General features: G+C 59.1%; 47 protein-coding genes and 2 pseudogenes (2 of these 49 running past the window's edge). 32 read left to right on the top strand and 17 right to left on the bottom strand.

Annotated features, from left to right (window positions below; all coding sequences use genetic code 11):
* On the top strand, positions 1 to 872 hold the 3' portion of the coding sequence (gene fapF / locus ACA069_RS14225) for a fibril amyloid transporter FapF (RefSeq protein ID WP_489879861.1). The gene continues 436 nt to the left of window position 1, outside the view; only the last 872 of its 1,308 coding nucleotides appear in the window; its start codon lies off the left edge, out of view; the stop codon is at positions 870 to 872.
* 64 nt (positions 873 to 936) lie between these two features.
* Here the strand turns inward: fapF and ACA069_RS14220 are convergent, their stop codons facing one another.
* The gene (locus ACA069_RS14220; RefSeq protein WP_187678367.1) at positions 937 to 2,262 is read right to left on the bottom strand and encodes a sigma-54 dependent transcriptional regulator; all 1,326 of its coding nucleotides are present in this window, start codon (positions 2,260 to 2,262) and stop codon (positions 937 to 939) included.
* A 356-nt stretch (positions 2,263 to 2,618) separates the two neighbouring features.
* Here ACA069_RS14220 and ACA069_RS14215 point away from each other — a divergent pair, with 356 nt between their 5' ends.
* From ACA069_RS14215 to nhaB, 3 genes are all read left to right on the top strand, one after another.
* Complete coding sequence (locus ACA069_RS14215) at positions 2,619 to 2,885, top strand: hypothetical protein (protein ID WP_095188991.1); 267 nt, start codon at positions 2,619 to 2,621, stop codon at positions 2,883 to 2,885.
* Positions 2,886 to 3,166: 281 nt separating this feature from the next.
* A complete protein-coding gene (locus ACA069_RS14210; RefSeq protein ID WP_497618139.1) occupies positions 3,167 to 4,456 on the top strand; it encodes a delta-60 repeat domain-containing protein in 1,290 nt (429 codons plus the stop codon).
* A 61-nt stretch (positions 4,457 to 4,517) separates the two neighbouring features.
* Entirely contained in the window at positions 4,518 to 6,020 is a 1,503-nt protein-coding gene (gene nhaB / locus ACA069_RS14205) for a sodium/proton antiporter NhaB (RefSeq protein ID WP_497618138.1), read from the top strand.
* A 125-nt stretch (positions 6,021 to 6,145) separates the two neighbouring features.
* On the opposite strand, the gene ACA069_RS14200 is transcribed toward nhaB, so the two are convergent.
* The 3 genes from ACA069_RS14200 to gnd are packed head-to-tail and all read right to left on the bottom strand — an operon-like array spanning position 6,146 to position 9,452.
* Positions 6,146 to 6,955 (bottom strand): HAD family hydrolase, encoded by an 810-nt coding sequence (locus tag ACA069_RS14200; RefSeq protein ID WP_497618136.1) that lies wholly within the window; start codon positions 6,953 to 6,955, stop codon positions 6,146 to 6,148.
* Positions 6,952 to 8,475, bottom strand: coding sequence for a glucose-6-phosphate dehydrogenase (gene zwf, locus ACA069_RS14195; protein ID WP_489879857.1), 1,524 nt, complete (start codon positions 8,473 to 8,475; stop codon positions 6,952 to 6,954). Before zwf ends, ACA069_RS14200 begins: the two co-directional genes overlap by 4 nt.
* The gene (gene gnd, locus ACA069_RS14190) at positions 8,472 to 9,452 is read right to left on the bottom strand and encodes a phosphogluconate dehydrogenase (NAD(+)-dependent, decarboxylating) (RefSeq protein ID WP_187678362.1); all 981 of its coding nucleotides are present in this window, start codon (positions 9,450 to 9,452) and stop codon (positions 8,472 to 8,474) included. The genes zwf and gnd overlap by 4 nt, the downstream gene beginning before the upstream one ends.
* 273 nt (positions 9,453 to 9,725) lie before the next feature.
* Between gnd and ACA069_RS14185 the strand changes: the two genes are divergently transcribed.
* The 4 genes from ACA069_RS14185 (at position 9,726) to ACA069_RS14170 (ending at position 14,599) form a co-directional block, all read left to right on the top strand.
* Complete coding sequence (locus tag ACA069_RS14185; RefSeq protein WP_283436578.1) at positions 9,726 to 9,908, top strand: DUF6026 family protein; 183 nt, start codon at positions 9,726 to 9,728, stop codon at positions 9,906 to 9,908.
* Between the two features lie 200 nt (positions 9,909 to 10,108).
* Positions 10,109 to 11,857, top strand: coding sequence for a phosphoethanolamine transferase CptA (locus tag ACA069_RS14180; RefSeq protein WP_497618134.1), 1,749 nt, complete (start codon positions 10,109 to 10,111; stop codon positions 11,855 to 11,857).
* Between the two features lie 146 nt (positions 11,858 to 12,003).
* Positions 12,004 to 14,250, top strand: a complete 2,247-nt coding sequence (locus ACA069_RS14175) for a TonB-dependent siderophore receptor (RefSeq protein WP_497618132.1) — start codon at positions 12,004 to 12,006, stop codon at positions 14,248 to 14,250.
* Between the two features lie 139 nt (positions 14,251 to 14,389).
* Positions 14,390 to 14,599 (top strand): hypothetical protein, encoded by a 210-nt coding sequence (locus ACA069_RS14170; protein ID WP_497618130.1) that lies wholly within the window; start codon positions 14,390 to 14,392, stop codon positions 14,597 to 14,599.
* An 85-nt stretch (positions 14,600 to 14,684) separates the two neighbouring features.
* On the opposite strand, the gene ACA069_RS14165 is transcribed toward ACA069_RS14170, so the two are convergent.
* The 5 genes from ACA069_RS14165 to ACA069_RS14145 form a co-directional block, all read right to left on the bottom strand.
* A complete protein-coding gene (locus tag ACA069_RS14165) occupies positions 14,685 to 15,182 on the bottom strand; it encodes a GNAT family N-acetyltransferase (protein ID WP_187678356.1) in 498 nt (165 codons plus the stop codon).
* Positions 15,183 to 15,281: 99 nt separating this feature from the next.
* On the bottom strand, positions 15,282 to 15,863 hold the full coding sequence (locus tag ACA069_RS14160; RefSeq protein ID WP_489879853.1) for a DinB family protein: 582 nt from the start codon (positions 15,861 to 15,863) through the stop codon (positions 15,282 to 15,284).
* Between the two features lie 17 nt (positions 15,864 to 15,880).
* Complete coding sequence (gene zapE, locus ACA069_RS14155; protein ID WP_497618127.1) at positions 15,881 to 16,999, bottom strand: cell division protein ZapE; 1,119 nt, start codon at positions 16,997 to 16,999, stop codon at positions 15,881 to 15,883.
* 93 nt (positions 17,000 to 17,092) lie between these two features.
* Entirely contained in the window at positions 17,093 to 18,052 is a 960-nt protein-coding gene (speB, locus tag ACA069_RS14150; protein WP_497618125.1) for an agmatinase, read from the bottom strand.
* A gap of 27 nt (positions 18,053 to 18,079) precedes the next feature.
* Positions 18,080 to 19,171 carry a polyamine ABC transporter substrate-binding protein gene (locus ACA069_RS14145; protein WP_497618123.1) on the bottom strand — a complete coding sequence of 364 codons (1,092 nt, stop codon included), beginning with the start codon at positions 19,169 to 19,171 and terminating at the stop codon, positions 18,080 to 18,082.
* Between the two features lie 99 nt (positions 19,172 to 19,270).
* Between ACA069_RS14145 and ACA069_RS14140 the strand changes: the two genes are divergently transcribed.
* From ACA069_RS14140 to ACA069_RS14125, 4 genes are all read left to right on the top strand, one after another.
* Positions 19,271 to 20,164, top strand: a complete 894-nt coding sequence (locus ACA069_RS14140; RefSeq protein WP_497618121.1) for a LysR family transcriptional regulator — start codon at positions 19,271 to 19,273, stop codon at positions 20,162 to 20,164.
* Between the two features lie 182 nt (positions 20,165 to 20,346).
* Entirely contained in the window at positions 20,347 to 21,813 is a 1,467-nt protein-coding gene (locus ACA069_RS14135; protein WP_305443510.1) for a nucleobase:cation symporter-2 family protein, read from the top strand.
* 66 nt (positions 21,814 to 21,879) lie between these two features.
* Positions 21,880 to 22,353 (top strand): LEA/WHy family protein, encoded by a 474-nt coding sequence (locus tag ACA069_RS14130; RefSeq protein ID WP_497618119.1) that lies wholly within the window; start codon positions 21,880 to 21,882, stop codon positions 22,351 to 22,353.
* 53 nt (positions 22,354 to 22,406) lie between these two features.
* Complete coding sequence (locus ACA069_RS14125) at positions 22,407 to 22,955, top strand: GNAT family N-acetyltransferase (protein ID WP_497618117.1); 549 nt, start codon at positions 22,407 to 22,409, stop codon at positions 22,953 to 22,955.
* A 114-nt stretch (positions 22,956 to 23,069) separates the two neighbouring features.
* Here the strand turns inward: ACA069_RS14125 and ACA069_RS14120 are convergent, their stop codons facing one another.
* Positions 23,070 to 23,993, bottom strand: coding sequence for a carbon-nitrogen hydrolase family protein (locus ACA069_RS14120; protein WP_497618115.1), 924 nt, complete (start codon positions 23,991 to 23,993; stop codon positions 23,070 to 23,072).
* 84 nt (positions 23,994 to 24,077) lie between these two features.
* On the opposite strand from ACA069_RS14120, the gene ACA069_RS14115 reads away from it, so the two are divergent.
* Positions 24,078 to 24,992: a LysR family transcriptional regulator gene (locus tag ACA069_RS14115; protein ID WP_497618113.1), complete on the top strand. Its 915-nt coding sequence runs from the start codon at positions 24,078 to 24,080 to the stop codon at positions 24,990 to 24,992.
* Positions 24,993 to 24,999: 7 nt separating this feature from the next.
* Here the strand turns inward: ACA069_RS14115 and ACA069_RS14110 are convergent, their stop codons facing one another.
* Positions 25,000 to 25,254, bottom strand: a complete 255-nt coding sequence (locus ACA069_RS14110; RefSeq protein WP_187678345.1) for a hypothetical protein — start codon at positions 25,252 to 25,254, stop codon at positions 25,000 to 25,002.
* 154 nt (positions 25,255 to 25,408) lie between these two features.
* Here ACA069_RS14110 and ACA069_RS14105 point away from each other — a divergent pair, with 154 nt between their 5' ends.
* Positions 25,409 to 25,726: an ElaB/YgaM/YqjD family protein gene (locus tag ACA069_RS14105; protein WP_187678344.1), complete on the top strand. Its 318-nt coding sequence runs from the start codon at positions 25,409 to 25,411 to the stop codon at positions 25,724 to 25,726.
* Positions 25,727 to 25,786: 60 nt separating this feature from the next.
* Here the strand turns inward: ACA069_RS14105 and ACA069_RS14100 are convergent, their stop codons facing one another.
* Entirely contained in the window at positions 25,787 to 26,827 is a 1,041-nt protein-coding gene (locus ACA069_RS14100) for an Ldh family oxidoreductase (RefSeq protein WP_401267405.1), read from the bottom strand.
* A 215-nt stretch (positions 26,828 to 27,042) separates the two neighbouring features.
* On the opposite strand from ACA069_RS14100, the gene ACA069_RS14095 reads away from it, so the two are divergent.
* Positions 27,043 to 31,914: a dermonecrotic toxin domain-containing protein gene (locus ACA069_RS14095; RefSeq protein ID WP_497618110.1), complete on the top strand. Its 4,872-nt coding sequence runs from the start codon at positions 27,043 to 27,045 to the stop codon at positions 31,912 to 31,914.
* A 56-nt stretch (positions 31,915 to 31,970) separates the two neighbouring features.
* On the opposite strand, the gene ACA069_RS14090 is transcribed toward ACA069_RS14095, so the two are convergent.
* The gene (locus ACA069_RS14090) at positions 31,971 to 32,240 is read right to left on the bottom strand and encodes a PepSY domain-containing protein (protein ID WP_305443496.1); all 270 of its coding nucleotides are present in this window, start codon (positions 32,238 to 32,240) and stop codon (positions 31,971 to 31,973) included.
* A 152-nt stretch (positions 32,241 to 32,392) separates the two neighbouring features.
* Here ACA069_RS14090 and ACA069_RS14085 point away from each other — a divergent pair, with 152 nt between their 5' ends.
* Positions 32,393 to 33,394, top strand: a complete 1,002-nt coding sequence (locus ACA069_RS14085) for a FecR family protein (protein WP_489879841.1) — start codon at positions 32,393 to 32,395, stop codon at positions 33,392 to 33,394.
* A 55-nt stretch (positions 33,395 to 33,449) separates the two neighbouring features.
* Here ACA069_RS14085 and pvdQ read toward each other — a convergent pair whose 3' ends face one another.
* Positions 33,450 to 35,795, bottom strand: coding sequence for a bifunctional acylase PvdQ (gene pvdQ / locus ACA069_RS14080; protein WP_497618108.1), 2,346 nt, complete (start codon positions 35,793 to 35,795; stop codon positions 33,450 to 33,452).
* A 300-nt stretch (positions 35,796 to 36,095) separates the two neighbouring features.
* Between pvdQ and ACA069_RS14075 the strand changes: the two genes are divergently transcribed.
* Positions 36,096 to 36,473, top strand: a complete 378-nt coding sequence (locus ACA069_RS14075) for a fe2+ zn2+ uptake regulation protein (RefSeq protein ID WP_305443491.1) — start codon at positions 36,096 to 36,098, stop codon at positions 36,471 to 36,473.
* 18 nt (positions 36,474 to 36,491) lie between these two features.
* Here ACA069_RS14075 and ACA069_RS14070 read toward each other — a convergent pair whose 3' ends face one another.
* A complete protein-coding gene (locus ACA069_RS14070; protein WP_187678337.1) occupies positions 36,492 to 36,680 on the bottom strand; it encodes a hypothetical protein in 189 nt (62 codons plus the stop codon).
* Positions 36,681 to 36,738: 58 nt separating this feature from the next.
* Complete coding sequence (locus ACA069_RS14065) at positions 36,739 to 37,176, bottom strand: hypothetical protein (RefSeq protein WP_497618328.1); 438 nt, start codon at positions 37,174 to 37,176, stop codon at positions 36,739 to 36,741.
* An 85-nt stretch (positions 37,177 to 37,261) separates the two neighbouring features.
* Here ACA069_RS14065 and ACA069_RS14060 point away from each other — a divergent pair, with 85 nt between their 5' ends.
* From ACA069_RS14060 to ACA069_RS14040, 5 genes are all read left to right on the top strand, one after another.
* A complete protein-coding gene (locus tag ACA069_RS14060; protein ID WP_497618105.1) occupies positions 37,262 to 38,509 on the top strand; it encodes an MFS transporter in 1,248 nt (415 codons plus the stop codon).
* A gap of 10 nt (positions 38,510 to 38,519) precedes the next feature.
* Complete coding sequence (locus ACA069_RS14055) at positions 38,520 to 39,650, top strand: LuxE/PaaK family acyltransferase (RefSeq protein ID WP_497618103.1); 1,131 nt, start codon at positions 38,520 to 38,522, stop codon at positions 39,648 to 39,650.
* 1 nt (position 39,651) lies between these two features.
* The gene (locus ACA069_RS14050; protein WP_497618101.1) at positions 39,652 to 42,057 is read left to right on the top strand and encodes an aldehyde dehydrogenase family protein; all 2,406 of its coding nucleotides are present in this window, start codon (positions 39,652 to 39,654) and stop codon (positions 42,055 to 42,057) included.
* 316 nt (positions 42,058 to 42,373) lie between these two features.
* Positions 42,374 to 43,411, top strand: a complete 1,038-nt coding sequence (locus ACA069_RS14045) for a phenylacetate--CoA ligase family protein (protein WP_497618099.1) — start codon at positions 42,374 to 42,376, stop codon at positions 43,409 to 43,411.
* Positions 43,389 to 44,312, top strand: coding sequence for a GNAT family N-acetyltransferase (locus tag ACA069_RS14040; RefSeq protein WP_489879834.1), 924 nt, complete (start codon positions 43,389 to 43,391; stop codon positions 44,310 to 44,312). The genes ACA069_RS14045 and ACA069_RS14040 overlap by 23 nt, the downstream gene beginning before the upstream one ends.
* A 40-nt stretch (positions 44,313 to 44,352) precedes the next feature.
* Here ACA069_RS14040 and ACA069_RS14035 read toward each other — a convergent pair whose 3' ends face one another.
* The gene (locus tag ACA069_RS14035) at positions 44,353 to 44,892 is read right to left on the bottom strand and encodes a hypothetical protein (protein ID WP_497618097.1); all 540 of its coding nucleotides are present in this window, start codon (positions 44,890 to 44,892) and stop codon (positions 44,353 to 44,355) included.
* A gap of 228 nt (positions 44,893 to 45,120) precedes the next feature.
* Here ACA069_RS14035 and ACA069_RS14030 point away from each other — a divergent pair.
* From ACA069_RS14030 to ACA069_RS13985, 10 genes and pseudogenes are all read left to right on the top strand, one after another.
* Positions 45,121 to 46,404, top strand: a pseudogene (locus ACA069_RS14030) (HAMP domain-containing protein); the annotation flags it as partial.
* Positions 46,405 to 46,743: 339 nt separating this feature from the next.
* Positions 46,744 to 47,265: pseudogene (locus ACA069_RS14025) on the top strand (methyl-accepting chemotaxis protein); the annotation flags it as partial.
* A gap of 165 nt (positions 47,266 to 47,430) precedes the next feature.
* Positions 47,431 to 47,877 carry a DUF411 domain-containing protein gene (locus ACA069_RS14020; protein WP_497618095.1) on the top strand — a complete coding sequence of 149 codons (447 nt, stop codon included), beginning with the start codon at positions 47,431 to 47,433 and terminating at the stop codon, positions 47,875 to 47,877.
* Entirely contained in the window at positions 47,877 to 48,311 is a 435-nt protein-coding gene (locus ACA069_RS14015) for a YqaA family protein (RefSeq protein WP_497618094.1), read from the top strand. The genes ACA069_RS14020 and ACA069_RS14015 overlap by 1 nt, the downstream gene beginning before the upstream one ends.
* 87 nt (positions 48,312 to 48,398) lie before the next feature.
* On the top strand, positions 48,399 to 49,439 hold the full coding sequence (locus ACA069_RS14010) for an alpha/beta fold hydrolase (protein ID WP_497618092.1): 1,041 nt from the start codon (positions 48,399 to 48,401) through the stop codon (positions 49,437 to 49,439).
* A gap of 13 nt (positions 49,440 to 49,452) precedes the next feature.
* Complete coding sequence (locus tag ACA069_RS14005) at positions 49,453 to 50,406, top strand: D-2-hydroxyacid dehydrogenase family protein (RefSeq protein WP_489879831.1); 954 nt, start codon at positions 49,453 to 49,455, stop codon at positions 50,404 to 50,406.
* A 588-nt stretch (positions 50,407 to 50,994) separates the two neighbouring features.
* On the top strand, positions 50,995 to 52,581 hold the full coding sequence (gene glgA / locus ACA069_RS14000; RefSeq protein ID WP_187678323.1) for a glycogen synthase GlgA: 1,587 nt from the start codon (positions 50,995 to 50,997) through the stop codon (positions 52,579 to 52,581).
* A 17-nt stretch (positions 52,582 to 52,598) separates the two neighbouring features.
* Positions 52,599 to 54,401 (top strand): malto-oligosyltrehalose trehalohydrolase, encoded by a 1,803-nt coding sequence (treZ, locus tag ACA069_RS13995; protein WP_497618089.1) that lies wholly within the window; start codon positions 52,599 to 52,601, stop codon positions 54,399 to 54,401.
* Complete coding sequence (malQ, locus tag ACA069_RS13990) at positions 54,398 to 56,476, top strand: 4-alpha-glucanotransferase (RefSeq protein ID WP_497618087.1); 2,079 nt, start codon at positions 54,398 to 54,400, stop codon at positions 56,474 to 56,476. Before treZ ends, malQ begins: the two co-directional genes overlap by 4 nt.
* Positions 56,473 to 57,671: the beginning of a malto-oligosyltrehalose synthase gene (locus tag ACA069_RS13985; RefSeq protein ID WP_497618085.1), read on the top strand. Its footprint extends 1,570 nt past the window's final position; 1,199 of the gene's 2,769 nt are visible here — the first part of the coding sequence; the start codon lies at positions 56,473 to 56,475; its stop codon lies off the right edge, out of view. Before malQ ends, ACA069_RS13985 begins: the two co-directional genes overlap by 4 nt.

Here is a 57,671-nt window from a genome sequence, read left to right as displayed (position 1 = left end):
CGCGCTACGACACCCGCCAGTTGATCCTCAACGGGTTCCTGGCGCTGGATTCGATCTTCCTCGGCAATATCAACCTGGACCGGATCAAGGCGGACACCTGGACGCTCGATCTCACCGGCCGCTACAACTTCGATAACCGCTGGCAATTCGACTTGAACGTGCCGGTGGTCTACCGCAGTTCGACTTATCAATCCGGCGGCGGCAATGGCGGCGCTTCCAACGTCACCACCGAACAGGACGTCGACCGCGATCCAACCATCGGTGACGTGAACTTCGGCATCGCCTACAAGTTCCTCGACGAGTCGGTCAATACCCCGGACGCCGTGGTGACCTTGCGCGTCAAGGCCCCCACCGGCAAGGACCCGTTCGGCATCAAGCTGCGCCAGACCGACGCCAACTCGAACCTGTTCGTGCCTGACACCCTGCCCACCGGCAATGGTGTCTGGTCGGTCACCCCCGGCATCTCGCTGGTCAAGACGTTCGACCCGGCCGTGCTGTTCGGCAGCCTGTCCTACACCCATAATCTGGAGGAGTCGTTCGACGACATCAGCTCCACCGTCAACCAGAAAAACCCGGGCAAGGTGAAGATCGGCGACAGCTTCCAGATCGGTGCAGGTATTGCTTTTGCGCTGAATGAGAAGATGAGTATGTCGTTCTCGATGTCTGACCTGATACAGCGCAAGAGCAAGCTGAAACAGGATGGCGGCGATTGGCAATCGGTGGTGTCCAGTGACGCCAACGCCGGTTACTTCAACGTCGGCATGACCATTGCGGCCACCGACAACCTGACCATCGTGCCCAACCTGTCCATCGGCTTGACGGACGATGCCCCGGACTTTTCCTTCAGCCTGAAATTCCCGTACTACTTCTAAGCGTCAGGACATGAAAAAGGCCCGCTGCGAGATGATCGCAGCGGGCCTTTTCCATGCTCCCGCCCTAGCGGATCTGGTGCTTGTGCAGCAAACGGTAAAACGTCGGCCGGGAAACGCCGAGCACTTTTGCCGCAACGCTGAGGTTGTCACTGTGCCGGTTCAACACATCGCAAAGCGCCTGGCGTTCGGCGCGGGTCTTGTAGTCCTCAAGCGTGCCCATAGGCGTGGCGATCGAGTGCTGGCTGATCAGCCCCAGATCACGTGCTTCGATCTGCCGCCCTTCAGCCAGAACCAAGCCGCGACGAACGCGGTTGGCCAGTTCACGCACATTGCCCGGCCAGTCATGTTTGCCCATCGCAATCAGCGCATCTTCACTGAAACTGCGCGGCCGACGCCCGGTTTCGTGGCTATAAAAGTGGGAAAAGTGGTTGGCCAGCATCGACAGATCACCATGGCGCTCTCGCAACGGCGCCGTGACCACTTGCAGAACGTTGAGCCGGTAATACAGGTCTTCGCGAAAACGCTTCTTCTCGATCGCCGCTTCGAGGTCGACGTGGGTCGCCGCCAGAACGCGGACATCGACAGGGATCGGTTGACTGCCACCGACCCGCTCGATGTGTTTTTCCTGAAGAAAACGCAGCAGATTGGCTTGCAGCTCCAGCGGCAGATCACCGATTTCATCGAGAAAGAGTGTGCCTCCGTTGGCCGCTTCTATGCGCCCGACCTTGCGCTGATGAGCGCCGGTAAATGCACCTTTTTCGTGGCCGAACAACTCGGACTGAATCAGATGCTCGGGAATAGCGCCGCAGTTGATCGCCACAAACGGCTTGCTGTGGCGCTGAGACTGCCGATGCAGCGTGCGCGCGACCAGTTCTTTACCGGTCCCGCTTTCGCCGCGGATCAATACCGGCGATTCGGTGGGCGCCAGTTTGCTCAGCAATTTACGCAGCTCGCGGATCGGTTTGCTGTCGCCCAACAGTTCGTGCTCGGGCTGATCCACATGGATCGTGCCCTGGCCACGCAGGCGCGCCATGCCGAAGGCGCGGCCGAGGGTGACTTGCACCCGCGAGACGTCGAACGGCAAGGTGTGAAAATCGAAAAACCATTCGCAAACGAAGTCACCAACATTCTGCAAACGCAGGACTTCCTGATTGAGCACAGCGATCCATTCAGTGCCGCTGCGGCTGATCAGTTCCTTGACGGCTTCGGGACGTTCCAGGTGAAACGGCTGCAAACGCAGAAGGCCGACGTCACAGGTGCGGTCGGCAGCGTTTTCCAGCGTACAACTGTCGACATCCCATCCCACCGCACGCAAACCGGGCAATAGTCGATGACAGTCGTCACACGGATCGACTACCAATAAACGTCGTAACGCAGGCGCTTCGCTCATGACTGTTCCTTGGCGTCAAATTATAGGAAATGATTGTAAAAACAGTCATTTGGCAGACCTGGCTGTAACATTAGCAAGATTTTGACAGCGCCTTGTATCAATTGCTTATAGGTGTGCAGGCAAACTCGTTATAAGTGGCTCGGTTGTTAGTTAGCTATCGACTTACTTCCTCTTACAGAGCTTTCACCAAGCTTTCAAAAACTCCCGGACAAGCCGGTAAACGAAAGAAAGTTGAAATTTCTTTGTTTCAGGTGTGACCTGCTCCCCGGTTGCGTGCATCAGTACAAGTAACCAGCCGCACGGTAAGCCCAACCGACGGCACATCATTTGATTGGGCACGACAGAGAGAAGACCCCATGACCGCCCCGCTCCGTATCAACGAAGCTCTTTTGATTGCCAACCACGCGTTCAAACCTTTCCAGTGCGTGGCCTGGGCGCCTCAAGACGGCAATGGCGAACTGAGCCTGACCGTGATTGATCGCACCAATTCCCATATAGGTCGTAAACAGATTCCAAGCAGCGCCTACTCTGATCCGGCACAGCTTGAGCAACTTCTGCAGCAAGCCCGCGCCGAACTGAGCGATGAAGGTTACACGCTGCAATCCTGGTCGATGCCACACTAATAGCCGGGTGATGCGGATGATGTTCAAGTCATCCGCCCTCCTCTTGTTAGTTGCTCTTTCTATTTTTTCATCCGCACTTCTGTACAACTTTCCGTAACGGGTCCCAGCATAATTGCTTGGCAGGCTCGCTATTGGTTCAAAAAGACACTGTTCTGGCACAGTGTGACCCTCCACCTGTTAGTTCTAACAGTTGTACTTCCTCTTGTTCAGGGGTTGAATGTTCCGCTCATGCAGTACCCGCCCGGTTCCCGGTATAGGTCTACTCGCAAGGAGATGCGTGCATGTCCACTCTGAACGCTTTTGCGCTGCCATCGTTATCGAACGATGCCGGTCAACTCGACAAAACGTTTGCCGTCAACGGCGTCGCTCAAGTGTATTTCGCGGGTAGTTTGTCCAGCCTGACTCAGGATGTTGCGCTCGATGCGCAGGGCCGGATTCTGGTGGCGGCCAAAGTCGGGGTGGCCGCAGGCAGCCGATTCGGCCTTGCGCGGCTGCTCGCGGATGGCTCCGCCGATTTGTCCTTCGGCCAACAGGGCAGCGTTATCGACACCTTTGCGCATGGGTTCGAAGCCATGGCCAGTAAAGTGCAGGTACTGCCCGACGGGCGAATCCTGCTGGCTGGCCTGCATTATGAAAACAGCCATCGCACCCTGCCCGCCCTCGCCCTGTTCGATGCGCAAGGCAATCCGGAGCAAATCTTTGGTGACAATGGTCGTCAGGTGGTGCGCCTGCCGGGCGATTTGTCGATGGGCACCCGCGACACCTGGCTCCCGCCCGGCGTGCCCGGTGCCGAAGCCTGCGACTTTGCGGTACAGGACGATGGCCACATTCTGTTGATTGCCAACCATCACTTCGAACTGGCCGACCATGCCGGGATGTTGATTCGCCTCAAACCCGACGGCAGCCTGGATGAAACCTTCAACGGCCGTGGCTTCGTGATGATCCGTCACTTGCTGCTCAATACCTGGCTCAATAGCCTGCTGCTTCAGGAAGATGGGCGAATCGTGGTAGCAGGATCAATCGATTTTCCTCAGCAAGGCCTGTTGGCCCGTTACCTGCCCGATGGGCGTCTTGACGAACGTTTTGCGGTGGACGGCTTCATGGCGTTCACTGCCAACGGTCAAAGTGCCCAGGTCAGTCAGGTTCTTGAGTCCACGAACACGCTGCACTGCTTTGGCAGCAGCCGCGATCCGATCCGCTGCCTGGCGTTCAGTCTGCATCCCAATGGCCGCCCGGACTTGCATCGCAACAACGGCCAGCCGCAACTCCTGGAAATCGGTCCCAGCGGCTGCCAGTGGAGCGCCGCCCAACGCATGGCCGACGGTCGCATGATCGCCGTAGGTGCAACGATTGGTGGGATGGAAGCTGATTTCGTCGTCGCCCGCTACTGCGCAAATGGCAGTCTGGACCCGAACTTCGGCCAAGGCTGCGGATGGCTGCGCACACGGCTGGGACGCAGTCTCGACACGGCCAACTCACTGGCGGTGCAAACGGACGGCGCAATTGTGGTTGGCGGCTATTCGCTGGATGGCAACTACCGGGCAATGGTTGTGCGGTATCTGAATCCCTGAGAGCTTGATCTTCCTCGACACATCCGGCAACTTGCGCGCTTCTTAAAACAAGGAGCAACCGATGTCCGGTTCAATGGCCCAGGCGTTCGCGCAAAATTTTCTCGGGCATTCGCCACGCTGGTACAAGGCGACCATCGTTGGCTTCCTGATCCTCAACGCGCTCGTGCTGTTCACCGCAGGTCCGGTCGCGGCGGGTTGGCTGTTGGTGATCGAGTTCATCTTCACTCTGGCCATGGCCCTCAAGTGCTATCCGCTGATGCCCGGCGGACTGTTGCTGATCGAAGCCCTGCTGTTGAAGATGACCACGCCGCAGGCGCTTTACGATGAGCTGGTACACAACTTCCCCGTGATCCTGCTGCTGATGTTCATGGTCGCCGGCATCTATTTCATGAAGGATCTGCTGCTGTTTTTGTTCTCGCGGCTGTTGTTGGGCGTGCGTTCGAAAGCGGCGCTGGCGCTGATGTTCTGCTTTCTCTCGGCATTTCTGTCGGCATTTCTCGATGCATTGACGGTCACCGCCGTGATCATCAGCGCCTCCGTGGGTTTTTATTCGGTCTACCACCGGGTGGCGTCTGGCAACGATCCGCGCCAGGACGCCGGGTTCAGCGATGACCAACATCTGCCGACCTTGCACCACGAGGATCTGGAACAGTTTCGCGCGTTCCTGCGGAGCCTGCTGATGCATGGCGCGGTCGGTACCGCGCTCGGTGGTGTATGCACCTTGGTTGGTGAGCCGCAGAACCTGCTGATCGGCCATGAAATGGGTTGGCACTTCGCAGAGTTTTTCCTGAAAGTCGCGCCGGTATCCTTGCCGGTATTGGCAGCCGGCCTGGTGACTTGCGTATTGCTGGAGAAACTGCGCTGGTTCGGTTACGGCACGCTGCTGCCGGACAACGTTCGCGCCGTGTTGGCCAATTACGCGGCCGAAGATAATGCCGAGCGCACCTCGCGTCAGCGCGCGGCGCTGCTGGTGCAAGGCGCCGCGGCGTTGATTCTGATCGGTTGTCTGGCCTTTCACGTTGCTGAGGTTGGCTTGATCGGTTTGATGGTAATCGTGTTGATCACCGCGTTTACCGGTATCACTGACGAGCACCGTCTCGGTAGCGCATTCAAGGACGCCATGCCGTTTACCGCGTTGCTGGTAGTGTTCTTTGCCGTGGTGGCGGTGATTCATGATCAACAGCTGTTTGCACCGCTGATCGAGTGGGTGCTGGCACTGCCGGTCGATCAACAACCGGGCATGCTGTTTATCGCCAATGGTCTGCTGTCGGCGATCAGCGACAACGTGTTTGTCGCGACCATCTACATCACCGAAGTGAAACAGGCGTTCCTGGCCGGGCACATGAGCCGCGAGCACTTCGAGACGCTGGCAATTGCGATCAACACCGGTACCAACCTGCCGAGCGTGGCCACACCGAATGGTCAGGCGGCGTTCCTGTTCCTGTTAACCTCGGCCATTGCGCCGTTGGTGCGGTTGTCTTATGGGCGGATGGTTTGGATGGCGTTGCCGTACACGATCGTGATGGGCCTGCTCGGCTGGTACGCCGTTAGCTTCTGGCTCTGATCAACACCAAATAAACCAGTGGGAGCGAGCCTGCTCGCGAAGAGGGAGTGACAGACAACGGATTCGTTGAATGACACACCGCTTTCGCGAGCAGGCTCGCTCCCACATTGGGTTTTCCGGTTAGGTCAGCGCGGCAGGATGTATTTCTCGATGGCCTGAGCCACGCCGTCTTCGGTGTTTGAACCGGTGACAACATCCGCCTGACGCCGCACCGCCTCTTCCGCCTGCCCCATGGCAATCGACAGTCCCGCGCAATGGAACATCGCCGGGTCGTTGCCACCATCGCCAATCGCCGCCGTCTGTTCCAACGGGATGCCGAGATGCGCGGCAATGGTTGCCAGCGCCGTGCCCTTGTTGGCCTCCAGCGCCGTGACGTCGAGATACACCGGCTGTGAACGCGAGACCTGCGCCATGCCGTTGACCTTCGGTAACAGGCGCGCTTCCAGTTCGATCAGAAACTCAGTGTTGTTGCTGGTCGCGACAATCTTGTCGATGCGCTCCAGGTACGGTTCAAAGCTCTCAACCACGACTGGCGGATAGCCGAGACCGTGCTGCTCACGCAACACCATCGGCCCATGCGGGTCTTTGACCAACCAGTCGCCGCCACTGAACACCCACACTTCGACGTCTGGCTGGTCAGCGAACGTCGCCAGAGCAATCAGTGCGGTCGTCGCGGGCAGGTAATGCGCAACCAGCAAACTGCCGTCCGGATTGACGATTGTGCCGCCATTGAATGCCGCAGTTGGCAGGTCGACGCCCAAGGCTTCAATCTGCTGCAACATCGCTTTCGGCGGGCGCCCGGTGGCGAGGCTGAACAGCACGCCGGCCTCGCGTAACGAACGAACCGCGTCGATGGTGCGCTGGCTCAGTGTGTGATCGGGCAGCAACAACGTGCCGTCCATGTCGCTCAGGAGAAAACGGATCGGTTTACTCATCCGAGGCCGTGCCAGACGCGACCATCGCGAGTCAGTAGATCTTCGGCAGCCTGCGGGCCGTCTTCACCGGCAGCATACGTTTGCATGCTCGCATCCTGCTGCCACGCATCGAGGAACGGCTGCACCGCACGCCAGCCGTTCTCGATGTTGTCGGCGCGCTGAAACAGCGTCTGATCGCCGGTCAGGCAGTCGTAGATCAGCGTTTCATAGCCGGTCGACGGTTGCATCTCGAAAAAATCCTTGTAGGCAAATCCCAGCTCGATGTTGGCCATGTTCAGCGCCGGCCCTGGCCGCTTCGCCAGCAGGTCGAACCACATGCCTTCGTTGGGCTGAATCTGGATGCGCAGGTAGGTGGGCTGCAACTCGTCGACTTCGGTATCGCGGAACTGCGCATAGGGCGCTGGTTTGAAGCAGATGACAATCTCGGTATCACGCACGCTCATGCGTTTGCCGGTACGCAGGTAGAACGGCACGCCGACCCAACGCCAGTTATCGATCATCACTTTTAATGCGACGTAGGTTTCAGTGCTGCTGTCGGGCGAGACGTTGGCCTCTTCGCGGTAACCGGGCAGCGCTTTACCGCCGACTTCACCAGCGCTGTACTGGCCGCGTACTGAGTTGGCGCGCGCCTCTTCAACAGTCCATGGGCGAATCGCGCCGACTACTTTGGCCTTCTCGCCACGCACGGCATCGGCGCCGAACGCCGCCGGCGGTTCCATGGCGACCATGGCCAGCAACTGGAACAGGTGATTAGGCACCATGTCACGCAGTGCGCCCGTGTGCTCGTAAAAACTGCCACGGGTTTCTACGCCGACGGTTTCGGCGGCGGTGATTTGTACATGGTCGATGTAATGGTTGTTCCAGAAGGCTTCGAACAGGCTGTTGGAGAACCGGCTGACCAGAATGTTCTGCACGGTTTCCTTGCCCAGGTAATGGTCGATCCGATAGATCTGCTTCTCGGACATCACCTTGAGCAGGCAGGCGTTCAGCGCTTCGGCGGTTTGCAGATCGGAGCCGAACGGCTTCTCGATCACCACCCTTCTGAACGCATCAGGGGTCTCTTCCAGCAGTTTGGCGGCGCCGAGACGACGCACCACTTCGCTGAAGAAACGCGGAGCAGTAGCCAGGTAAAAGACCGCATTGCCGGTGCCGCTGTCGGCGATTTTCGCCGCCAGGGCTGAATAAGTGCTGTCGTCGAGGAAGTCGCCCTGGACGTAGCTGATACCTTTGGCGAGCTTGGCCCACAAGGCCGGATCAAGCATCTGATCGCCCTTGCCGACCTTCGCCGCCACTTCGGTACGGATGAAGTCTTCAAGCTTTTGCGCGAAGGCTTCATCGGTAATGGCGTTGTGGTCAACGCCGACGATCCGCAGACCATCGTCAAGCAAGCCGTCGCGACTGAGGTTGTACAGCGCCGGCATCAGCAAGCGCTTGACCAGGTCGCCGTGGGCACCGAACAGAAATAGCGTGGTCGGTGGTGCGGGTTCTGCCTTGGATTTTCTGCGGATCGTATGGGTCATTTCTTCGGTGTCTCCACATGGCCGCCGAAGCCGAAGCGCTGGGCCGAAAGAATCTTGTCGCCAAAGGTGCCCTGGCCACGTGAGCGATAACGCGAGAACAGCGAGTTCGACAACACCGGCACCGGCACCGCTTGCTCCATGGCCGCTTCGATGGTCCATTGACCTTCGCCGCTGTCAGCCACCGAACCCGAGAAACCGTCGAGTTTCGGGTCGCTGGCCAGCGCGTCTGCAGTCAGGTCGAGCAACCACGAGGAAACTACGCTGCCACGACGCCAGACTTCGGCAATGTCCGCCACGTTGAGGTCAAAACGCTGATCTTCCGGCAGGCGCTCGCTCGATTTGGTCTTGAGAATATCGAAGCCCTCGGCGAAGGCCGCCATCATGCCGTACTCAATGCCGTTGTGGATCATCTTGACGAAGTGCCCGGCACCGGCGGGACCGGCGTGGATGTAGCCGTGCTCGGCACGGTGGTCATCGGACTTGCGATCCTTGGTGCGCGGAATGTCGCCCATACCCGGGGCCAGAGCGGCGAACAGCGGGTCGAGACGCTGCACGGTTTCGGCGTCACCACCGATCATCATGCAGTAGCCGCGTTCCAGGCCCCAGACGCCACCGGAGGTGCCGACGTCGATGTAGTGCAAGCCCTTCTCGGCCAGGGTCTTGGCTCGGCGAATGTCATCCTTATAGTTGGTGTTGCCGCCGTCGATGATGGTGTCGCCGGCTTCAAGCAGGTTGCTCAGGGTTTCGATGGTGTCTTCGGTCGGTGCGCCGGCCGGCAGCATGACCCAAACCGCGCGCGGCTTGTCCAGGCCGGCAACCAGTGCTGGCAAATCGGCAACGCCAGTAGAGCCCTCGGCGACCAGGTTATCGATGAAAGCGGTATTGCGGTCGTAAACAACGGTGGTGTGACCGTTGAGCATCAGGCGCCGCGCAATGTTACCGCCCATGCGGCCCAGTCCAATAATCCCGAGTTGCATGTGCTGATGCTCCTTACTACAAATAAATGTGTGTCAAAGGTTATAGCCCAACGCGACTAATGGAGGTTAGTCCAGAGCGTCGGGATGAAGTTTCCGGGCATTGTGCCCGATTCAGACTGATAACGCGCTGAATCGTGCCGAAGACACACCGACCATGAAAAATAAAAAAGTTCCCTTGAGAGGCAAAAGAAACCAAAATTGGTGCCGATAGTAAGTCAGCACCCCAGAACGGGGGCTATTTACAGTTGAGACACGCCATTTGCGAGGTGAGCAATGGGCACAGTACACACAGCAATGCCGCCACAAACCCTGTACGTCACGATTCGTCGTGATGAATTGCGCCAGTTGAAGGACGAACGCGACCAATTGAAGCAGGAACTGGCGCAGTTGCGCGCGTTGACCCAGGGCGTTCAGCCCAAACCGCTTCCGGTTGTTCAGCGCCACCCGCACGCCTGATCTCCCCGCCTGATCCGGGAATGGCAAACGCTGTTCCCGTCATGTTGCACCTCTGGCCGCTTCGGCAGTAATTAACAAAACTTTCACATTCCCTTCGTGATACTCCGCCCCTATTCTGGCCGTACCCTCGCGTACGGCCTCCGTTCGTCGGCTTCACGGATGTCCCGGCGGTGGTAGTAACGATTGAGCTGGAGCGCCGAATGGCATTGTTCAAACGCAGCAAAACGACTGCGACAGGTTTCGACTGGGCCGGTTTTATCTGGCTGTTTGTGTTCTTCTGGTACTTCTCGGGTATTACCCAACTGCTGATTCAGATCACCGGCACCTCCGGTTTCACCGGGTTCCGTCAGGCGTTCGTGATGAGCGCGATCTGGCTGGCTCCGATGCTGCTCTTCCCCAAGCGCACAAAACTGCTTGCCGGCATAATCGGTTTGGTGCTGTGGGCCTGTTCGATGGCCAGCCTGGGCTACTTCTTTATCTATCAGCAGGAGTTTTCCCAGAGCGTCATCTTCATCATGTTCGAATCGAACGTGTCCGAAGCCGGCGAGTACATGACCCAGTACTTCGCCTGGTGGATGGTTCCGGCGTTCCTCGCTCATACCGCGTTTGCCTATTTCCTGTGGACTCGCCTGCGCCCGGTGTACATGCCCCGTGGCCGCGCCATGGTCGCTGCCGCCGCCATCGTGATCGCGGTGGTCGGCTATCCGCTGGTCAAGCAAACCCTGCGCATGGGCAACTTCGCTCAGGGTTTCGAGAAGTTCGAAACCCGCATCGAGCCCGCCGTGCCATGGCAAATGGCCGTGGCGTATCACCGTTATCTCGACACACTGGCTGACATGCAGGGCATGCTGCACAGTGCGAGCAAGATCCCGCCGCTGAAAAACCTCAAGACTGCCTCGGCCGATCAGCCATCGACCCTGGTGCTGGTGATTGGTGAGTCGACCAATCGCCAGCGCATGAGCCTGTACGGCTACCAGCGCGACACCACACCGGAACTGGACAAACTCAAGGATCAACTGGCGGTATTCGACAACGTCGTCACCCCGCGTCCTTACACCATCGAGGCGTTGCAGCAAGTACTGACGTTCGCCGACGAAGAAAATCCGGATCTGTACCTGTCCACGCCTTCGCTGGTCAGCATGATGAAACAGGCGGGGTACAAGACCTTCTGGATCACCAACCAGCAGACCATGACCAAGCGCAACACCATGCTCACGACCTTCTCCGAGCAGGCTGACGAGCAGGTATACCTGAACAACAACCGTAATCAGAACGCCGCCCAGTACGATGGCGACGTGATCGAGCCGTTCAACAAGGCCCTGACGGATGCGGCGCCGCGCAAGCTGATCGTCGTGCATCTGCTCGGCACCCACATGAGCTATCAGTACCGTTATCCGCCGACCTTCGACAAGTTCAAGGACCGCAACGGGGTACCGGCCGGCGTGCGTGACGACCAGGTGCCGACCTACAACAGCTACGACAACGCCGTGCTGTACAACGACTTTGTCGTGTCGAGCCTGATCAAGGATTACGCCAAATCCGATCCGAACGGTTTCCTGCTGTATCTTTCTGACCACGGTGAAGACGTGTTCGACTCGGTCGGCCACAAAACCCTTGGGCGTAACGAAAACAAACCGACGGCGCCGATGTATACCATTCCGTTCATGGCCTGGGCCTCGCCGAAATGGAAGGAAAACCATGACTGGAACTTCGCTGCCGACCTGCAGCGACCGTACAGCAGCTCGCACCTGATCCACACCTGGGCCGACATGGCCGGTTTGAGTTTCGATGAACTGGACCGCAGCAAGAGCCTGGTGAGCGACAGCTTCAAGGTTCGTCCACTGCTGATCGGCGACCCGTATCAAGCTGACCAGCGAGCGCTGATTGATTTCAGCCTGATGAAGCCGAAACCCGCCTCACCCGCACCCGCGGATGTCGCGCAAAAGTAATACCGCGAAGGGGCCGAAACCGGCCCCTTTTTCATGCCTGCAACATTTTCAAATAACAATATTTCTCGTTTGATACTAAATCGCAGAACTGTGCTTCGTCTTTGAACAAACGGAATTTTTCCCTCGAAGACAAGGAGTCGGCTGCGATGTTCGCGCCCATTACCCGTTCCATGACCCTCACGCTCGGCCTCTGCGGCGCCGCACTGAGCCCCGATCTGCTGGCGGAATCCGAAGCGGAAAAACCGTCGGAGCCTGCTGCCACGGCGTTGGAACTGGCATCGACCAGCGTCACCGCCCAAGGCCTTGGCAGCAACACCGAAAACACCGACGCCTACACCACCGGTGCCATGAGCACCGCGACGCGGATGAACCTGTCGATCAAGGAAACCCCGCAATCGGTGTCCGTGGTCACCCGCCAGCAAATGGATGATTTCAAGCTCGGTACATTGTCCGAGGCCATGGGTCAGACCACTGGCGTGGTGGTGCAGCACCTTGACTCGGATCGGGTCAACTATTCGTCGCGCGGCTATTCGATCACCAACTTCCAGATCGACGGAATGCTCAACACCTTCGATCGCATGAAGACCGATGCCGACACCATCATTTACGACCGCATCGAAGTGGTTCGCGGTGCAACCGGCCTGACCACCGGCGCGGGCGATCCTTCGGCGACCATCAACATGGTGCGCAAGCGTCCGACGGCGCAATGGCAGGCGCTGGCCGGGGTCAGCGGCGGCAGTTACGACAATTACTACAGCTACGTGGATGTTGGCGGCCCGCTGGCCTTCGATGGCCGCCTGCGTGGGCGCACGGTAATGGCCTATCGCGACAGCCAGTCGATCCGCGACAAGTACGCGCTGCAACGCGAGGTCGGCTACGGGATTCTTGAAGCAGACTTGACTGATTCCACCGTGCTGGCGGTGGGTTATGACTATCAGGATAAACAGGTGCAAGGGTCGTCATGGGGTACCGTGCCCTATTGGAATGCCGACGGCAGCAAGGCAAAACTGGGCCGTTCGACCAACATGGCGACGTCCTGGAGCTCTTGGCCACTCAAGGACAAAACCGCGTTCGCCACACTGGATCAGGAACTGGCGGGAGGCTGGCGTGTGAAAGCGGCCTACACCCACCGCACCAGCGATGTCGACGGCAAGATCTACTACGGCGGCGCCGGCTATCCCGAGGCTGACCGCAGCGGCATGGTCGCCTACACCTCGCACATGATCGGCACGCAGAAAATGAGCGTCTATGACTTCAACGTCTCTGGTCCTTATTCGCTGCTCGGCCGCGAGCACGAATTGATGCTCGGTTATGGCGAAGCCGAACACCGCTCATATGCCCCGAAAACCTTCACCGGCAGTCTTCCCGCCGATTACGGCAAGATCCGCGACTGGAAGTACATGGGCAACATCGGCAAATTTCCCGACACCGTCAGCGATTTGACCGGTTCAAGAGGCAGCACCCGGCAAAAGGCCGGCTATATCGCCACGCGCTTGAGCCTGACTGACGATTTGCATGCCGTGATCGGCAGTCGTTACGGCAGTTGGGAAGGCAAAAATGCCGATTACTACTATGACGATAACCGGCAACTGACCCGCGTTGACACGACTCATCAGCAGCAGAACGACATCTGGACCCCCTATGCCGGCCTGCTCTACGACTTGACCCCGCAATACACCGCTTACGTCAGCTACACCGATATTTTCAAACCGCAGAACAACCGCGACAGCAGCCGCAAATACCTGGAACCGGTGGTTGGCAGCAACTACGAAGTGGGGCTCAAGGGCAGCTTGCTGCAAGAGCGGCTGAACGTTGCAACGGCGCTGTTCTGGAGCAAGCAGGAGAACGTTGCCGAGCGTGACAATTCCGTCCCGCCGGATCCGGCCACTGGCGAAGAGTTCTACAAATCCGGCGGCAAGGGCAACAAGGTCAACGGCTTCGAAGCCGAGGTCTCCGGCGAAATCCTCGACGGCTGGAACATGACTGCCGGTTACACCTACACCCATTCGGTAAACGGCGATAAACAGCGCACCAATGAAAAAGCGCCGCTGAACCTGTTGCGCATTTCCACGGCGTATCGTTTGCCGGGCAACTGGCAGGCATTGACCGTGGGCGGTGCGGTGAACTGGCAAAGCAGCATCTATGGCGATGCGAAACGCCCCGTCGGTCGCGATGCAGCCGGTAAGTTCATCACTGAAAGCACCCGGATCAACCAGGGCGCGTACACCGTGGTCAAGTTGATGTCGCGCTATGCCATCGACAAAAACCTCTCGGCCTCGCTGAACGTCGACAACCTGTTCGACAAGAAGTATTACGAGAACGTCGGTTTCTACAACGGCGTGTACTGGGGCGATCCGCGAACCGTGACGTTGAGTCTGGACTGGAAGCTCTGACAGCGCTGCAAGACCGAACCTGTTGGGGGATAACCCTCCTCCAGCAGGTGTTAACCCCGAGTTAATTCCCGCCGCACAAACTTCCTCCCGAAGTCTGCTTCATGGACGAACGGCTCCCACTTGTTAAGTAGGAGGCACCATGAAAATCACCACTGCAATCCTTGCCGGGCTACTCGCCCTTGGTTCCACCAGCGCCTTCGCCGAAGGTGGCGCAGAACGCATGCGCTATTACTACGACAACTTCCCGGTACACCACGCGCAAAGCGAGCAATCGAGCGACGCCAAAGCGAAAGAAATCCGGGTTCCAGCCGATCAGACGGCGCAAGTGACCGAGTCCTATCGCGACTGAGTTTTTATCGAGCAACCGATGGACCTCCCACGACTGTGCGCAGGATGGGGAGATGACAGTTGGGCGCCCTTTTCGGGCGCCTTTTTTATGCCTGCAGATCCTTGATCCAGAACAGCATGCGCCCGTGATTCGGGTCGAACATGCCAGGCGCAAAGCCGAACTTGCTGTAGGCGTTTTGCGCAATTGCATTGCCTTCCAAGACTTCAAGAGTGATCTTGCAGCAGCCGCGCTGCCGGGCGATTTCCTCGACCTTGCGCAGCATTTTCTGACTCAGCCCCAAACCGCGAAACTTGCTCATCACCGCCACATCGTGGACGTTGACCAACGGCTTGCAGGCGAAGGTGGAAAAGCCCTCGAAGCAGTTCACCAGCCCGGCCGGCTCGCCGCCGACAAACGCCAGCACGCTGAATGCATGTGCTCGCCGCGCCAGTTCTTCAGGCAACCGGCGCAGCAATTCAGGGTCGATCGGGTGACCGCCGCCCATGGGGTCTTCTGCATAGTGATTGAGCACCACGCCGATGGCCTCGGCGTGCAGTGGATTGGTGTAACTGGCTTGAAGCACAAGAATTTCTGCGGAATCCATTTCCATCCCCAAACACACAAAGGCCCCAACGCGCAAAGTGCTTGCTGAAAGGCTCTCCGACCTTAGCGCGAGCGTGATGCGAAAAGCAAAATCAAAAGATCAATGCCCCCAGACCAGCTCCTCGGTCCAGCCCAGTTCAGCGAAATCCACGGCTCGTAATCCGGCCTCGCCTACGCAGAAAAACTCGTCCAGTTGCGGAGGCTCCACCGATGTATCACTGAGCATCGCGTGGACCTGGCCACGGTGATGAATCTGGTGCTCGAACAGATGCGAAAGCATGCGCAGACGACTGTCGTGCTGTGGGGTATCGCGGGCGATGGTCACGATACGTCCAAGATCGGCATCGCGCAGTTGCTCGCAATAAGCGATCAGCCTCCGGTCTACATGGGCCTGTTCTTCGCGCAATCGAGCAGCGTCGGTAAACGGTTCGTCAGCGTTGAAAAACACATAACAGTCCGGGTGTGGCTCATCACCGCGCAACTCGCGCTCCAGCGCATCCACGTAGAACCAGTCGCACGTCAGGATGTGATTGAGGGTCAGGCGGATGCCGGGAAAGAAACTCACCCGTGGCGCTGTCAGTGCTGCGTCGTCGAGTTGCGTCCATGCCTTGGCCAAGCGGTGATTGGCCCAGGCATTCTGGTAAGCCATGGTCAGCAGATGATGGGATAGCGGCTGAGTCATGTATGCACCCTCTTCACTCAAGCTTCGGCAAAGCGCTGCAACTGCATCTCTTGCAAACGGCTGAGGGTCCGCCGGAACGGGAATTCCAGATAGCCCTCGGTGTACAGCGCGTCCATGAGCACGTGTGCCTCGATGTACAGCGGTACCTTGCGGTCGTAGCACTCGTCGACCAGCGCGATGAACCGCCGGACGCCATCGTCGTGAACCGACAACTGCGGCAATTCACGATCACCCGCCATCACCCGCTGGGCGCCGTCTTCGGTGCCGCGAGCGATGCGCCCTTCGCGCTTCTGTGCGCTGAGGTTCGGCACGTCGCTCAAAAGAATAGCCCGATAGATGTCGCACAGTGCGATGAAATCCATCGCGGCAAACGGTTGCTCGCACAGATCAGCGTAACGGCACCACAGTACGGTTTCACTGGCCTGCACCACCTTCAGCACGCGATGGCCAACCGGCACCGGCTCGGTGCTGGACGATTGCCCGGACGTCAGCGCTTTAAAGACTTCATCTAATGCACTGACGCCCTCGGGAGCGGCAACAAAGTAGCGCTGCTGGATCGCCCCCGGATGCAAACGATGATCCTCGGCGCCGTTCACCGCGACCACTTGCATATGCGCCTTGATCGCGGCGATCGCCGGGACGAAACGGTCGCGATTGAAGCCGTCGGCGTACAAATCATCCGGTGGCAGGTTGGACGTACAGACCACCACCACGCCTTCGTCGAACATCACCTGAAACAATCGCCCGAGAATGATCGCATCGCCGATGTCGTTGACGAACAGTTCGTCGAAGCAGAGTACCCGCACCTCTGCCGCCAGCTCTTTGGCCAATGCGCGCAAGGGATCGGCGATCCCGGTCAACTGGAATGAACGTTGGTGCACCCAGCCCATGAAGTGATGGAAATGCTGACGCCGCGCCGGCACCCGCAGGCTCTGATAGAACTGATCCATCAGCCAGGTCTTGCCGCGCCCGACCGGCCCCCACAAATACACCCCGGTGATCGAACGAGCGCCGGAGTGCAAGGCTTCGTGGCATTTTTGCAGCGCCCAGACGGCATGCTCCTGAGCCTCATCCTGGATGAAACCCTTGTGTTCGATGGCGTGCTGCCAGGCGCTTAGCGGGGAGTCGAAAGTCATGCGCGGCAGTATGCCACGATGCCCTGCAGCCCAAACATCCCCTATAGGAGCTGCCCGAGCCTTCGGCAGCTCCTACACAGGTTTTTGTGGGCTTCAGAGATCGACTTTGTGCCTGGCGGCGTAGAGGCAGAGCATTTCCATGGCCAATGTCGCCGCCGCAAGCGAGGTGACTTCCGCGTGATCGTAGGCCGGCGCAACTTCCACTACGTCCATGCCCACCAGATTAATACCGCGCAGGCCGCCGAGAATTTCCAGCGCTTGCACGGTGCTCAATCCGCCGCACACCGGCGTTCCGGTCCCCGGGGCAAAAGCCGGGTCAAGGCAGTCGATGTCGAATGTCAGGTACACCGGGTTCTCGCCCACCCGTGCCCGGATCGCCTCGACAATCGCCTCGCAGCCTTGCCGATGCACCTGTCGGGCGTCGAGTACCTGAAAGCCCTGATGATCATCGTTGGTGGTGCGCAAACCGATCTGCACCGAACGCGCCGGGTCTACCAAACCTTCCCGCGCGGCATGCCAGAACATGGTGCCATGATCGACTCGTTTACCCTCCTCGTCCGGCCAGGTATCGCTGTGCGCATCGAAGTGGATCAGCGACAGCGTGCCGTGCTTGCGTGCGTGGGCCTTGAGCAGCGGATAGCTGATGAAGTGGTCGCCACCGAACGTGAGCATGGCGCTGCCGGCACTGAGAATATATTCAGCGTGGGCCTCAATGCTTTCCGGGATGGTGTGCGGCGAGCCGTAATCGAAATCGCAATCGCCGTAATCGATCACTGCCAGATGATCGAACGGATCAAATGCCCACGGCCAGTGGCGTTCCCAGGCAATGCCGCTGGACGCTGCGCGAATCCCCCGTGGCCCGAAGCGCGCGCCCGGACGGTTGCTGGTGGCGGTGTCGAACGGCACGCCGCTGACCGCCACGTCGACACCGCGCAAGTCACGACTATAGCGGCGGCGCATGAAACTGGTGATCCCGGCGTAGGTGCTTTCGGCGGCAGTGCCGAACAGGCTGTCACGGGTCAGGGCCTGGTCATTGAGCATGGGCTGATCCATCGGTGTGCTCCTGTTGTTATTGATGAGTTATTGATGGCTACGGAAAGTGGTCCACAGACGCGTGCGCTGACGCATGTCCTTGAGGTTCATGCTGCGGTCGGCGTAGAGCCGTTCGCGCACGTCGGTCGGTGGGTAGATATCCGGATCGTTGCGCACCGCCGCATCAACCAGCGGTGTCGCGGCCTGATTGGCGTTGGCAAAAAATAGTGTGTTGGTCAGTTCGGCCACCGAATCGGGGCGCAGCATGAACTCGATGAACGCCCGCGCCGCCTCGGGATGGGGCGCGTCTTTTGGGATCGCCAGGTTGTCCTGCCAGATCAGCGTGCCTTCCCTTGGAATGCGGTAGGCGACTTCGTACGGTTTGTTGGCCTTGCGCGCCTGATCGGCCGCCATGCTCGCGTCACCGTTGTACGTCAGCGCCAGGCACACATTGCCGCTGGCCAGATCGTTGATCTGGCGCCCGGTCGCAACATAGAGCACCGATGGCTGAAGTTTCTGTAACAACGCCTCGGCGGCGGCCAGATCCTGCTTGTCGGTGCTGTAGGGATCTTTACCGAGGTAGTGCAGCGCCAGCCCGATGACTTCCTGCGGAGAATCGAGCATCGCGATGCCGCAGTCCTTGAGCTTGCTCGCATATTCAGGCTTGAACAGTAAGTCGAGGCTGTTCAACGGCACGTCTGGCAGACGTTGTTTTACCGCCTCGACGTTGATGCCCAGACCGAGCGTGCCCCAGGTATAAGGCACGCCGTAGCGATTGCCAGGATCAACGGCGGCGAGTTTCTTTAGCAGATCCGGGTCAAGGTTGGCGTAGCCCTTGAGTCCATCGTGAGGAATCTCTTTTAGTGCTCCGGCCGCCAGCCCACGGGCCAATACGCTGGAGGACGGCACGACAACGTCGTAACCGCTACCGCCGGTGAGCAACTTGGTTTCCAGCACCTCAGAGCTATCGAACGTGTCGTAGCGCACGTGGATGCCGGTTTCCTGCTCGAAGCGCTGCAAGGTCTGCGGCGGCACGTAGTCGGCCCAACTATAGAGATTGAGGGTTTTGTCCTCGGCCTGAGCATTGATGACTACGGACAGCAACAGCGCGGGAAAACACAGCTTGAACACGGGAGCCATGACGAACACCTGACCGGAGGAAGTGGTGACAGAATGCGCGCTCGGATACATTGGCAAAATTCCAAGTTTATTAACCTGACTTTATTGCGGAGTAATGTGATGCTCGGGCAGCTTCACGATGTCGACCTGCAGCTGTTGCGCCTGTTCGTCCGGGTGGTCGAGTGCGGCGGGTTCAGTGCAGCGCAAGGCGAACTGGGCTTGAGCCAGTCGAGCATCAGCCAACAAATGGCCAAACTGGAAACTCGCCTCGGCTATCGCCTGTGCAGCCGTGGCAAGGGCGGTTTCAGTGTTACGCCCAAGGGCGAGCAACTGCTGATCGCTGTTCGCACCCTGTTCGAATCGATTGAAACCTTCCGCCATCAATCCAACGGCGTCGCCGGGCGTTTGATCGGTGAAGTGCGCCTCGGTATTTCCGAAGCGGTCGACCAATCGGTGTTGCAACGGGTGGCCGAAGCCATCCGCCGCTTCCGGGAACGGGATGAATCGGTGCGCATCGAGTTGATCAGCGCCATGCCCGGCGAAATGGAGCGTTTGCTATTGCAACAGCGGCTGGATCTGGCGATCGGCTATTTCTCGCAGGTGCAAAGCGCGTTCGACTACCGCCAGTTGTTCTGCGAGACACAGCACTTGTATTGCGCGCCGGGTCATCCGTTGTTCACGGACATTGCGCCCAGTGATGCCGCGATCGAGGCCTGTGACCGGGTCGATCATCCGTATCGGTTTTTGCGGTTTGATGAGCCGTTTCAGGGAAAACACTGCTCGGCGCGTTCGGAGCAGGTCGAGGGCACACTGGCGTTTATTTTGTCGGGCAAACATGTCGGTTATCTACCCGATCACTATGCGCGTGGCTGGCAGGAAAAGGGCTTGTTGCGTCCCGTGCGCGAAGGCGAGTTGAGTTTTGACGTGGCGTTTCATCTGGCTCGGCACCGGGCGCAGGTACCCGGGGATGCGCAGATTGCCTTTGAAGAGGATTTGCTTGCTGCGTTTGCATGAAGATTAAAAGATCGTCCGAACGCGGCCCGAGCCTTCGGCAGCGCCTACAGAGGGATAAACCTTCCTCGACCAATAAAACCTGACCTTTCAGGCAGTTTTATTGCGTTGCCCTCGCCGCCCTCTTCCGGCATTCTGCGCCTCCATTTTCTGACCCGGCCCCGCCTCACGGCACGCAAATCACCATGACCGCCTCTGAAAAAGCCCCACGCAACAACGATCTGATCTACGGCCTCAACGACCGTCCGCACCTCACTGCTACCGTGTTTGCCGCGCTGCAACACGTGTTGGCGAGCTTCGTCGGCATCATCACTCCGACCCTGATCATGGGCGGCGCCCTCGGCCTGCAAAGTGAAATCCCTTACCTGATCAGCATGGCGCTGTTCGTTTCCGGACTCGGCACCTTCGTGCAGGCCAAGCGGTTCGGCCCGGTCGGCTCGGGGTTGTTGTGCCTGCAAGGCACGAGTTTCTCCTTTATCAGCGTGATTCTCAGCGCCGGTTTCATGGTCAAGGCTCGCGGTGGCGGCACCGATGAAATCCTCTCGACAATTTTTGGCGTGTGCTTTTTCGCAGCATTCATTGAAGTGGTGCTGAGCCAGTTCATCGGCAAGCTGCGCATGCTGATCACCCCGGTGGTCACGGGCACGATCATTACGTTGATGGGCCTGTCGCTGATCAAAGTGGCGATGACCGACATTGCCGGCGGTTTCGGTGCGGCCGATCTGGGCGCGGCCAGCCATGTATTTCTGGCAGCGCTGGTGCTCGGCACCATCGTGGTGTTGAACCGCGTCGACGTGCCGTTCCTGCGGTTGGGCGCGATTGTGATCGGCCTGACCCTCGGCTACGTGGTCGCGTGGCTGATGGGCACCGTGGATTTTGCCAGCCTGCCTGAAGTGCCTCTGGTCAGCGTGCCGGTGCCGTTCAAGTACGGCTTCAATTTCGATTGGGTGGCGTTCGTGCCGGTGGCGGTGATCTTCCTCGTGTCGCCGCTGGAAGCTGCCGGTGATCTGACCGCCAACTCGATGATTTCCCGGCAACCGGTCAAAGGTCCGTTGTACATCCGCCGGATCAAGTCCGGGCTGCTCGCCGACGGTCTCAACTCGGCCATGGCCGCCGTATTCAACAGCATGCCGATGGTGACTTTTGCGCAGAACAACGGCGTGATTCAGTTGACCGGCGTGGCCAGCCGCTACGTCGCTTTCTTTATCGCTGGTCTGCTGGTGGTGTTGGGGTTGTTCCCGATGATCGGTGCGGTGCTGCAACTGATGCCGAAACCGGTACTCGGCGGCGCGGAACTGGTGATGTTCGGCACCGTCGCCGTGGCCGGAATCAAGATCCTCGCCGAGGCTGGCCTGCATCGACGCAACATGCTGATCGTGGCGATTTCCCTGGGTATGGGCCTGGGCATTGCCGCCGTGCCGGAAGTCCTGCGCGAGCTGCCACAAGCGCTGCGTAACATCTTCGAATCGCCAATCACCGTCGGGGCGTTGTGCGCTATCGTGCTGAACATCTTCCTGCCGGAAGAATTCATCGAACTGGAAGAAGACGACTTCGACCCGGAAGCCTCTATTCTTCAGGTCATGGAAAACCCGGATGTCCCGGCCAAAGGTGAACCTGCCTCGCCAGCGGCTGTCGCACAGTTGAACCGTTAAAAGCGACGCCTGCGAAAAAGGGCTGCGCCGGTAACGGTTCAGCCCTTTTTTGTTGAGAGACTGTTTATGCGCCGTCTGCAAGCCGTCATCCTGTCGCTACTGCTGTTGTCCCTCAGTGCCTGTGCGCTGTTCCCCAATCGCGATCCGGTGAATATCAATGTGGTCGGCATTGAGCCATTGACCAGCCAGGATCTTGAAGTGCGTTTCGCCATCAAGCTGCGCGTGCAGAACCCCAACGAAACCGCCATCGACTACAACGGCATCGCCCTGGATCTGGAAGTCAACGGCCACTCGCTGGCCTCGGGCGTGAGCGATCAGAGCGGCACCATCGGGCGTTTCTCTGAAGCCATCGTCAGCGTTCCGGTCAGCGTTTCCGCATTCTCCGTGCTACGCCAGACCCTCGGCCTGAGCCAGACGCAGACCCTCGAAAACCTGCCCTACGTGCTGCGTGGCAAACTCGCCGGCGGGCTGTTCGGCACCATGCGCTTTACCGACAGCGGCAAGCTCAGCCTGCCCAAGGCCAGCGCCGCGACCTGGTAAAAATGCGTTAGCTTCGCACGTCTATCAAAGACACTCATGGAGGCCGCAGGTTTATGGAAGACACACCCACGCTGTATACCGAACGGCTGATCCTGCGCCCTTTGCAATTGGCAGATGCCGAGGCCGTACAGCAACAGTTTGCGCACTGGGAAGTGGTGAGATACCTCAACGCCGCTGTCCCTTGGCCCTACCCGGAAGATGGCGCCCTCACCTATTTGCGTGACATGGCGCTGCCAGCGATGGTGGCTGGCAAGGAGTGGCATTGGTCGATTCGCCTGAAGGCCTCGCCGCAGCAGTTGATCGGCAATATCAGCCTGATGGATCAACAGGACAACAACCGTGGATTCTGGCTCGCGCCGGCGTGGCAAGGCCAGGGCCTGATGACCGAAGCCTGTGTGGCGGTGACTGACTACTGGTTCAAAACCCTCGACCGCCCGCTGATGCGTGTGCCGAAAGCGGCACCGAATATTGGCTCGCGCAGACTCTCCGAGCGTGCGGGGATGCGCTTGATACGTACCGATGAAGACAACTTTGTCAGCGGCCGACTTCCTCGGGAAATCTGGGAAATCACTCGTGAGGAATGGCAGAGCACTCAACACTGAACCCCGCCCCTGTAGGAGCTGCCGAAGGCTGCGATCTTTTGACCTTGATTGTAAAAAAAAAGATCAAAAGATCGCAGCCTTCGGCAGCTCCTACAGGGTTTCAAGTGACAGGAATTATGTGTTGAAACGCACACCCGGCTTGGCGCGTTCGTCCACAGACAATTCGAAGACATCCGGCCGCGCATAGTGGCCGACCACGTCGTAATCGTAGCGAGCGCGGATCAATTCGTCGGTATCGATTGCAGCCGTGAGCAACCCCGCCTCCCCGCGCAACGGCCCCGCCAGCACATCGCCCATTGGCCCGACAATCACGCTCCCCCCGGCAATCAAAGGTCGATCCGCTGGCCAATTGGCAATCTCCACCCCCAGTTCATCTGGCGATGCCTGCACCTGACAAGCACTGACCACAAAACAGCGTCCCTCATGGGCGATATGGCGCATGCTGACCTGCCACATCTCGCGCTCATCCACGGTCGGCGCGCACCAGACTTCAATGCCCTTTGCGTACATCGCCGTGCGCAGCAACGGCATCATGTTTTCCCAGCACACCACCGCGCCAAGCTTACCGACCTGCGTGTCGAGCACCGGCAACGTCGAACCGTCGCCCTTGCCCCAGATCAACCGCTCCGTGCCGGTGGGCATCAGTTTGCGGTGTTTGGCGACCAGACCGCCCTGCGGATCGAAGTACAACGCCGTGCAATACAGGGTGCTGCCGGCACGCTCGATCACGCCAATCACCAGATTGGCCCCGGTGCGGGCCGACAAACCGGCCAGCGCTTCGGTTTCCGCACCCGGCACATCAATGGCATTGGCAAAATACCGCGCAAATGCTTCGCGCCCTTCCGGCAGTCGATAACCCAGTTGCGTGCCGAATCCCTCACCTTTCGGATAACCGCCGAGCAACGCTTCCGGCATCACCACCAATGCCGCGCCGGACTCGATGATCGCCGCTTCCCAGCTCAGAATCTGCTCCAGGGTTTCGCCCTTGCCACCGGGCAAGGCACCGATCTGCAGCGCTGCAACAATTGATTTTGGCATCACAATGACTCCGTCAGTATCAAGTGTTGCTGATTCTCCAGCGCACAGCGATCATGAATAAAGACCCGATCACTGCTGAATGATATGAGCCATATGAATATCGCCGAAGTCGACCTCAACCTGCTGAAAGTCTTCGAAGCGTTACATGAAGAATCCAGCGCCAGCCGCGCCGCACTGCGCCTTGGCGTGACGCAATCGGCGGTCAGTGCGGCGCTGCGGCGTTTGCGGGATGTCTATGGCGATCAATTGTTCGTGCGCACCGGACGCGGACTGGCGCCGACGCTCAAGGCCAATCAGTTGAAACCGGTGGTCAGCGATGCACTGAACAAATGCCGGCAGAGCCTGGCGATGATTGATCCGGCGGCCAATCACTACGACGGTCGTTCAGTCACCGTAGGGCTATCGGACGACTTCGAAATTGCCTATGGCCGACGGTTGATCGAGGAACTCGCCCGCAGCGCACCGAAACTGCGGCTGATCTTCCGCCAGACCCACAGCCAGATCGTCGCTCGCGCACTGATGGAGCGCAGCATCGATCTGGCAATCACCGCCGGCGGGTTTGCCGAACGCTTGCTCAGCCGTCAGGTGTTGGGTGAAGGGGGCTATGCGTGCCTGGTGGACCCGGCGAGCCTTGCGCCCGGCCAGCAGCAGATCGATCTGGAGGAGTTCGTCGCCCGCGATCACCTGCTGGTGTCGTCGGGTGGTTTTATCGGGATCACCGATGAAGGGCTGGCGGCGTTGGGCTTGAGTCGCCGGGTGTGCGCCTCGACCACGCATTTTGCTGCGTTGCCGTATTTGCTAAAGGGCAGCCAGGCCGTGGCGACGATTCCGACGCATGCCGCCGAGAGCATCGCCGCGCTCAACGGGCTGACGCTGCTGCCCTGCCCGCTGGCCTTGCCGCGCTACCCGATCGAACTGGGCTGGCGCACCAGCACGCAGATCGATCCGGTGGTGGTGAAGGTTCGCGAGGCGATTGTCGCGTGCTTCACCCAGGGCTGAAACGGCGTTACTTGCTCGCCGCCATCAAACGATTGATTTCACTGCGCACCATGTTGGCAAACTCCGGCGGCGACATGCCGTCCAGTTCCGCGCGCACCCACTCGGCCCATTTGCCCTTGCGCTTGGCGCGTTCGCCGAACAAGCGCGCGGCTTCACCTTTGGCTTTGCCCAGATTGTTCTGCCAGAGTTCGAACAGACGGGATTTCTCGTCTTCCAGCGCGGCGCGCTCTGCGAGGGATTTGTCGGCCAGATTGAAACTCATGGGGAATTATCCTGCTGCGTAAAATGGCGACATCTTACACGCTCGACGGAAATCTCCCGCGCAGGTTTTTATTCCTGACCTAAATTCAGTGCAACTTTTTACAAAGCGCCACACTCCATTGATCACTGTCCATTCAACTGCAAGGAGTCACCCAATGGCCCGGAAATCCGCCGTGCAAGCCGCCGAAGAACAAATCAAGGATCAAGCCTTCAGCGAACTTCAGGCTCTGATCGAAGAGTCGGACAAACTGCTCAAGAGCAGCGCATCACTGGTCGGCGAAGAAGCGGAGAGCCTGCGCGGGCAAATCGCCCTGAAGCTGCAACAGGCGCTGGATTCGGTCTCCAGCGTGCGCGACCGTACCAAACCCGCTGTCGAGGCCACCGAAAGCTACATCGGCGGTCATCCTTGGCAGACCGTGGCGATCTCCGCCGGTTTCGGTCTGGTGGTCGGCTTGTTGCTTGGCCGTCGCTGAGCCTCAGCGTAATAAAAAAGGCGAGCCTGTTGGCTCGCCTTTTTCATGTCTGCGGAAAACTCAATAACCGGCCAGTTCCCGCAACTGCACCAGTGTCTGTTCATCCAGCACGACACCCTCGACCTGCGACTTCGCCCGCTGCAAATGCCGACGATCACCCGGCAATCGTTTAAGCCCAACCCCGTGCATCTGCCGCACCAGTTCCTCACTGCGCTCGGCAAAACCCTGCCCGGCCGCCTTGCTCGGGTCGATCACGATCAGCAATTGCCCGGTCCACGGTGTTTTCGCACCGGGATGGTTTGACCAATCGAATTCAAAAGAAAAATTGCCGCCGGTCAACGCCGCCGCCAACAGCTCAACCATCATCGACAGCGCCGAGCCCTTGTGGCCGCCAAACGGCAACAACGCCCCGCCTTCAAGAATTGCCTTGGGGTCCTGGGTCGGCTGACCAAGGCTGTCCACGCCCATCCCGGGCGCCAGTCTTTCGCCTTTGCGCGCAGCAATCTGCACGTCGCCATGGGCGATGGCACTGGTCGCCAGATCAAAGACAATCGGCGCGGCACCGGCCCGTGGCGCGGCAAAGGCAATCGGATTGGTCCCGAACAAGGGGCGATCGGCGCCGTGTGGCACTACGCAGGTCATGCTGTTGACGACACTGAGCGCCACCAGTCCTTCATCGGCGAAAGGCTCGACATCCGGCCACAGCGCGGCAAAGTGATGCGAGTTGCGAATCGCCAACACGGCGATCCCGGCGCTACGCGCCTTTTCCACCAGCAAAGGCCGCGCAGCTGCCAACGCAGGCTGGGCAAAACCATTGCCGGCATCGACACGCACAAACCCGCTGGCAACATCTTCAACCTGAGGCACGGCGTGCCCGTTGACCCAGCCGCTGTTAAGGGTCGAGACGTAGCCAGGAATCCGGAACACGCCATGGCTGTGGGCGCCATCGCGTTCGGCTCCGGCGCAGTTGGCGGCCAGCACCTGGGCGACTTCGGTGGACGTGCCATGGCGCAGAAAAATCGTTTCAAGCATTTGCGTCAGCGCTTCGAGGGTTAACGAGGACGAGACAGCAGAAGACACAGAATTGTGTGGCGCAGACATCTGAAGCTCCAGAATGATTATTGGAGGGAACAACAGCGTACGGACAACTTGCCCAGCGATTAACCACGCCGCCCCCGCCCCCTGTCAACCCTTCGACGGCAGCGATGCCTGCAACACTTGCCAAGCGATAACTATCTACCACCTCGGCGTCGACCTCTCCTCCTAGTCTTGGCCCTCCTTTCTCGCGCCGAGCGCGCCATTACCGAGAGTCGAAGATGCCCGATCCCGCCGCCCCGTTGCTTTTCCCCGAAACCCTGAATTTTCCCGGCCAGTGGAAAGCGTTGGGGCAAACCCACAACCTCAACGGCAAGGATTTCGATTGGCTCGCCCATGTAAAACTGGCCACACAGGCGCTGCGCAACAAGCAATCGCCGTCCATGGTCGCGCAAAAAATTCGTATCGCAGCCGGCCCGGCGACCGCCATCACCCTGGCCGGCAGTTTCATACTCACCGAGACCCCCGACGACAAGGGCGCGATCCTGTACACCCCTTACGACGGCATCAAGAAATACGACAGCCTTGCGACGCTTGAAACGTTACTTGAGAAGCGCTTGCAGGACGCTGATGAGCAGGATCAGACATTGGCCTTTCTCTCGCTGGCCCAGCGCAGACAGGTTGTCGAGCAAGGGAGCGTCACGCTGACGTACGAAACCATCGACGGCGATGTGTTCGAGCATCAGCAGGCCGCCATTCTCGCGTGCCAGCAATTGAACGCCGAGGCCATGTTGGCCGAGTTGAAACAATTGCCTTCGCTGACATCACTGGTGGAGGCGATCCTTGACGATCTGTTGAAGGCCGATTTCCCCCACATCAAACAGGCCCAAACCCGGGTCAATTTCTACACCGACGCGCCCATCAAAGACAGTGTCCCGGCGGCGGCCAGACACTGGCACGACTCAACGAGTCTGAGCGATGCGGTGCTGACGCTTTATCGGCATCAACGTTGGCCGACTGACCATCTGCATGAGTTTTCCAACCCCAGGCATTCACCGTTCGCAGGCGATCAGGCGATATGGGAAAACGCTCTGCAACAGGCATCGGGCAAACTCAAGATATTGCTGTTTGGCGAAATGGAGCGCTTTTGGGAGGCCCCCGCCAGGGCGGGCGCCTCGCGACGTGAATTCTTCGGTGAGGCCCTTGAAGATCAGGCACGCGCCGAGCTGATGCTCAAACGCGAAACCGGCGTCATCGATGCCAGCCAGTTCGCCATCCTGCATCAGATGATTCGCCCCGCGGCCTTGCCAACCCGTCGCCCGACCATCGAAACCGTGCGTCTGTGGGAGTACGAACCCAACTTTGTCGAACTGGCAGGCTCGTTGATGATCAGCCATACCGACGTTTGTCTTTACACCCCGACCATGGGGCTGCAGGTGCTAGCCGATTACAACGACCTGAAAAGAACCGTGTTGAGCAAGTTCCGCGCACCCGGCCACGAGGACGAACTGTATGGGTTGCTGGACCTTGAAGAGCGCAAACGCTTTATCGGCTTCGACCGGCCGCAGGTGACCGGAGAAAGCGTTGGCGGCGAGATTTTCAAAGTGCTGTTTGAGGCGATCATCACCAAACAGAGACAGAGCATCGAATATGCCTTGCAAGTGTTCCGTCACAGCGACGGAGCCGTAGATATCCATGCCATGTTCGACAAGGCTCTGGATATTCGCGCCATGATTCATGAACGCCTGCTGGAGCTCGATGCCGGTGAGCGCTGGACCACACGGCCAGTGCTGGCGGGTGTTCAACAACCGTCCGAAGTGCGGGTGCAGAAAGCCGCAGCGGTCGCGAGAACCTGCGAAGAAATCGAGCCCTTGCTCACCAGTTCATTCAAAGTCCAGCCCGTGACCCGCGTCGAAGCACAACGCAGCTACCTGGAAAACATGAAATCACGACTGGCTCATTCACTCTTTGTCGGGGTGACGGGTGAAGCGGCCTTGCGCGTGCTCAGTGGTTCACTGAAAGCCGCCGAACAGATGATCGTCGATACCGTGTTCCACTCCGATCAGCCCAGCCGCGACAATCGGCGTTCACTCAACGGTTTTCGGCCCGATGCCTGGTCGATCACACTGGACACTCCCGGCGGTCAGGATTCATCGACGCTAGCCCACTGTGTGTTGCTGACCGAACGTGGTGGCCTCGACGACTTGCACTCAGGAAGAGTGATTGTGTGGACGCCCGCGCTGGGACTGGAAACGTTTAACAGCATCGCAGTAGCGCGACGGGCGCTGAATCAAAGGCTCAAGGACAGCGCGGGGCGCCTGTCACTGCTGGAAAATCTGCTTCCACAAGAACGCCGATTCCATCAGCAATACACCTTGGGTGCCTTGCGGTTGATCGAAGACAATGTGCTGCACAACCTCGTGCAATCAGGCATCGAGCACTTCATTGCACGGTGTGAGGAGCTTCGTCAGCGCTTCAAAGGCCGAAGCGGACTGACTTCAGCGCTGGCCACTCTGACCAATACGGCCATCGATACCAATCTGCTGCGCACCATTCACCTGGCGAAGGCCATCAATCAACAGCAGGCGCTTCCTGCCTGGTTAGGCATGGCACCCATTGGCGAGCAGCAAATACACCTCGAACTGCTTGAGCAATGGCGTCACAGCGTGGTCGACCACAAGGACTACCTCAGCGGCATGCCTTCGCTCGACGACTACGTCAATCGAACGTTGAAGTCACTGCTCGACACTCGATTCAAAGACAGCAAACTGGAACCGCAAGACATCGAAATCACGCCCAATCTGGCTTTGGCCGGGCCTGCCCGCCCCCTCACCGAGTTTGCGCTGAATCATATCAACATTGCCCAAGGCACCGGTTTCACAGTCGCCTCGAAAACCCTCAAACAGCTCCCGGACGGTCTGGACCAAGCGACGGTCAGGCAATTGTTGCTGTCGCTGGACATCCCCACAACCTTCGCCAAATCGATAACGGACGCACTCACCGATGGCCACCCTGAGGCCAAAGAGCGCAAACAGCGCTTCATTCGCCAGATCCCCTGGCAACTGCTGCAACATGCCCATGGATTGAAACTGCAACAACAACTCTCCGGCAGCGCCTTCGACTACCTCTGCCAGGTGTTGGACATACCGGATGGCATAGCGCGCACCACTGTTGAAGGTGCCCATGCGCTTGTGTATCCGTTGTCATTGGTCAAAACCGCAGGCGCAGCAGCCGTGGAAGCGTTGGGCGTGTACGTCATTGGACCGGGCAGCGGCCATACCGGGCCGCGGGTCGTCTATGTACCTTATGCGGAACAACTGCTGCGTGAATTCGCCGACGAGGCAAGCCTGATCGCGGCAGTGAACACACCGGGCACTTTTCAGGATCTGGTGATTCGCCGCCTGCCGCAGACACAGCAATCGGTGTTTCGGGGGCTGTTGCAATCAAGCGCCGGCCAAGTCAGCGAGATGACGCTGTCGGGCAACACCATCACCGGCAATCTTTTACACAGGTTCTTTAGCGACAATCTCAAGCTACTGCCGCAACTGTTGAGTTGCCAGTCCAAAAGCACCGCCCAAGCCGATTGGGACGCGGCGAAAAAACTGTTCAGCCATGGCGCCAGCCTGATTTCGGGCCTGCTGCCGGGCAAACTCTCGTACGTAACGTTTCTTTGGCAGGCTTACAAAGACTTCAAGGACTCGGCGGAAAATCTGCAGGATCATCACTGGACGCAAGCCCTGAAATCGTTTATCGCCGGTGGCCTGCAAATGATCACTCTGGGGCGCCTGGCGATCGAAGACTCTGCGGCAACGCAGGCCAGTATCGAACCGCCTGCGCAAACGACAGCCGAAATACCGAGTACCCCCCCAATCAGACCCGAAGGTAGCAGCGACGTCGCCGACACGACGACGAACCCGCCCGAAGTGGTCGCCCCCACCTGGTCGCAGATCCGGACAACCTCACCCCTGCGCACCGAGTTACAGCCATTTGAAACATCGGCTGTAGCACTCGAGGATCTCAAACGGGACACGAAGAACGGCACTTACGAGGATCCGACCAGCAAACACACCTACACCGCCATTGCCGGCAAGGTCCATCGTGTCGAACAACCGGGCGCAGTCTGGCAGATCGTCAACGATCAACAGCCCGGTCCGTCATTAAGGCTAACGGGGTCGCGTCTCTTGCTGGCGCCCGATCGTCATGCAGTGCACTACGGCAAAGCGATCTCCAAACTGCAAAAGCGTTATGCCGTGGAGATGGATCGCAGGACAATGTTGAACATCGAAGCGATTGGCATGGCGCAGATACGGCGCGATCATCCGCAAAAGGCGCAAGTCATTCAGCACGCTGTCGATCTTGCGCGCTTTTATGCATTCAATTGCCTGCATAACCTGGCCCAGTTGAAAGCTAATGTTCCCGGTACCCGCCTGGACGGATTCCTCAGGGTGTTTTTTGGCGTCACGCAAGTTGATACCGGGTTGTTGCGCAAACTCAACCAAGCGATTGTGCCCATTTGCCAGGCGTTAGTGGATCCCGACGATGACCTGATGAACACCGATCGCTTCGTAGTCGGCTCCAATACATTCTTTTCATCGATCATTGCGTTCGTGCTGAGCAACGACGACCGCAAAATGGTTCATTTCACCGAAAACTTTTTCAACCAACAACTGGATTCGTATAAATCGATACTGGGGCAACCTTTCGACATTGATGGCCATGCTCAAGCTGCGATATTGATCCACGAGTTCGCTCATCAATATTCCAAGGCCGAAGATTTCGCCACGTTGGAGTCGCGTCGCCCTTTTCACGATCTGATAACGACCTTCACGTTGTACGGATTGGCCATGAAACACGAACTGGAAACGTTCCAGGCCCAGGCACTGTCACTCGCGACGCCCCGCGACGAACTGTTTGCGCGCTGGAGTAAAAAGAAAGGCTCGTACGTCAGTCTGGACAAGATCCCGGGGGCTGAGGACCTCAGCAAATCGATACTTACCCTGACATCCAGCCCAACCATGAACGAAGCACGCAATGCGTTTCTTGATCAGAACTCAGCGGATGTGCGCATCGATGTGATTCTGCGCAACGCAGATTCCATCGCCCGGCTGATCTGTGAGATGGGCCGGCAACTGGATCCGGTGCCACAGCCCTGAAACACGCAAAAAAAAGCGCAGGCGGTTAAGCCTGCGCATTCAGTCAAGTACGCAACTCAGTCTTTCTGGTCACGTAACACATTGCCCGACGCACCGTCGATACGGAACTCATAGACGACGCCGTCCGCTTTACGTCCTTCGCCCTCCCAGTAGCCATCGTTATCCGCCTCGATCTTGTAAATCTCCACGTAACCGGCCTTGGTCTTGGCTGTTTCGATGGCTTTTTCGATGGTAATCCAGCCAGCCCCCGGCTTGTCCGCCAGCGCTGCACCCGCAGTCAGCAAAGTGGCTGTAGCAATCAGGGCGGCGAAAGTCTTCTTGATCATTTTTTCACTCCATTTGTGGATAGTGGTCATTGGCGTCCTGTTTTTTGGGCGCCTGAGCGAAAAATAAGTTCCACTTTGATGGGCAAATGCCATGACGGTTGTTCTCGGTGACTTCCCGGCAAGGTTAGAATGCGCGAAATCAGGACGAGTCAATGACCCAAGACACTCTCTCGGAAGCCGAATACGATGCGATCACCGATGCCGCCGCGCACTGGTGCATGCGTCTGCATGCTGTCGACTGCACGGACGAAGAGCGTCGCGCATTCGAACAATGGCACGATGCGCATCCCCTGCATGCGTTCGAGTATGAAGCCATGCTGGAAATCTGGGACGTTGCCGAGCACTTGCCTCGGCCGGAACCGACGCTCGCTGTGCCGATTCGCCAGCCTTCGCGCGCGTGGCGCCAATACGCGATCGCCGCAGGTGTCTGCGCGCTGGCATTGCCGCTGGCCGCTTATACAGGCTGGAACCTCGGCTGGGTGCCCAACAGCTATCAGCACTTCTCGGCCACCGACAATGTGCGCCAGGTCACCTTGAACGACGGCAGCCAACTCGAACTCAACCTGAACACTGATCTGACCTTCAGCAACTACAAGGACGAACGCCGGGTCACGCTGAAAAAGGGTGAAGCGTTCTTTAACGTCAGTCACGACATGGCGCACCCGTTTGTCGTCCGTGCGGGTGAAGGCAAGATCCGCGTCACCGGCACGCGGTTCAACGTCTGGATGTATGAGGATCAAGTGCGGGTGAACCTGATCGAAGGTTCGGTGCTGGTGAAAAGTAATACCGCTTTGCCGGGCGATGGGTTGAGTCTGGGGCCAGCCATGCAGGCGCGTTACAGACACGGCGACTACATACCGCAGATCAGCCAGACCTACGCCAACGACACTGCGCTGGCCTGGCGCAATGGCAAACTGGTGCTGGACAATCTGGCGCTCAATGATGCCCTGCCGCTGATCAACCGTTACCTGGACAAGCCGTTGATGCTGGCTGACAACAGTACCGGTTTGATTCGGGTGGGCGGCATCTACAACATCAAAGAGCTGAACAACTTGGCCAACTCCCTGCCAAAAGTCTTGCCCGTCTACCTGACACGCAACAAGGAAGGCAACCCGGTGATCAATCCGATGCCGCAACAACCGCCAAAAAACTGAAGGCCGCGCCCCTTTCGGGATGCGGCCTTCAATTGTGTCTCAGGTCATGCCGTGTTTACTGCGCGGCGACTGTCCCCGCCTTGTCCGCCGCCTCACGAATGGTCTGTACTTGATACTGCGGATCGGCCTTGATCTGCTGTTCGGTAAACGGCAGCACACTCCACTGTTTCTTCGAAAATGCCTCGGTCTGATCGCGCGAATACTTCGATGCCGGATCGCTGGACAATGAGAACGCCAGCAACCCTTGTGCGTGCGGCCCTTTGTCATCGAACGTCACCACTTGCAGGTAACTGGTGCCGCTGACCACCTCAAGTTTGCCGTCCTCGCGTGGCACGCTCTGGATCGCGTTGTAGATCCCCAAAGTGCCCGGCCCGCCATGAATCGGCGTCTGCTGCCCGCCGCTGCTGACCACCTGGATATCCCCCCAACGGGTTTGCGGCGTGAGGCCCATCTTGCCTGCCAGTTCGGCCGACGCCAGCATTGCTGCGCGCAATTGCCTGGCCACCGCTGGCTGCTCGACAGCCAGACCGCGCGGTGTGTGTTGCGCATCTTGTGGATCGAAGGCAACGCGCCAGATATCCGCTGACTCTTGCAACGTTTGCATGATGTTCCGGAAATGCACCAGACCCAGACCCGAATCCAGATTGGCCCGCCCGTCCCACGCCTTCAGGCTGGCACAGACCGGCTTCAGTGCTTGCGCGTCGGCGCCGAGATCCGCTGCGCAGAACTTCAGCAGATCCGGCACGACCTGGCTCGCCAGATAAACCTGATCGTCCATCACCATCTGCTGCAGATCCTTCACCGCCACCGAACCTTTCTTGCTCAGGCCAGCCAGGCGATCCAGGGCAAACCGGGAACGCAGACCCAAAGGCTGCCCTTCCTGACTGATCAGTGGCGAGAAGCCGGTGAGCGGTTGCGCCGGGTTGGCCAGCCACGCGGAATCGTTGGAGTGCTGGACGAAATCTTTGCGCAGCAATTGCGGCAATTGGCTGGAAGCATAAATGCCCTTCTGCGCGGCTTGCGGGTCGATGTCCCAGGCACAGCCGCTGTGGGAGCCGTCCAGCACGATCATCCGCGTACCGGCGCGCGGGTCGCTGCACTTGGCCAGTTTTTCATTACTGACGTTCGGCACCACCGACAGGCTCATGTACAGCGTCTGACCCTTGTCATCCACGGCGAGCGTATTGACCCACGGAATGCCTTGAATCTTGTGCACCGAATCCTGCAAATCCTGGAGCGTGGCGGCCTGATTCATTGCATACCACTGCTTCAGCACGCGATCGTTATCGAGGTTGGCATCACGCAGGCTGTAGGCGAACTGATTGTCCCAGTCGAGTTTGCCCGGCCATTGCACAATCGGCCCGAATTTCGAGCTGTAGATGTCGCGCGTGATCGGTACCACCTGCCCGTCGGCCTGTTTGACCTGCACAGTCACCGTCTGCTTGCTCAGCGGCAGTGATTGGCCATCAAGCAAATATCGCGTCGGGTCTTTTGGGTCGAGTTGCAGGCGATACAAGGTGAAGTGCTTGGAGGAATCGACCGTGTGGGTCCAGGCCAGGTGCTGGTTGAAGCCGATGTTGATCATCGGCAGGCCCGGCAAGGCAGCCCCCATGACATCCAGTTTGCCGGGAATGGTCAGGTGCATTTGATAGAAGCGCATACCGCCGACCCACGGAAAATGCGGGTTGGCCAACAGCATCCCGCGACCATTGAACGAACGCTCACTGCCCACCGCCACGGCGTTGCTGCCACGATCGAGGGCAAAGCGCTGCTGGCGGGCGTCCGCCATCTGGTAGGCGTGTGCATCGTGCTCAACCTGCGCCGTCGCCTGTGGCGGTGTGGCACCCGCCAGCGCTTCGGCAAACTGGCCGACACCGCCTTCGACCAACAGGCGACGGGTCAGCTTCACCAGATCTTCAGGCGCTATGTCACGCACCCACTCGCCCTGACATTGTTGCGGCAAGCCTTGCGGTCGGCGTTCGGCAAGGTAGTGGTTGTAGCCGGCGGCATAACCCTCGACCAGATCACGCACCTGGGCAGGCTGTGCCTGCCAGAACGTTTTGACCGCCTCAGGGGTGTTTAGCCAGGTAAAGAACACATCGCTGACGCGGTTTTCGCGCTGCTCGACGGTGAATTGATCCGGGCCGAAATAGCGTGAACGCTGGCCGTTGACCGTGACGATCTCGTTGGCCAACAGACACAGGTTGTCCTGCGCATAGGCATAACCGATGCCGAAACCAAGACCGCGTTCATCTTGAGCGCGGATATGCGGCACACCAAAACCGGTACGGCGGATCTGTGCACTGGTATCGACGGCCGGGCTGAACGCCTGAGCGGACAGGCTCAGCCCGAAAAACATACCGGCTAGGGTCACTCCGGTTAATTGCCTGGAAATAATCACGCTCGCTCCTGATCGAAATACCGAAGAGCGGATCTGGCGTTGCCGCGGGAAAAACATGCCCGGCAGCGGACCCACTCTGGAAACACCCACGCGTCCACGCGCAATGAGCCTGTCCTGAGAACGAAGCCGAAGAAAAAAAATTTAGCCCGCCGCAGGGCGCTAAGGCAGTGATTACAAGCAAAAGACGAATTTCCGACAAATTTTCTACATTTTTTCTTTCATGATTTGTCGAGCTGATACGTCTTGTTTAGAGAGTTCACAAAAACCTTTCCCGATCAGGCTCTGAAAAGGAGTAATCGCATGTACAACTCGCAACTACCAACGGACGGTAGCCAGGCCCCAAAAGGAGCTTCCATGAGCCCCCACGCGAGCGATTTCGGGCAACGCGTCGAGCGTCACGGCAACGAACGCATCCGCCTGCTGCTGAAAAGTTTCGGGCTGCGCACCAGCCTGATTCGTCTGAAAGTCATCGATGCCCTGCTGGTTGCGGCGCAAAGCGACCGTCGCCTGGGCGTGCGCGGCGTCCACAGCCAATTGCTGGACCTGGATATTCCGCTGTCCTTCCTCAGTGTGCGCGAAGTGCTCAAACGTTTGTGCGCCGAGGGGGTGATCACCTTCAATGCGGACAAGAGCTACAGCCTGCATCCACAGGCTGCTGCCGTCCTCAACAACGATTGAAGCGCTTGGCGATCGCCGTCAGGGTTTGACCTTGCGGCGCATCACGCCGTTGATAATCACCACGACCACTGCCACGCCAATGGCGATGTACTGGAACGTCTTTTCATCGATCTTCCCGGCGTTTTGCAGCCAGGACAGGCCGAGCATGATCGCCAGCACAGACACGGCGATCAGAATCGAATAAATCAAGCGTTGCTTCTGGGTCATTGCGGTTTCCTGAAACTTTGGAATGTATCCGGTTTGTATCCGCTTGCATGCCATGCACTTACCGTTTTACGGGGATGCGCCGCAGCAATCGGGGTCTCATGTTACAGCCGATGAAGAGTTTTGGCTTCATGACGGCATTACCATGAGGAACTTTCAAATGCTGCGTCGAATCACCTGGCTGATTCCCGTTCTCGCCCTGCTGACCCTGAGTGGTTGCATCATCTTCCCCCACGGCGGTGGGCATGGCGATCATCATCGTTTTTACCAGGGAGGCCCTGGCTATTATCAACACCGCTAGAACAGCACAACTCACCCCGCCCGCCCGGTCAAAAATGTACCGGGCAGGAACGCCACAACCCCGATCAACTTGAAAACAATGCCCGCCACTTCGCGGGCATTTTTTTGCCTCGGAACTTGCCAACCGCCGGCAACTTCCGGCAACTTCCGGCACTACGGAAATATTGGATCCATTAAACAACCTGAAAGCATTGGACATTTAATGTCTCAGCAAAGCGTTAGGCGACGCGAACATCTGCACCTAGTCTCTGGCAACTCTTTCGAGACTTTAAACAGGGATGTCCATGCACAGAACATTAATAAAAATCGGCCCCAGACAATTGATCGGCTTTTGTCTGGCGCTTACCGTTTTTGAACTACTGACCTATATGGCCAGCGACTTGATTATGCCGGCCATGTTGAACGTCACCGCAGAATTACAAGCGGATGCCCATCATGTTCCCTACGCGTTCAATCTTTATCTTTTGGGAGGAGTCTGCCTGCAATGGCTGATCGGTCCGCTGTCGGACCAATGGGGTCGACGGCCGGTATTGCTTTGCGGCTGCGCGCTGTTCGCAGCCTCCTGTACAGCGGCATTCATCACCAACAGCATTGAAGCGTTCAATCTGCTGCGTCTTGTACAAGGCATGGGCCTGGGTTTTGTCGTGGCGGTCAGTTATCCGGCGCTCCAAGAAGTATTCTGCGAGGCGGATGCCGTGCGCCTGATGGCTCTGCTCGGCAATGTCGCGCTGCTGTCACCGTTACTTGGCCCGTTACTCGGCAGCCTGCTGCTGGAATGGTTGACCTGGCGCGAATTGTTTCTGGGTCTGGGCTTGATAGCGGGTGCCGTCTGGGTGGGGCTGTACGCCTGGATGCCGGAGACCGTAGGCGTTGTGCGCCGGGATGGGTGCCAACCAGCGTCGCGCCCTTTCTCCGTTGCTCAGACGCGACAGCGCTACCTTGCCCTGCTCGGCAATCGCAGGTTCCTTGGCGCAAGCCTCGCGCTGGGCCTGATGAGCTTACCGCTGATCGCCTGGATCGGGCTGTCACCGTTGCTGCTGATCCAGGTGTCGGGCCTGACATCCCTGCAATACGGCCTGTGGCAAATCCCGATCTTCTCAGCCGTGATTGCCGGGAATCTGATCCTCGACCGCTTGCTGGTCACTCACACGCTACCCCGCTTGATTCGACTGGCGCTTTGGCCGCTCTGCCTGGGCCTGCTGGCGCTGATGGGCTGCGCGTTGCTCGGCGCTGGCCTGGCGCCAGTGGTGGCCGGTCTGGCGCTATACGCCGTGGGACTGGGCATCAGCAATGCCGCGCTGTATCGCCTGGCGTTGTTCAGCACGGACGACAGCAAAGGTCTGGTCTCGGCCATGATCGGCATGATCTCGATTGCCGTGATGGGCATCGGCGGCTCAATCATTGCCGCCATCGGCGGTGGCACTCGCCTTGAATTATTCGCCCTGTGTGCCGCGCTCAGCGGCCTGTTGTGCCTGCCCTTGCTGCACGGCTTCTTGCATGGCGCAAAAACCGCCTCCGGTCCAATTCGATAAAGGAATATTGATGATCCACTTACCCTCAAGTGACGCGCTCTGCGCGTTGACACACCCCTATTGCGCGGATTCGGTGCCGCCTGACCTGTTCAACCAGGCCATGACCGAAATCAGCCGGTTTCACTGCCAGCACACACCCGGCTACGAACATTGGTTGAATGCGAATGGACTCGACGCGCACGATCTGCAGAGTCTCGATGACTGGTCACGCCTGCCGCCGATATTTGCCAACTACTTCAAACAAAAACTGCTGCTCAGCAGCGTTGGTGAAGACGCTCTGGAATTGACGTCCTCCGGCACCAGCGGCCAGAAAAGTCGCATGCGCTATGACGAGCGCAGCCTGGCCGCCGCCCAATTCATGGTCGCGCAGATTTTCCGTCACTACGGCTGGGACACCCCGGACACGCCGTGCAACTACCTGCTGCTCAGTTATGAGCCGCAAGGTCGCATCACCTTGGGGACCTCGTTCACCGATCAGTTTCTGTGTCGTTTCGCCCCTCCCCATCGCGTGGTCTACGCCCTGCGCAACAATGGTAACGGCCATCAATTCGACGTGTTCGGCGTAATCGAGGCCTTGCAGTCGTTCGCCGAAGAAGGTCTGCCGGTGCGCATCCTCGGCTTTCCGGCCTTTCTCTGGCAAACCCTGCAACGCATGCAGGACACCGGCGTGGGCAATATTCAATTGCCCGCAGACTCGCTGGCCTTCTTCGGTGGTGGCTGGAAAACCCAGGCCGCCGACGAGATCCCCAGACAGCAGCTCTATGCCCGCATCCACCGGCAATTGGGCATTGAAACGTCCCGTTGTCGCGATGGCTACGGCGCCGTCGAGCACGCCGTGCCTTACATCGAATGTACTCGGCACCATTTCCATGTCCCGGTCTATTCGAAGGTATTTGTTCGCAATCCGGCAGATCTATCCCTACTGCCCTACGGTCAAAAAGGTTTGCTGAGTTTTGTCTCACCCTACATCTCGTCCAGCCCTGCGCATGCCGTCGTGATGAGTGACCTGGCCACGCTACACCCCGGCGCGAGTTGCGGCTGTGGACTGGCCAACGATTGGTTCGAACTGCATGGCCGCGCCGGTACAACGGCGGGCAGAAGCTGCGCGATGGCGGCAGCCGAATTGCTGGGGGGGCACTGAGATGTATTTGATAAATGGGCATCTGCACGACACCTGCAACTTCGAAGACGCACTTGAATGCCTGCAACAGGATCTTGCGCAGCACCTGAGTACGCCGCTTGAAAGCAGCACCGTGGTGACGGCCGCCACACGCTTTGCCGAGCAATTGCGCGACACCCCCGACGCGTTCGCACTCGATACCGAACAACGGCAAAGCCTGATCGACTTCTGCGCCGCGGAAAAATTGCAGGTCAAACTGCAACGCGAACTCGGCACGCAGCCCGACTCTTTGCGGCGAATCGATTATCGCCAAGCGCGCTTCGAATGCTGGAGTCCGCTCGGGTTGGTGGTGCACATCACCCCGGGTAACGCGCCGCTGCTGGCATTCTGCGCGGTACTGGAAAGCTTGCTGGCGGGCAACGTCAATTGGTTGCGCCCCAGCAGCAGCGATCAGCATCTGACCGCCCGACTGCTCGACGCTTTGCAGCAATGCGACCCGAGCGGACAACTCGCCGGTTACGTTGCCGTATTGCCGGTCGGCACTGCGCAGATTGGCCGATTGTGCCAACGCGCCAACGGTGTCGCGGCCTGGGGCGGTGAATCGGCCCTGCAAGCGATTCGTCAACAGATTCCAGCGGGCTGCCGCTGGATCGATTGGGGACACCGCATCAGCTTCGTCTACCTGACAGCCGATGCCGCCACGCCGCAGGCCCTGGACGCTGTGGCGGATGAAGTCTGTCGGCTGGATCAGCAGGCCTGCTCAAGCCCGCAATGGTTGTTGGTGGACAGCGACGACCCGGCAGTGCTGCGCGACATCGGTGAACGCCTGGCCGCAGCTTTCGAACGGCGCAGCGGGCAATGGCCGGCGCTGCTGCCCACGCCTCAAGAAGCGTCGCAAATCACCACGCACATGCAAATGTCCCGGCTGGCGCAAAGTTTTGCCGATCAAACCGGCCATGTCTGGAGCGCACCAGGCTGGCGGGTGATCTGGGCACATGAGCGCCAACTCGGTCCTTCGCCATTGTTTCGCAGTGTGCTGCTGCATCCCGTGCCCCGAGCGCTGATCACTGCCTCTCTGCTGCCATGGCGCAATGTCCTGCAAAGCTGTGCCCTGCTGTGCGCCGACTCGCACATCGGCGAACTGGCCCGGACGTTGATTTCTGCCGGTGTGACACGTATCGCGCCAATCGACGGCATCCACGATGGCTATGACGGCGAACCGCACGATGGCGTCTATGCGTTGCAACGGCTCAGCCGGCGCGTGTCTGTCAGCTTGCCTGCCGCAGTGCTGGCAAACCATGTCACCCTCGACCGCACGCCAACGCCCGCGTTGCTGCCCGGCCAGCCGATCATGAACAAAGAAGTGTTCATCGCCCAGCCGATCAACGCACAAGCCCAGTTGTATTTCCGTTCGGGAGGCAGCAGCGGTACACCGGCGTTGTCGGGTTACAGCCATCGTGATTTCCAGCGACAGATGCGCGCAACCGCCGACGGTTTGTTCGCCGCAGGCCTCGACCCATCGCGGGACCGGGTAATGAATCTGTTCTTCTGTGGCGGGCTGTACGGCGGCTTTCTGAGCTTTGCCAAAGTGCTCGAACTGCTCGACATCACGCACCTGCCCATGGGTGCCCCGACCGACGATGATTACCGTGAAATCGCCCAACTGATCGTCGATCAGCGCGTGACCGTACTGATGGGTATGCCAAGTACTCTGCACCGCCTGTTCCTCAACGAACGGCAACGACTGCAAGCCTATGGCGGGATCGACAAGGTGTATCTCGGCGGCGAGCACCTGAGCGAACAGAGCCGGACACTGCTGCGCAGTTGCGGCGTGTCCAGCATCCGCTCGGCGATCTACGGCAGCGTCGACGCCGGCCCACTCGGTCACGCCTGCCAAGCGACAGGCGATGGCGTGTTCCATCTGATGACCGACACCCAGCATCTGGAAATCGTCGCGTTCGACGATGATCGCCCCGTCGCTGGCGATGAAATCGGCCGACTGCTGTTCACCTCCATCGCACGGGAAGGACAGCACGTTCAGCGGTACGACGTCGGTGACAGCGGACGCTGGTTGTCCGGCTCGTGCGCCTGCGGACTGACCTCACCGCGCTTCGAACTGCTGCAACGCCACGGCAAGCTGATCCGCATCGGCACCGACTTCATTTCATTGAGCGAATTGGCGTCGCACCTGCAAGTGCCGTTTCAACTGCTGCTCGATCATGCGCCCGACGGCCTCGAGCGCATGCAACTGCGTAGCGAGCTCAACGCACAGGAAGTCCGGGCCCGGTTAGCAAATTACCCGACGCTGGCGACCGTTATTGAAACCGCTCTGTTGGTTCTGGAAGTTGAGGTCTGCGCCACGCAAAACTTCACGCGAAACAAACACAGCGGCAAAACACCGTTATTGATTGATTCGCGACGTCAATAAAAACCACGAATTCGATTAGCCCTTTATTGAAAAAGAGAACGCTGTGAAAACAACTGATTCCGTAAACGAGTTGATAACGTTTGCTCGTCATCACTCGCACTACTATGGGAAACACTTCGCTGATATTTCCGACACAATTACATCGCTCACACAACTACCCCTGATTGATCCGGTTGAATATTGGAGCGACAGTCAGATCCTCAGTCATTGGCCGGTTCTGACAGGATCGGTAGAACAGGCACTGGTATTTAAAACCGGCGGTTCAAACAGTGCCGGCAAACTTTCGGTGTATACCCGGGATGAATGGCACCGGTTGGTGAGTGAGTTCGGTAGCAGCCTGAATTGGCAATTCAAATCCGGTGACCGAGTGGCCAACCTGTTCTTTGCAGGTGATCTCTACGCCAGTTTCCTGTTCATCCACGACTCCCTTGCAAATGTGGCTGAAAATATCACCGAGTTTCCATTCACTGGCGACGTCGATTCGGCCGTTCTGGCCGAAGCGATCATGCAGAATCGGATCAATGTGCTGGCAGGCTTGCCCGCCCACTTGCTGACTTTTGCGAGCTGGCTCAAGCATCGGGGGCAGACACTGCCCGGCGTTGATACCCTGCTCTATGGTGGAGAAAGTCTGTTTGCTTCACAGCGCCACCTCCTCAACCGGGCGTTTCCCAATGCGCGCATCAGCTCTATCGGTTACGCCAGCGTCGATGCCGGCTTCATCGGCGCTAACCATCGCGACTGTGCCGACGGCGAGCATCGCATGCATGACGGTCACGCCCTTCTGGAGATCATCGACGAACAGTCCGGTGAGGTGATCGAGGCGTGCGATCACGCTGGCTTGTTGGTGATCACCAACTTCAACCGGCGCCTGATGCCGTTGATTCGTTACCCGGTTGGCGACCGTGCCTGCTGGCGCGAGCCCGCCGGCACTGCGCAGCGCAAATTCGCGCTCAAGGGCCGCAGCGCGAACAGCCAAAGGGTGCGGGTGGGTATTTTGTCGCTGATTCCTGATGAACTCGCCGAACTGGTCCGACGCACCGCCGCCAGTGACGACTGGCAACTGGTCATAGAACAGGTCGCGCACAAGGACGTATTGAGCCTCAAATGGGTGGCAACCGCCCAATCCACCACCATGGCCGAGGTCAACCTGGGGCTGGAGGCCGGGCTTATCGAGTTGTACCCGTTGTTCACGCAACTGCAGGCAGACCAACTTATGGATCTGCAAGTGCGCTGTTGCACGCTTGAAGATCTGCCACGCCATCCTCGCTCGGGCAAATGCCTGCGCGTGCTGGATCTGCGCCGCTACGAACACAACGACAAGGAGTTGGCCGATGGAACAGTTGATCCTGCGTAACTATCGCGAAACCGATGCGACGGCCGTCAGCCAACTTTTCCGGCAGGTCTATGGCGACCATTACGTGCAGCCCCATGTGTACCTGCCGCATCTGATCAGCCAGAACCACGCCGACAAGCGCTGGCACTCGCTTGTCGCCGTGGTCGGGCAACAGATTCGCGGCCACGCCACGTTGTTTCGCGACACGAACTCGTACACCGCCGAACTGGCATTGAGCGCCGTACATCCTGATACCCGCGGGCAAAACATCGCCACGCGCCTGGGCCAGCAACTGCTGGCGCACGCACAAGCGCTTGGCTGTCACGACGTATCAATCAAACAGGTGACCCATCATCCGTACACGCAACGCATGGCAACCACCCTCGGCTTCCACAACACCGGACTGTTGCCGGATTACGTGCCCTCACCGTTCGGTAGCCCGGCGCCTGAATCGATTGTCCTGGGCTGTCGCGTCATCGACGGCTATCAACGCCCTTTGCCCAGGCAGACCTGGCCGGCCAGTTGCCGGGCCTTCATGCAGCATCTGTGTCGGGTATTCGGTACACAGGAGCAAATGATTCAATGGCGTGGCCCGGCGATTCAACTTGAACAACACGCCAATCGGCATGACATGCGAATCAAGGAATTGGACCCTGGCCTGCTAAAACAGATACGGCGACTGCCGCAGCACTGGTTGATTTCTATCCGGCTCGGGCTGTCGCAGCACTTTGCCCGCGACCTGGACAGACTGGCGGCCATTGGATTTGTGTTTACCGGGCTGGCGCCCGTTGACGGAAATGAAGGGGGATGGCTGGCGCTTTTCCATCGGGGTATGCACCCGCGTGCGCTGGCGCTGCACTGCCCGAACATGCAACGTCTGCACGATCAGATGCAACTGCAAACCGCAGACACCTGGCATTGAAAAAACGGCCCGCTCCTGGCGACCGGGCCGTTTTCAAAACTCAGGCCTTGGCGCTGATACCCTTATCGTTCGGTGTTGCTACGCTACGGCCATTACCCATGCCGTAGGTCTTGAGGTTCTGCAACACATAGATGGCCTTTTTGTATTCAGGGATCAGGCCATTGGCGTACTTGTCGCCCTTGATGTTGTTGGTCTGGATGGTATCCAACTGCGTGGCGAAATATTCCAGCGCGTTGAACTTGGCTTCGGGGTCTTTCGGCACGCCGAACCGATCAAACTTGTCGCCAGCATTAAGCAGCGTCATGGCGGTGATCTCGGATATCAATCCACGTCCGCGCAGAAAAGCACTCAGATTGCCCAGACTTTTGGCCGAGACGTTTTCCGGATCGAAGCCCTTGACGTTCTTGTGCAGCTTTTGCCTGTCCATTTCAGCGATGTTGAGCGCGTTGGGATCATTGCCCACCAGGTTCAGCATTTGCTTAACCTTGGCGCTTTGCGTTACCGGTTTTCCGCGAGTACCGGTGTCCTGTACCAACAGACCTGCCTTGCTTTGCCAGGCCCCTGTGTAGCCGATAGTCATGGGTAAGCTCCTTGGAAGACGAGCATGAAAATGTCCTTTTGATCGACTTGAATGCGCAGAAGTATCTACCGGCCAACTAATGGCACCAACTCTTTTCATGCATCCGTTTACAATTCTTGTACATTCTCGATACAAATCGACAAACGCCCGTAAATGCTGGCCCACAAGTTCTCTTCCAGACAATTTTCATTAGGCTTTTTGCACTAACGAACCGCCTGGTTAGTTTGTATGTATCAAACCGGATACCTCCCGGCCATCGGGTCGCGTCTTTTTAGTACGCCTGTACCTAAAGCTTCTCGACATAGCGACGATACGTTAGGCATACCCCCACTGTTTACCCCACGCCCCCTAATAAGAAACGCAGCTCAAGGACCGGTCTCCATGCCCGCATTCCGCACCATTCAGGCTCGCTACACGCTGTTTCTGGTTCTGTTCATTCTGTTGTTGTCCGTACTTACCGTGGTTGGCATCAGCCAACTGGTCGCTCCCAAGCTGCGTCATACCGAAGAACAGGTAGTGCTCAACCGCATCGCCGAAGTCGCCGAACAGATTCAGGGCGAACTGAACAAGGTTCAGGCGCAACAGCGCAGCATCACCCAGACCATCCCACTGCTCGACAGCGCGGCCATCGACTCGGTGTTGCCGGGTCTGGTGGATCAGTACGGCGAGCTGAAGGTGTTCGGCGGCGGCATCTGGCCTCTACCGGGCCAACGTGAAACCGGGCGCAACAAGTTCAGCACCTTCTGGCACCGCGATGCCTCGGGCAAACTGGCGGTCAACACGTTCTGGAACAGTGACGCGGCCCCCAACTATTACGACCAGAGCTGGTACAAGGGCGGCATGGCTACGCCACGCGGTCAGTGCGCCTGGGCCGCGGCCTACAAGGACGACGCCAGCGCCGAGCCGCGCACCAACTGCGCCATGGCCATTCAGAAGAACGGCAACGCCTGGGGCGTGTCGACCATCGACGTGACACTGGGCTTCTTCAATGACCTGGTGGCCCGCAAGGAAAAAGACCTCAACGCTGAAATGCTGATCGTCGAGGCCGACGGCAAGATCATCAGCAACAGTTCGCGCATCAGTGGCCCGATCGTGCTGAAGAACATCAGCGAACTGGCCGCCAGCTCCACCTTCGCCAGTCAAGTCAAAACCGGCCTGCAAAACCGCGATCAGGCGCAACGTGTCGAGTTCGACAACAACGGTGAGGCCAGCACCTTCTTCATGCGCCCGATCGAAGGCACGCCGTGGTTCCTCGCCACTGCCCTGCCGACGAAAATGCTCACCGCCCAGCGCGACGACGTGCTCAGCACGCTGAGCCTGTTGCAGATCCCGATGGTGATCCTGCTGGTGCTGTTGCAACTCTATGCGATTCGCCAGTTGGTGCAGCGCATGAAAGCCTTGAAAGCCAACATCGACCTGCTCTCCAGCGGCGATGCCGACCTGACCCGACGCATCACCATCCGCGCCGAAGACGAACTCGGCGCCATCGGCCATTCGGTCAACACCTTTATCACTTACCTGCAAAACATGATCGGCGAGGTCACCCAGGCCACCGGCGCCATGGCGTCGAGTCTGGACAACCTGCAGCGCACCTCGGCGCACACCAGCCAGATCCTGTTACGGCATGCCTCGGAAACCGATCAGACCGTTACCGCTATCACCGAAATGAGTTCGACCGCCGAGAGCGTGGCGCAGAACGCCGCTGAAACCGCCGCGTTCACCCAGCGCGCCAACGAAAACGCCGACCGTTCGCGGGTGGTGGTGGGCGAAGCAACCAACAGCGTGGTGGCGTTGATCGACGAAGTGGCCAGCGCCACCCACAAAGTTGAAAACATGCAACAGGACGCCCAGCGCATCACCGAGATCCTCGGGGTGATCGGCGCAATTGCCGGGCAGACCAACCTGCTGGCCCTCAACGCCGCCATCGAAGCGGCCCGTGCCGGCGAGCAGGGTCGTGGCTTTGCCGTAGTGGCTGACGAAGTGCGTGCCCTTGCCGCCCGCACCCAGGCCAGCACATCGGAAATCAACGAGATGTTGACTCGCCTGACCCAAGGGGTGAGTTCGTCGGTCAGCGCCATGGAAAACACCCAAGCCAGTTGCCAATCGGCCGCCGATGCCACGGCACGGGTCAACTCCGGGCTGGATGAAATGGCCGGCTCCGTCAGCCACATCAACAGCCTGAGCACACAAATCGCCACCGCCGCCGAGCAACAGAGTGCAGTGACCGAAGAGATCAACCGCAGCATGGTGCAGATCCGGCACATGGTCGATGAACTGGTGCAAAGCGGCCAGGCCAGCGAACTCAATACCCGTCAGCTGCTGGAAGCCAATAGTCGCGTGAGTGCGATCATGGGGCGGTTCAAGGTAAGTTGATCCACTGACAAATTTGTAATCTCTCGCTCAGCAGGCTGTCAGGGTTGATCTACGATCATCCTGCCAGCCTGCGCTGTATCAACTTGTAACATTGCGTTGATGCGGGACAGGATAATTCGGTCAAACTGCGTTCTTTTTGGCTGCCATCCAAGTCGAGAGCCCATCATGCGAACCCACCTGCGTCTGGTCGCCCTGAGCGCCCTGTTCATCTCCTCCCTGGCGCAAGCCGCCGACCTGATCCCCATTGAAGTGCATCGCGACGCGAACTGCGGCTGCTGCAAAAAATGGATCAGCCACCTGGAAGCCAACGGTTTCAAAGTCGAAGACCACGTCGAAAGCGACATGAGCAGCTTCAAGCAACAACATGGCGTGCCGCCGCGCCTTGCCTCCTGCCACACCGGCATCATCAACGGCAAATTCGTTGAAGGGCATGTGCCGGCCGAACAGGTATTGGCGCTGAGCAAGCGTGACGATTTGCTCGGCGTTGCCGCACCCGGCATGCCGATGGGCTCACCCGGCATGGAAATGGACGGCATGAGCGATGCCTATCAAGTGATCGGCCTGAAAAAGGACGGTGCTGACGTGGTGGTGGCGGACTACCCGGCCCATTGATGGGCGCTGCTTACATCGGCTTGTTCTTTGCGGCATTCGGCGCGGCGACGCTGTTGCCGCTGCAGTCGGAGGCCTTGCTGGTCGGGTTGATCGTCAGCGACCGTTACTGGCTCTGGGGTCTACTGGCGGTGGCGACGCTTGGCAATGTGCTTGGCTCGCTGGTCAACTGGTGGCTGGGCCGGGAGCTGGAGCGTTTTCAGGATCGACGCTGGTTTCCGGTCAGCGCCACGCACATGGCCACGGCTCGCAAGCACTATGAGCGTTACGGGCATTGGTCGCTGTTGCTCAGTTGGCTGCCGATCATTGGCGATCCACTGACCCTGATTGCGGGCGTGATGCGCGAGCCGCTCGGGCGTTTCCTGCTGATCGTCACCCTCGCCAAAGGCGCACGTTATGCCGTACTGGCCATGCTGACGCTGGGCTGGCTCGGTTGAACATTCAGGCCCGGAGATTGCCTGTGTTTAACGTCGCCCTAATCCGGCCATTCCAGCATCCGCCGATTTCAAACGGAGTTTGACCTTATGTCTGTCGCGATTTCCCGTTGGCTGCCGGGCTTGTTCCTTACCGCTGCCCTGCCCCTGTTTGCCCATGCTGCAGCCACCCCGGCCGAAGGCCCGGCATACGGCCCGGAGTTGCAGGGCTTTGAATACCCTTACACGCTTAAACATTTCGCCTTTCAGTCACAGGGTAAATCCTTGCAAATGGGTTACATGGACGTCGCCGCCCACGGCAAGGCCAACGGCCGCACCGTCGTGCTGATGCACGGCAAGAACTTTTGCGCGGCGACCTGGGACAGTTCGATCAAGGCCCTGAGCGAGGCGGGTTACCGTGTGGTCGCACCGGATCAGATCGGTTTCTGTACCTCCAGCAAACCGGACAACTATCAGTACAGCTTCCAGCAACTGGCGACCAACACTCAGCAGTTGCTCAAAGCCCTGGGCATCCAGAAAGCCACCCTGCTCGGCCATTCCACCGGCGGTATGCTCGCCACCCGTTATGCGCTGTTGTTCCCTGATCAGGTCGACCAACTAGCGCTGGTCAACCCGATCGGTCTGGAAGACTGGAAAGCCCTCGGCGTGCCGTATCGCACGGTGGATCAGTGGTATCAGCGCGAACTCAAAGTCACTGCCCAAGGCATCCGCGACTACGAGCGCACCACTTACTACGATGGTCGCTGGAAACCGGAATTCGACCGTTGGGTCGACATGCTCGCAGGCCTGAGCAAAGGCCCGGGCAAAACCCAGGTGGCCTGGAACTCGGCGCTGATCTACGACATGATTTTCACCCAGCCGGTGTACTACGAGTTCAAGGACTTGAAGATGCCGACCCTGCTGCTCATCGGCACCTCCGACACCACCGCCATCGGCAAGGATCTGGCACCGCCAGAGGTGAAAGCGCAAATCGGTCACTACGACGTGCTCGGCAAACAAGTGGCCAAATTGATCCCGCAGTCGACACTGGTGGAGTTTCCCGGCATGGGCCACGCTCCGCAGATGGAAGAACCGGCGCAGTTCCACAAGGCACTGCTCGGCTGGCTGGACAAGACCAATCCCGTTCGTTGATGAGGTAGCGCTGATGGCGGTGCAGATTGCAGTAATCGATGACTGGCAGGACGTGGCCCGCGACGTGGTCGACTGGTCGGTCCTCGACAGCATCGGTGAAGTGACATTCGAACATGATTACCCGGCGGACAACGCCACGCTCGCCGAACGGCTGGGCAAGTACCAGGTGATCTGCGTGATGCGCGAGCGCACGCGGTTCGATGAAGACCTGCTCAAGCGCTTGCCCAATCTCAAGTTGCTGGTGTCCGGTGGTATGCGCAACGCCGCGCTGGACATGCAGGCAGCGGCAAAATTGGGTATCAAGGTCTGCGGCACCGACAGCTACAAACACGCCGCGCCCGAACTGACCTGGGCGCTGATCATGGCGGCCACGCGCAATCTGGTGAACGAAGCCAATTCGCTGCGCGCCGGTCAATGGCAGCAAAGCCTGGGCGGCGATCTGCACGGCAAGACGCTGGGTATTCTCGGCCTGGGCAGTATCGGTCAGCGAGTGGCGCAGTTTGGCCAGGTGTTCGGCATGCGGGTGATCGCCTGGAGCGAAAACCTCACGGCCGAACGTGCGGCACAGGTCGGTGTGACCCATGTCAGCAAGCAGGAACTGTTCGAACAGGCCGATGTGCTGTCGGTGCATCTGGTACTCAGCGAACGCAGTCGCGGGCTGGTCGATGCGCAGGCGCTGGGCTGGATGAAACCGACTGCACTGTTGGTGAACACGGCTCGCGGGCCTATCGTCGATGAAGCGGCGCTGATCAAGGTTTTGCAGAAACAGCGTATTGCCGGGGCAGCGCTGGATGTATTCGATCAGGAGCCACTGCCCGCGCTGCACCCTTTCCGCACGCTGGACAATGTGCTGGCGACACCGCACGTGGGGTATGTCAGTCGGCAGAACTATGCGCAGTTCTTTTCGCAGATGATCGAGGATATACAAGGCTGGTCGGCGGGCAACCCGGTTCGTTTATTGAACTGAAACCCTGTAGGAACTGCCGAAGGCTGCAATCTTTTGATCTTGATCTTTACAAAGCAGGATCAAAAGATCGCAGCCTCGTTTCACTCGACAGCTCCTACAGGAGCCATGCAGTCATCCAAATCAATAACTGCCCGCACCACAACAGTGCGCCCTCTCTCCCCACCAGCACAAAATCGTGACCGTCCAGTCACCGTTTTGACCCATCTCTCCAAAAAAACCTGCACTTCGTCGGTGCGTTTCCCCCCTCACACCACGGTTTCCGTGCCTCACCAACCGATTGTCGAACAATTTACCCATTCCCCCTCGCCCGCTCTAGGATCTGGCCTAGACTCATTTTCGCGGGGCGAAACCGGCCGGTCACACCACAGCAAAATAATCGAAACTTTTGCTGAAGACGGCGGGTCATCTGAAAGGCAGGGGGAACGCGACTGGTTCATTCCTTGCAATGGCCTCACCACCCATTCTGCTAGCGCGTGTTGGGTAGCGTTTGCTCACCGATGCGAGGCGCGTTTGCGCCCGGCCACAGGACTTGGCCATGGACATCGCTTGTTCAAGACAAGAATCAGATCAACGAGACGGGAGATTCATATGATCAGTGCGGCATTGGATATTCAGGGAGAGCGTGCTCAGCAGTCAGTAGGCGAATCGAGTACCGTCAGCGTTCCCGGCAGCCGATCGATCAGCGTCCCCGGCACCAAGACGCTGACTCCGGTAGCGAGTCAGAATCCCAACAAGAAAAAAGTATTGTTCGTGACCTCGGAAATCGCAGATCTGGTGAAGACCGGCGGCCTGGGTGACGTTTCCGCCGCCCTGCCCCGCGCCATGGCCCATCTGCACGACGTGCGGGTGTTGATCCCCGGTTATCCGCAGGTGATGCACAGCGAAAACCCGATCCATATCATCGGCGAACTCGGCGGCCACGCCGCGCTGCCACCGTGCAAGATTGGACGCATGGACATGCCGGACGGGCTGGTGATCTACGTGCTGATCTGCCCTGAGCTCTACGAGCGCGAAGGTTCGCCCTACGGCGCCAACAACGGTCGCGACTGGCCAGACAACCACATTCGCTTTGCTCGCCTGGGTCTGGCTGCTGCCGATATCGCCGCCAATCTGGCCCAGATTCACTGGTGCCCGGATCTGGTGCACGCCCATGACTGGCCGGCCGGCCTGGCCCCTGCCTATATGCACTGGCGCGGGCAGCGCACCCCAACACTGTTCACCATTCACAACCTGGCCTATCAAGGCGTCACCAGTCTCGGCTCCTGCCCCGAGCTCGGCATTCCGAACCATGCCCTGCAACAGGAAGGCATGGAGTTCTACGGCAAGATGTCGTTCCTTAAGGCGGGGATGGCCTATTCGAGCCACATCACCACAGTCAGCGCGACCTACGCACAGGAAATCACTACCCCGGATTTCGGCTGCGGCCTCGACGGCTTTCTCGCCGCCAAGACCCAGCAGGGTTTGCTCAGCGGTATCCCCAACGGGATTGATGAGAGCTGGGACGCGGCCACTGACCCACATCTATTCGCGCCCTTCGCCATTGGCGATTGGGAAGGCAAAGCAGTCAACGCCGCTCACGTTCGTGACCTGTTCGGGCTGAAAGACTCCGAAGGCCCGTTGTTCGCCGTGGTCTCGCGCCTGGTCTATCAGAAAGGCCTGGACCTGACCGAGGCAGTCTCCGAGTACATCGTACAGAACGGCGGCCAGATCGCGATTATCGGTCGTGGCGAGCCGGAAGAAGAGCAAGCCATGCGCGAATTGGCGCTGCGCTTTCCCGGCCAGGTCGGCGTACGCATCGGCTTCAACGAAACCGACGCCCGCCGGATGTTTGCCGGCAGCGATTTCTTGCTGATGCCTTCGCGTTACGAGCCATGCGGCTTGAGCCAGATGTACGCCCAGCGCTTCGGTTCGTTGCCGGTAGCACGCAACACCGGGGGGTTGGCCGACACCATCGAAAACGGCGTCACCGGGTTCCTGTTCGACGAGTCCACCGCCGACAGCTACCGCGAAGCCCTGAGCCGCGCCTTCAAGGTCTTTGCCTTTCCCGAACTGCTCAACGCCATGCGTTGCCGGGCCATGGCCGCGCCATTCAACTGGTGTAAAGCGGTCGAACCCTACGCTGAACTCTATGAACAACTGGTCGCCAAGGCGCTGGGTAAAGCACACCACAAATAATCAGGGAGTTTTCCACGATGCCGTTACGGACCCAAGAGAACTGGCCCCACGGCGCGATCATGCAGGACGCCGAACACACACAATTTGCGCTGTGGGCGCCGGATGCGTTTTACGTCAGCGTGGAGTTGGAGGACGGACAGTCACTGCCGATGCTACCGCAGGCCGATGGTTGGTTTGTGATCAAGACCCGTTGCCCGGCGGGCACGCATTACCGCTACAACATCGATGGCGAACTTGAGGTGCCCGACCCGGCCTCCAGAGCACAGGACGGCGATCTCGACCGCCGCAGCGTGGTAGTCGATCCGCTGGCCTATCAGTGGCGACACACCGAATGGCGCGGTCGGCCGTGGAGCGAAGCGGTGATCTACGAGCTGCACGTCGGTGCGCTTGGCGGATTTGCCGAGGTCGAACAGCACTTGCAACGCTTGGTTGAGCTGGGTGTCACCGCCATCGAACTGATGCCGCTGGCGCAGTTCCCGGGTGATCGAAACTGGGGTTACGACGGCGTCCTCCCGTACGCGCCGCAAGCGTCCTACGGCACCCCGGAACAACTCAAGCACCTGATAGACAGCGCCCACGGCCACGGTCTGGCGGTGATTCTCGATGTGGTCTACAACCACTTCGGCCCCGATGGCAATTACCTGCACCGTTACGCCAAAGGCTTCTTTCGCGAGGACAAACATACCCCGTGGGGCGTGGCGATCGATTTTCGACGTACCGAGGTGCGCGAGTTTTTCATCGAAAACGCATTGATGTGGCTGCTCGAATACCGCTTCGACGGCCTGCGCCTGGACGCGGTGCACGCCATCGAAGATCCGGACTTTCTCAGTGACATGGCCCAGCGCATCCGCCAGCAGATCGACCCGACCCGTCATGTCTGGCTGACCGTGGAAAACGAGCTCAATCAATCGAGCCTGCTGGAGAATGATTACGACGCGCAGTGGAACGACGACGGCCATAACGCTTTACATGTGTTGCTGACCGGCGAAACCGATGCCTATTACGCCGACTATGCCCTGCAACCCACCGAGCAATTGGTGCGTTGCCTGAGTCAGGGCTTCGTGTTTCAGGGCCACATCACCCGCCATGGCGAACCCCGGGGCGAACCGAGTGAACACCTGCCTTCGACCGCGTTTGTCCTGTTCCTGCAGAACCACGATCAGATTGGCAACCGCGCCTTTGGCGAGCGCCTGCATCAACTGGCCGATCCTCGCGCGGTGCAGGCAGCAACCGTGCTGTTGCTGCTGTCGCCGATGATCCCGATGATGTTCATGGGCGACGAGTTTGCCGCCGAGCAGCCGTTCCAGTTCTTCACCAGCCATCACGGCGAACTGGCGGAGTTGGTACGCGAAGGCCGGCGCAATGAATTCGCTGCGTTCGGTGCCTTTAACGATCCGCACAAACGCGAGCAGATTCCCGATCCTAACGCCGAACAAACCTTCCATGCCTCACAGCCACGGCTGATTGGTAACGGCACGCCACTGCAACAGCAAACCCTCGCGCTGTACCGGCAACTCCTGCAATTGCGCCATAAACACATCATCCCCCACCTGTCTGGTACTCAGGCGCTGGGAGCGCAAATGCTCGGCCATGGCGCCGTCAGCGCACGTTGGCGCCTGGGCGATGGCAGTGAGCTGCGAATCGACCTGAACCTCAGTGATACGGCGGTGGTCAACCCTCCACGGACCGGCGCAGTGTGGCTTTTTCAAAAGCCACCTGCCGTCGAACTGTCGGATGAGGGCCTGCTGCCCCCGTATTGCGCGCTTGTCAGCCTCACGGCCGCAACCCCTTTGCAACCTTTGGATGGAGAGCGCCTATGAGCGATGCGCAACTGGAAATTCTTGCAAGCAGAGCCGGCCTTGCCGTCGACTGGATCGACGCCAACGGCCGCCCGCAAAAAGTCGCCCCGGCGGTGTTGCGCAATGTCCTGATCGGCCTTGGCCACCCTGCCAGCACCTCCCAGGAAATCGACGCCAGCCTGCTTGAACTGCAACAGGTCCAGCAAGACCGTAACCTGCCGCCGCTGCTGACCAGTGATGTCGGCGTCGGAGTTGACCTTGCGCGTTATTTCAAACCTGAAACCCCGTGTGAGATCCACCTTGAAGACGGTTCGCGTATGAGCCTGAAACTCGATTCCGAGTCGGTACTGCCCGGCCTGATCCCGGTCGGCTATCAACAGGTTCACATTGACGATCAATACTTCACACTTGCCGTGGCGCCTGAGCGCTGCTTCAGCGTCGGCGACGCGGTCGACAATCCGATCCCGCGCGCCTGGGGTCTCAGCGTGCAGCTATATGGCCTGCGTCGCCCCGGCGATGGTGGCTTCGGCGACACCCAGGCACTGGAAGAACTGGCGCGGGTGGCCGGTGAACGCGGTGCCGACGCACTGGCGATCAGCCCGCTGCACGCGATGTTCAGCGCCGACACCGGGCGCTACAGTCCATATTCGCCATCCAGCCGTTTGTTTCTCAATTCCCTGTATGCCTCACCCGGCGCAATTCTCGGTGAACGGGCTTTGCGCGATGCGATCGACAGCGCTGGTCTGGCCGAGCAGTTTGCGAAACTGGAAGACCTGAAACTGATCGACTGGCCCGCCGCTGCCGAGGCCAAGCTCAAACTGCTTCAAGCCCTGTACGACGGATTCACTGCGGGCGATCACCCGTTGCACCCGGACTTCGCCAGTTTTCGTCATGCCGGTGGCGAGGCACTGGAAAACCACTGCCGCTTCGAAGCCATCCAGGAAATGCGCGCCGCACGTGGCGAAAGCCTCGACTGGCGCGAATGGCCAGAACATTGGCACGACCCGCGCGGCGCCGCCCTCGAAGCGTTTGCCGAAGAATATGCCGAGCGCATCGGTTACTTTGCGTTCTGCCAATGGCTGATCCACCGATGCCTGGAGCGTGCGCAAACCGCCGCGCGCAGCGCCGGCATGGGCATCGGCCTGATCGCCGACCTTGCCGTGGGTGCCGATGGCGCTGGCAGTCAGGCCTGGAGCTTTCAGGACGAACTGCTCGCCTCGCTCACCGTTGGTGCGCCGCCGGACATCCTTAATCGCTCCGGTCAGGGCTGGGGGATTTCCGCGTTTTCCCCCGAAGGCCTGATCCGCAACGGCTTTCGTGCCTTCATCGAAATGCTGCGCGCGAACTTCGCCCACGCCGGCGGTTTGCGCATCGACCATGTCATGGGCCTGCAACGCCTGTGGGTGATTCCCAACGGCGCGGCACCGGCCGACGGTGCCTACCTCTATTACCCGGTGGACGATCTGTTGCGCTTGCTGACGCTTGAATCCCATCGTCATCAAGCGATTGTGCTCGGCGAAGACCTCGGCACCGTGCCCGACGGTCTCCAGGAAAAACTCATCGCCCGCTCCATGCTCGGCATGCGCGTGCTGTTGTTCGAACAGGACAACACCCGTTTCAAACCGATTCTCGACTGGCCGGATAACGCATTGGCGACCACCAGCACTCACGATCTGCCGACGCTAAACGGCTGGTGGCATGGCCGCGACATCGACTGGAATTCGCGACTGGGTTTTGTCGATGCCAACGGCGAAATCGAATGGCGCCGGCATCGTCAACGGGAACGTGAAGGCCTGCGCGGAGCGTTGAGCCAAGACCCGCAGAACTTTCGCGAAGAGTCCCACGAGGCCGATCAGGTGGTGGACGCCAGTGTGCGTTTCCTCGGGCATACTCGCGCGCCGCTGGTGTTGCTACCGCTGGAAGACGCGCTGGGCATCGACGAACAAGCCAATCTGCCAGGCACGATCGATACGCATCCGAACTGGTCGCGGCGCCTGCCCGGCGCCAGCGAAGCTTTGCTCGACGGTGCGGATGCAGCGCGGCGTCTTGAACTATTGGCGTGCGCACGCCTTCAGGCAGCCGAGCGTGACCAATGAATCAGGCGCTCATCCAGCCATTGCGCGCCACCCTGCGCCTGCAATTTCACAAAGGCTTCACCCTTGAACAGGCGGTGCCACTGGTTCCGTATTTCGCCCGTCTGGGCATCAGCCACATCTATGCCTCACCACTGCTCGCGGCGCGGGCAGGTTCGATGCACGGCTACGACGTGGTTGATCCGACTCAGGTCAACCCGGAACTCGGCGGCGAACCCGCGCTACGGAACCTGGTCAGCGCCCTGCGCGAACACAACATGGGCCTGATCCTCGACATCGTCTCCAACCACATGGCGGTTGGCGGCAGTGACAATCCATGGTGGTTGGACCTGCTGGAATGGGGACGCCTGAGCCCCTACGGTGAGTTCTTCGACATTCAGTGGCACTCGCCGGATCCGTTGATGGAAGGCCAGTTGCTGCTGCCGTTTCTCGGCAGCGATTACGGTGTCGCGTTGCAGGAAGGCACGCTGAAACTGCATTTCAATGCGCAGAACGGCAGCTTCCACGTCGAGCATTACGATCACCGCTTCCCGATCTGCCCGAACGATTACGGCGAATTGCTCAAACCCGAAGATGCGCTGAAATCGCTCGCCGATCATTTCAGTGCCCTCAGCTATCAGACTCATGCCCATTCACTGGCTGGCCCGCTGAAGGAAGAACTGCGGCAACTGGCCAGAGATCCGCAGATCCTTGAAGCCATCCAGCGCAATCTGGAGCATTACGACTCAACTACTGAGGAAGGCTTCCACAAGCTCCATCAGTTGCTGGAGCGCCAGAGCTATCGCCTCGCCAGTTGGCGCACGGCGGCTGACGACATCAACTGGCGGCGTTTCTTCGACATCAATGAGTTGGGTGGTTTGCGCGTCGAACGTCCGGCGGTGTTCGAAGCGACCCACGGCAAAATCTTTCAGTTGATCGCCGAAGGGTTGGTCGACGGTTTGCGCATCGACCATATCGACGGCCTCGCCGATCCGCGCGGTTACTGCCGCAAACTGCGTCGGCGTGTTGACCTGTTGGCGCCGGGACGGCATCTACCGATCTACATTGAGAAAATCCTCGGCGCTGGCGAAACCCCGCGCCGCGACTGGGCGGTGGACGGCACCACCGGTTACGAGTTCATGAATCAGCTGTCGTTGCTGCAACACGATCCGGACGGCGAATTCGTACTCGGTGACTTGTGGCAGCGCCGCACCGAACG

The sequence above is a fragment of the Pseudomonas sp. LBUM1652 genome (assembly GCF_059716105.1).
The sequence above is the reverse complement of the archived record's forward strand: the minus strand, read 5'-3'. Positions and strand labels throughout refer to the sequence as shown.

What these genes read in the sequence shown, in the direction of transcription:
- ACA069_RS14125 (WP_497618117.1), top strand. Translation starts at nt 22,407, where the DNA reads ATGGAAGACACACCCACGCTGTATACCGAACGGCTGATCCTGCGCCCT.
- ACA069_RS14035 (WP_497618097.1), bottom strand. Translation starts at nt 44,892, where the DNA reads ATGACTATCGGCTACACAGGGGCCTGGCAAAGCAAGGCAGGTCTGTTG.
- ACA069_RS14065 (WP_497618328.1), bottom strand. Translation starts at nt 37,176, where the DNA reads ATGTCCAATGCTTTCAGGTTGTTTAATGGATCCAATATTTCCGTAGTG.
- ACA069_RS14005 (WP_489879831.1), top strand. Translation starts at nt 49,453, where the DNA reads ATGGCGGTGCAGATTGCAGTAATCGATGACTGGCAGGACGTGGCCCGC.
- ACA069_RS14115 (WP_497618113.1), top strand. Translation starts at nt 24,078, where the DNA reads ATGAGCCATATGAATATCGCCGAAGTCGACCTCAACCTGCTGAAAGTC.
- ACA069_RS14095 (WP_497618110.1), top strand. Translation starts at nt 27,043, where the DNA reads ATGCCCGATCCCGCCGCCCCGTTGCTTTTCCCCGAAACCCTGAATTTT.
- ACA069_RS14220 (WP_187678367.1), bottom strand. Translation starts at nt 2,262, where the DNA reads ATGAGCGAAGCGCCTGCGTTACGACGTTTATTGGTAGTCGATCCGTGT.
- ACA069_RS14170 (WP_497618130.1), top strand. Translation starts at nt 14,390, where the DNA reads ATGAAAATCACCACTGCAATCCTTGCCGGGCTACTCGCCCTTGGTTCC.
- ACA069_RS14090 (WP_305443496.1), bottom strand. Translation starts at nt 32,240, where the DNA reads ATGATCAAGAAGACTTTCGCCGCCCTGATTGCTACAGCCACTTTGCTG.
- ACA069_RS14200 (WP_497618136.1), bottom strand. Translation starts at nt 6,955, where the DNA reads ATGAGTAAACCGATCCGTTTTCTCCTGAGCGACATGGACGGCACGTTG.
- ACA069_RS14180 (WP_497618134.1), top strand. Translation starts at nt 10,109, where the DNA reads ATGGCATTGTTCAAACGCAGCAAAACGACTGCGACAGGTTTCGACTGG.
- zapE (WP_497618127.1), bottom strand. Translation starts at nt 16,999, where the DNA reads ATGACTTTCGACTCCCCGCTAAGCGCCTGGCAGCACGCCATCGAACAC.
- ACA069_RS14070 (WP_187678337.1), bottom strand. Translation starts at nt 36,680, where the DNA reads ATGACCCAGAAGCAACGCTTGATTTATTCGATTCTGATCGCCGTGTCT.
- nhaB (WP_497618138.1), top strand. Translation starts at nt 4,518, where the DNA reads ATGTCCGGTTCAATGGCCCAGGCGTTCGCGCAAAATTTTCTCGGGCAT.
- ACA069_RS14110 (WP_187678345.1), bottom strand. Translation starts at nt 25,254, where the DNA reads ATGAGTTTCAATCTGGCCGACAAATCCCTCGCAGAGCGCGCCGCGCTG.
- ACA069_RS14175 (WP_497618132.1), top strand. Translation starts at nt 12,004, where the DNA reads ATGTTCGCGCCCATTACCCGTTCCATGACCCTCACGCTCGGCCTCTGC.
- ACA069_RS14015 (WP_497618094.1), top strand. Translation starts at nt 47,877, where the DNA reads ATGGGCGCTGCTTACATCGGCTTGTTCTTTGCGGCATTCGGCGCGGCG.
- ACA069_RS14145 (WP_497618123.1), bottom strand. Translation starts at nt 19,171, where the DNA reads ATGGCTCCCGTGTTCAAGCTGTGTTTTCCCGCGCTGTTGCTGTCCGTA.
- ACA069_RS14055 (WP_497618103.1), top strand. Translation starts at nt 38,520, where the DNA reads ATGATCCACTTACCCTCAAGTGACGCGCTCTGCGCGTTGACACACCCC.
- treZ (WP_497618089.1), top strand. Translation starts at nt 52,599, where the DNA reads ATGCCGTTACGGACCCAAGAGAACTGGCCCCACGGCGCGATCATGCAG.
- ACA069_RS14160 (WP_489879853.1), bottom strand. Translation starts at nt 15,863, where the DNA reads ATGACTCAGCCGCTATCCCATCATCTGCTGACCATGGCTTACCAGAAT.
- ACA069_RS14010 (WP_497618092.1), top strand. Translation starts at nt 48,399, where the DNA reads ATGTCTGTCGCGATTTCCCGTTGGCTGCCGGGCTTGTTCCTTACCGCT.
- ACA069_RS14210 (WP_497618139.1), top strand. Translation starts at nt 3,167, where the DNA reads ATGTCCACTCTGAACGCTTTTGCGCTGCCATCGTTATCGAACGATGCC.
- speB (WP_497618125.1), bottom strand. Translation starts at nt 18,052, where the DNA reads ATGGATCAGCCCATGCTCAATGACCAGGCCCTGACCCGTGACAGCCTG.
- ACA069_RS14215 (WP_095188991.1), top strand. Translation starts at nt 2,619, where the DNA reads ATGACCGCCCCGCTCCGTATCAACGAAGCTCTTTTGATTGCCAACCAC.
- ACA069_RS14165 (WP_187678356.1), bottom strand. Translation starts at nt 15,182, where the DNA reads ATGGATTCCGCAGAAATTCTTGTGCTTCAAGCCAGTTACACCAATCCA.
- zwf (WP_489879857.1), bottom strand. Translation starts at nt 8,475, where the DNA reads ATGACCCATACGATCCGCAGAAAATCCAAGGCAGAACCCGCACCACCG.
- ACA069_RS14120 (WP_497618115.1), bottom strand. Translation starts at nt 23,993, where the DNA reads ATGCCAAAATCAATTGTTGCAGCGCTGCAGATCGGTGCCTTGCCCGGT.
- gnd (WP_187678362.1), bottom strand. Translation starts at nt 9,452, where the DNA reads ATGCAACTCGGGATTATTGGACTGGGCCGCATGGGCGGTAACATTGCG.
- glgA (WP_187678323.1), top strand. Translation starts at nt 50,995, where the DNA reads ATGATCAGTGCGGCATTGGATATTCAGGGAGAGCGTGCTCAGCAGTCA.
- ACA069_RS14020 (WP_497618095.1), top strand. Translation starts at nt 47,431, where the DNA reads ATGCGAACCCACCTGCGTCTGGTCGCCCTGAGCGCCCTGTTCATCTCC.
- ACA069_RS14140 (WP_497618121.1), top strand. Translation starts at nt 19,271, where the DNA reads ATGCTCGGGCAGCTTCACGATGTCGACCTGCAGCTGTTGCGCCTGTTC.
- ACA069_RS14105 (WP_187678344.1), top strand. Translation starts at nt 25,409, where the DNA reads ATGGCCCGGAAATCCGCCGTGCAAGCCGCCGAAGAACAAATCAAGGAT.
- ACA069_RS14130 (WP_497618119.1), top strand. Translation starts at nt 21,880, where the DNA reads ATGCGCCGTCTGCAAGCCGTCATCCTGTCGCTACTGCTGTTGTCCCTC.
- ACA069_RS14135 (WP_305443510.1), top strand. Translation starts at nt 20,347, where the DNA reads ATGACCGCCTCTGAAAAAGCCCCACGCAACAACGATCTGATCTACGGC.
- ACA069_RS14040 (WP_489879834.1), top strand. Translation starts at nt 43,389, where the DNA reads ATGGAACAGTTGATCCTGCGTAACTATCGCGAAACCGATGCGACGGCC.
- malQ (WP_497618087.1), top strand. Translation starts at nt 54,398, where the DNA reads ATGAGCGATGCGCAACTGGAAATTCTTGCAAGCAGAGCCGGCCTTGCC.
- ACA069_RS14060 (WP_497618105.1), top strand. Translation starts at nt 37,262, where the DNA reads ATGCACAGAACATTAATAAAAATCGGCCCCAGACAATTGATCGGCTTT.
- ACA069_RS14185 (WP_283436578.1), top strand. Translation starts at nt 9,726, where the DNA reads ATGGGCACAGTACACACAGCAATGCCGCCACAAACCCTGTACGTCACG.
- ACA069_RS14075 (WP_305443491.1), top strand. Translation starts at nt 36,096, where the DNA reads ATGTACAACTCGCAACTACCAACGGACGGTAGCCAGGCCCCAAAAGGA.
- ACA069_RS14050 (WP_497618101.1), top strand. Translation starts at nt 39,652, where the DNA reads ATGTATTTGATAAATGGGCATCTGCACGACACCTGCAACTTCGAAGAC.
- ACA069_RS14100 (WP_401267405.1), bottom strand. Translation starts at nt 26,827, where the DNA reads ATGTCTGCGCCACACAATTCTGTGTCTTCTGCTGTCTCGTCCTCGTTA.
- ACA069_RS14085 (WP_489879841.1), top strand. Translation starts at nt 32,393, where the DNA reads ATGACCCAAGACACTCTCTCGGAAGCCGAATACGATGCGATCACCGAT.